The 44605-nt window shown below is 51.7% G+C and carries 46 protein-coding genes and 3 pseudogenes (1 of these 49 running past the window's edge); 22 read left to right on the forward strand and 27 right to left on the reverse strand.

What is annotated here, in order from left to right:
* On the forward strand, positions 1-200 hold the final stretch of the coding sequence (gene glpX, locus HV477_RS20200; RefSeq protein WP_001250624.1) for a class II fructose-bisphosphatase. Its footprint begins 811 nt before the window's first position; 200 of the gene's 1011 nt are visible here — the last part of the coding sequence; its start codon lies off the left edge, out of view; its stop codon occupies positions 198-200.
* Between the two features lie 96 nt (positions 201-296).
* Entirely contained in the window at positions 297-1043 is a 747-nt protein-coding gene (gene fpr, locus HV477_RS20205) for a ferredoxin--NADP(+) reductase (protein ID WP_000796303.1), read from the forward strand.
* A gap of 106 nt (positions 1044-1149) precedes the next feature.
* Here fpr and HV477_RS20210 read toward each other — a convergent pair whose 3' ends face one another.
* On the reverse strand, positions 1150-1578 hold the full coding sequence (locus HV477_RS20210; protein ID WP_000155239.1) for a DUF805 domain-containing protein: 429 nt from the start codon (positions 1576-1578) through the stop codon (positions 1150-1152).
* Positions 1579-1678: 100 nt separating this feature from the next.
* Between HV477_RS20210 and HV477_RS20215 the strand changes: the two genes are divergently transcribed.
* Complete coding sequence (locus HV477_RS20215) at positions 1679-2275, forward strand: YiiQ family protein (protein WP_000802242.1); 597 nt, start codon at positions 1679-1681, stop codon at positions 2273-2275.
* Positions 2276-2387: 112 nt separating this feature from the next.
* A complete protein-coding gene (gene tpiA, locus HV477_RS20220) occupies positions 2388-3155 on the forward strand; it encodes a triose-phosphate isomerase (protein WP_001216339.1) in 768 nt (255 codons plus the stop codon).
* 91 nt (positions 3156-3246) lie between these two features.
* Here the strand turns inward: tpiA and HV477_RS20225 are convergent, their stop codons facing one another.
* The 7 genes from HV477_RS20225 to lsrA form a co-directional block, all read right to left on the reverse strand.
* The gene (locus HV477_RS20225) at positions 3247-4011 is read right to left on the reverse strand and encodes an epimerase (protein WP_001088049.1); all 765 of its coding nucleotides are present in this window, start codon (positions 4009-4011) and stop codon (positions 3247-3249) included.
* A gap of 9 nt (positions 4012-4020) precedes the next feature.
* Entirely contained in the window at positions 4021-4311 is a 291-nt protein-coding gene (gene lsrG, locus HV477_RS20230; protein WP_001738619.1) for a (4S)-4-hydroxy-5-phosphonooxypentane-2,3-dione isomerase, read from the reverse strand.
* Positions 4312-4393: 82 nt separating this feature from the next.
* On the reverse strand, positions 4394-5269 hold the full coding sequence (gene lsrF / locus HV477_RS20235) for a 3-hydroxy-5-phosphonooxypentane-2,4-dione thiolase (RefSeq protein WP_000774147.1): 876 nt from the start codon (positions 5267-5269) through the stop codon (positions 4394-4396).
* 28 nt (positions 5270-5297) lie between these two features.
* A complete protein-coding gene (gene lsrB / locus HV477_RS20240) occupies positions 5298-6320 on the reverse strand; it encodes an autoinducer 2 ABC transporter substrate-binding protein LsrB (protein ID WP_000090737.1) in 1023 nt (340 codons plus the stop codon).
* A 28-nt stretch (positions 6321-6348) separates the two neighbouring features.
* Complete coding sequence (gene lsrD, locus HV477_RS20245) at positions 6349-7350, reverse strand: autoinducer 2 ABC transporter permease LsrD (protein ID WP_000981831.1); 1002 nt, start codon at positions 7348-7350, stop codon at positions 6349-6351.
* Positions 7347-8390 carry an autoinducer 2 ABC transporter permease LsrC gene (lsrC, locus tag HV477_RS20250; RefSeq protein ID WP_000911133.1) on the reverse strand — a complete coding sequence of 348 codons (1044 nt, stop codon included), beginning with the start codon at positions 8388-8390 and terminating at the stop codon, positions 7347-7349. Before lsrC ends, lsrD begins: the two co-directional genes overlap by 4 nt.
* On the reverse strand, positions 8384-9919 hold the full coding sequence (lsrA, locus tag HV477_RS20255) for an autoinducer 2 ABC transporter ATP-binding protein LsrA (protein ID WP_001167251.1): 1536 nt from the start codon (positions 9917-9919) through the stop codon (positions 8384-8386). Before lsrA ends, lsrC begins: the two co-directional genes overlap by 7 nt.
* Before the next feature lie 255 nt (positions 9920-10174).
* Between lsrA and lsrR the strand changes: the two genes are divergently transcribed.
* The 3 genes from lsrR (at position 10175) to HV477_RS20270 (ending at position 13177) form a co-directional block, all read left to right on the forward strand.
* Positions 10175-11134 carry a transcriptional regulator LsrR gene (lsrR, locus tag HV477_RS20260; RefSeq protein ID WP_079899256.1) on the forward strand — a complete coding sequence of 320 codons (960 nt, stop codon included), beginning with the start codon at positions 10175-10177 and terminating at the stop codon, positions 11132-11134.
* An 86-nt stretch (positions 11135-11220) separates the two neighbouring features.
* Positions 11221-12813 (forward strand): autoinducer-2 kinase, encoded by a 1593-nt coding sequence (lsrK, locus tag HV477_RS20265; RefSeq protein WP_000113084.1) that lies wholly within the window; start codon positions 11221-11223, stop codon positions 12811-12813.
* 13 nt (positions 12814-12826) lie between these two features.
* Positions 12827-13177: a cupin domain-containing protein gene (locus HV477_RS20270; protein WP_114063874.1), complete on the forward strand. Its 351-nt coding sequence runs from the start codon at positions 12827-12829 to the stop codon at positions 13175-13177.
* Positions 13178-13266: 89 nt separating this feature from the next.
* Here the strand turns inward: HV477_RS20270 and HV477_RS20275 are convergent.
* The 11 genes and pseudogenes from HV477_RS20275 to cpxP form a co-directional block, all read right to left on the reverse strand.
* Positions 13267-13407, reverse strand: a pseudogene (locus HV477_RS20275) (CDP-diacylglycerol diphosphatase); the annotation flags it as partial.
* 51 nt (positions 13408-13458) lie between these two features.
* A pseudogene (locus tag HV477_RS20280) lies at positions 13459-13584 on the reverse strand (hypothetical protein); the annotation flags it as partial.
* A 97-nt stretch (positions 13585-13681) separates the two neighbouring features.
* Positions 13682-14404 carry a GntR family transcriptional regulator gene (locus HV477_RS20285; protein WP_001535809.1) on the reverse strand — a complete coding sequence of 241 codons (723 nt, stop codon included), beginning with the start codon at positions 14402-14404 and terminating at the stop codon, positions 13682-13684.
* Positions 14405-14466: 62 nt separating this feature from the next.
* Positions 14467-15507, reverse strand: a complete 1041-nt coding sequence (locus tag HV477_RS20290; protein WP_053445368.1) for an ADP-ribosylglycohydrolase family protein — start codon at positions 15505-15507, stop codon at positions 14467-14469.
* Between the two features lie 9 nt (positions 15508-15516).
* Complete coding sequence (locus HV477_RS20295) at positions 15517-16476, reverse strand: aminoimidazole riboside kinase (RefSeq protein WP_079899258.1); 960 nt, start codon at positions 16474-16476, stop codon at positions 15517-15519.
* A gap of 10 nt (positions 16477-16486) precedes the next feature.
* Positions 16487-17821 (reverse strand): MFS transporter, encoded by a 1335-nt coding sequence (locus HV477_RS20300; protein WP_000777317.1) that lies wholly within the window; start codon positions 17819-17821, stop codon positions 16487-16489.
* Between the two features lie 265 nt (positions 17822-18086).
* Complete coding sequence (locus HV477_RS20305) at positions 18087-18842, reverse strand: CDP-diacylglycerol diphosphatase (protein ID WP_000750762.1); 756 nt, start codon at positions 18840-18842, stop codon at positions 18087-18089.
* A gap of 100 nt (positions 18843-18942) precedes the next feature.
* Positions 18943-19932 (reverse strand): sulfate ABC transporter substrate-binding protein, encoded by a 990-nt coding sequence (locus tag HV477_RS20310; protein ID WP_000758711.1) that lies wholly within the window; start codon positions 19930-19932, stop codon positions 18943-18945.
* Between the two features lie 204 nt (positions 19933-20136).
* Positions 20137-21099: a 6-phosphofructokinase gene (gene pfkA / locus HV477_RS20315; protein WP_000591793.1), complete on the reverse strand. Its 963-nt coding sequence runs from the start codon at positions 21097-21099 to the stop codon at positions 20137-20139.
* A gap of 184 nt (positions 21100-21283) precedes the next feature.
* Positions 21284-22186 (reverse strand): CDF family cation-efflux transporter FieF, encoded by a 903-nt coding sequence (gene fieF, locus HV477_RS20320; RefSeq protein ID WP_001077320.1) that lies wholly within the window; start codon positions 22184-22186, stop codon positions 21284-21286.
* Between the two features lie 147 nt (positions 22187-22333).
* On the reverse strand, positions 22334-22834 hold the full coding sequence (gene cpxP / locus HV477_RS20325; protein ID WP_001233463.1) for a cell-envelope stress modulator CpxP: 501 nt from the start codon (positions 22832-22834) through the stop codon (positions 22334-22336).
* Between the two features lie 150 nt (positions 22835-22984).
* Here cpxP and cpxR point away from each other — a divergent pair, with 150 nt between their 5' ends.
* Together cpxR and cpxA are read left to right on the forward strand one after the other, a co-directional pair.
* Positions 22985-23683 carry an envelope stress response regulator transcription factor CpxR gene (gene cpxR / locus HV477_RS20330; protein WP_001033731.1) on the forward strand — a complete coding sequence of 233 codons (699 nt, stop codon included), beginning with the start codon at positions 22985-22987 and terminating at the stop codon, positions 23681-23683.
* The gene (gene cpxA / locus HV477_RS20335; RefSeq protein WP_000580402.1) at positions 23680-25053 is read left to right on the forward strand and encodes an envelope stress sensor histidine kinase CpxA; all 1374 of its coding nucleotides are present in this window, start codon (positions 23680-23682) and stop codon (positions 25051-25053) included. Before cpxR ends, cpxA begins: the two co-directional genes overlap by 4 nt.
* A 50-nt stretch (positions 25054-25103) precedes the next feature.
* Here cpxA and HV477_RS20340 read toward each other — a convergent pair whose 3' ends face one another.
* The 3 genes from HV477_RS20340 to sodA form a co-directional block, all read right to left on the reverse strand.
* Positions 25104-25499: a nuclear transport factor 2 family protein gene (locus HV477_RS20340; protein WP_000133655.1), complete on the reverse strand. Its 396-nt coding sequence runs from the start codon at positions 25497-25499 to the stop codon at positions 25104-25106.
* 11 nt (positions 25500-25510) lie between these two features.
* Positions 25511-26200, reverse strand: a complete 690-nt coding sequence (gene yiiM / locus HV477_RS20345; protein WP_000559229.1) for a 6-hydroxyaminopurine reductase — start codon at positions 26198-26200, stop codon at positions 25511-25513.
* A 69-nt stretch (positions 26201-26269) separates the two neighbouring features.
* The gene (gene sodA / locus HV477_RS20350) at positions 26270-26890 is read right to left on the reverse strand and encodes a superoxide dismutase [Mn] (RefSeq protein WP_000122632.1); all 621 of its coding nucleotides are present in this window, start codon (positions 26888-26890) and stop codon (positions 26270-26272) included.
* Between the two features lie 328 nt (positions 26891-27218).
* Between sodA and HV477_RS20355 the strand changes: the two genes are divergently transcribed.
* Genes HV477_RS20355 through HV477_RS20365 form a run of 3 tightly spaced genes read left to right on the forward strand, consistent with a single transcriptional unit; the run spans position 27219 to position 30036 of the window.
* Positions 27219-28202: a TRAP transporter substrate-binding protein gene (locus HV477_RS20355; RefSeq protein ID WP_000812816.1), complete on the forward strand. Its 984-nt coding sequence runs from the start codon at positions 27219-27221 to the stop codon at positions 28200-28202.
* An 18-nt stretch (positions 28203-28220) separates the two neighbouring features.
* Positions 28221-28736 carry a TRAP transporter small permease gene (locus HV477_RS20360; protein ID WP_001091413.1) on the forward strand — a complete coding sequence of 172 codons (516 nt, stop codon included), beginning with the start codon at positions 28221-28223 and terminating at the stop codon, positions 28734-28736.
* Positions 28729-30036 (forward strand): TRAP transporter large permease, encoded by a 1308-nt coding sequence (locus tag HV477_RS20365; protein WP_000566800.1) that lies wholly within the window; start codon positions 28729-28731, stop codon positions 30034-30036. Before HV477_RS20360 ends, HV477_RS20365 begins: the two co-directional genes overlap by 8 nt.
* A 158-nt stretch (positions 30037-30194) precedes the next feature.
* On the opposite strand, the gene HV477_RS20370 is transcribed toward HV477_RS20365, so the two are convergent.
* Positions 30195-30878, reverse strand: coding sequence for an oligogalacturonate-specific porin KdgM family protein (locus HV477_RS20370; protein ID WP_000378721.1), 684 nt, complete (start codon positions 30876-30878; stop codon positions 30195-30197).
* Positions 30879-31496: 618 nt separating this feature from the next.
* On the opposite strand from HV477_RS20370, the gene rhaT reads away from it, so the two are divergent.
* Entirely contained in the window at positions 31497-32531 is a 1035-nt protein-coding gene (rhaT, locus tag HV477_RS20375; protein WP_000063541.1) for an L-rhamnose/proton symporter RhaT, read from the forward strand.
* Here the strand turns inward: rhaT and rhaR are convergent.
* Positions 32528-33376, reverse strand: a complete 849-nt coding sequence (rhaR, locus tag HV477_RS20380; protein ID WP_000013293.1) for an HTH-type transcriptional activator RhaR — start codon at positions 33374-33376, stop codon at positions 32528-32530. The two genes, rhaT and rhaR, sit on opposite strands and share 4 nt — an antisense overlap.
* Before the next feature lie 152 nt (positions 33377-33528).
* On the reverse strand, positions 33529-34365 hold the full coding sequence (gene rhaS, locus HV477_RS20385) for an HTH-type transcriptional activator RhaS (protein WP_000217109.1): 837 nt from the start codon (positions 34363-34365) through the stop codon (positions 33529-33531).
* A 287-nt stretch (positions 34366-34652) separates the two neighbouring features.
* Between rhaS and rhaB the strand changes: the two genes are divergently transcribed.
* The 5 genes from rhaB to rhaM all read left to right on the forward strand — a co-directional run bounded on the left by rhaB (position 34653) and on the right by rhaM (position 39934).
* Positions 34653-36122 (forward strand): rhamnulokinase, encoded by a 1470-nt coding sequence (rhaB, locus tag HV477_RS20390; protein WP_000143967.1) that lies wholly within the window; start codon positions 34653-34655, stop codon positions 36120-36122.
* Positions 36119-37378 (forward strand): L-rhamnose isomerase, encoded by a 1260-nt coding sequence (rhaA, locus tag HV477_RS20395; RefSeq protein ID WP_079899261.1) that lies wholly within the window; start codon positions 36119-36121, stop codon positions 37376-37378. Before rhaB ends, rhaA begins: the two co-directional genes overlap by 4 nt.
* Before the next feature lie 142 nt (positions 37379-37520).
* Positions 37521-38348, forward strand: a complete 828-nt coding sequence (gene rhaD / locus HV477_RS20400; protein ID WP_001179685.1) for a rhamnulose-1-phosphate aldolase — start codon at positions 37521-37523, stop codon at positions 38346-38348.
* A 126-nt stretch (positions 38349-38474) separates the two neighbouring features.
* Positions 38475-39623, forward strand: a complete 1149-nt coding sequence (gene fucO / locus HV477_RS20405) for a lactaldehyde reductase (RefSeq protein WP_175065367.1) — start codon at positions 38475-38477, stop codon at positions 39621-39623.
* Complete coding sequence (gene rhaM, locus HV477_RS20410; RefSeq protein ID WP_000619478.1) at positions 39620-39934, forward strand: L-rhamnose mutarotase; 315 nt, start codon at positions 39620-39622, stop codon at positions 39932-39934. The genes fucO and rhaM overlap by 4 nt, the downstream gene beginning before the upstream one ends.
* 88 nt (positions 39935-40022) lie before the next feature.
* Here the strand turns inward: rhaM and HV477_RS20415 are convergent, their stop codons facing one another.
* Positions 40023-40571 (reverse strand): helix-turn-helix domain-containing protein, encoded by a 549-nt coding sequence (locus HV477_RS20415; protein ID WP_001517951.1) that lies wholly within the window; start codon positions 40569-40571, stop codon positions 40023-40025.
* 100 nt (positions 40572-40671) lie between these two features.
* Between HV477_RS20415 and HV477_RS20420 the strand changes: the two genes are divergently transcribed.
* Together HV477_RS20420 and HV477_RS20425 are read left to right on the forward strand one after the other, a co-directional pair.
* A complete protein-coding gene (locus HV477_RS20420) occupies positions 40672-41331 on the forward strand; it encodes an AzlC family ABC transporter permease (RefSeq protein WP_079899263.1) in 660 nt (219 codons plus the stop codon).
* Positions 41331-41654: an AzlD domain-containing protein gene (locus HV477_RS20425; RefSeq protein ID WP_000527677.1), complete on the forward strand. Its 324-nt coding sequence runs from the start codon at positions 41331-41333 to the stop codon at positions 41652-41654. The genes HV477_RS20420 and HV477_RS20425 overlap by 1 nt, the downstream gene beginning before the upstream one ends.
* Positions 41655-42008: 354 nt before the next feature.
* Here the strand turns inward: HV477_RS20425 and HV477_RS20430 are convergent, their stop codons facing one another.
* Entirely contained in the window at positions 42009-43109 is a 1101-nt protein-coding gene (locus tag HV477_RS20430) for a YiiG family protein (protein WP_079899264.1), read from the reverse strand.
* Positions 43110-43291: 182 nt separating this feature from the next.
* On the opposite strand from HV477_RS20430, the gene HV477_RS20435 reads away from it, so the two are divergent.
* Positions 43292-44323 (forward strand): YiiG family protein, encoded by a 1032-nt coding sequence (locus HV477_RS20435; protein WP_079899265.1) that lies wholly within the window; start codon positions 43292-43294, stop codon positions 44321-44323.
* 156 nt (positions 44324-44479) lie between these two features.
* A pseudogene (locus tag HV477_RS20440) lies at positions 44480-44605 on the forward strand (IS3 family transposase); the annotation flags it as partial.

Consider the following 44605-nt stretch of genomic DNA (forward strand, 5'->3'; position numbering starts at 1 on the left):
ACATGGCGCGTAGCGATAACGTTATTTTCTCCGCGACCGGCATCACGAAAGGCGATCTGCTGGAAGGAATTAGCCGGAAAGGCCATATTGCCACGACGGAAACGCTGCTGATCCGCGGCAAATCACGCACCATCCGCCGCATTCAGTCGATCCACTATCTTGATCGTAAAGATCCGGATGTGCAGGCGCATATCCTCTAGCGCATTTGTTAGTTAGAGCCTTCCAGCCTCGCGGGGCTGGAAATCTTTCTCCTGACGAACGAAGATAAGGTTAGCGATTCAGAACAGGAGAAAACCATGGCCGATTGGGTAACAGGTAAAGTCACTAAGGTGCAAAACTGGACTGACGCACTGTTCAGCCTGACCGTTCACGCCCCCATTAATCCTTTTACTGCAGGCCAATTTACCAAACTCGGACTGGAGATCGATGGCGAGCGCGTTCAGCGCGCGTATTCCTATGTCAATGCGCCTGACAATCCGAATTTAGAGTTTTATCTGGTGACGGTGCCGCAAGGAAAGCTCAGCCCGCGGCTGGCGGCGCTAAAACCTGGCGATGAGGTGCAAGTGGTCAGCGACGCGTCGGGTTTCTTTGTACTGGATGAAGTGCCTGACTGCGAGACGCTATGGATGCTGGCGACCGGAACCGCTATTGGCCCGTATTTGTCTATTCTGCAATATGGCCAGGATGTCGCGCGCTTTAAAAATCTGGTCTTAGTCCACGCCGCACGCTTCGCCGCCGATTTAAGCTATCTGCCGCTAATGCTGGAACTGCAACAGCGTTATGAAGGCAAGCTGCGCATCCAAACGGTGGTCAGCCGGGAGAGCGTGCCAGGCTCGCTTACCGGACGCGTGCCAGCGCTCATTGAAAACGGCGAGCTGGAAAAAGCCGTTGGATTGCCGATGGATAAAGAGACCAGCCACGTCATGCTGTGCGGGAACCCGCAGATGGTGCGCGATACGCAGCAACTGCTGAAAGAGACCCGACAGATGACTAAACATCTGCGCCGCCGACCGGGGCATATGACGGCTGAACATTACTGGTGATGTTTTACCGAATGGCGGCTGGGGCTTATCCGGCCTGCAAATCATCACCAATCTGTAGGCCCGGTAAGCGTCAGCGCCACCGGGCAAATTACGGTTTACCGCCCGTTTACGGTTCTGCTTTAAACTTCACGCCCTGTGTCGCTTTCCCAAACTTATTTTCCCCCTGAACACCGACAAACGCGCCCAGATCGATAAGCATCATCACCAGGATCAGCGTCGGAATAAATCGCCCGACGACCCACTGCCACATCCCCGGCAGCATCACCCAGTTTCCGGCCAGCAGCATCCACGCCAGAATCATCAGCAACGCCCACGCGCCGGATCGCCCCCGGTCATGCAGACGTTTGACCATGACGGCGGCGGTCGGCCACAGCAGGCACACCAGGCAAAATGCCGCCGTTTGGATATCAAGCAGGTTTTTCCCCGCCAGCGAAAATAGCGCCAGCATCCCGGCAAACCAGAGGCCGATCCAAATCCAGAAATCACGGCGTCCGATACGCCCTTTAAATGAGAATAACCATTGCTGTATGGTCATGTAAGTTCCTTATATTTTGCCTTCCGCTACAGTTTACCCTTTTGACAAGCCCGACAGTTATCGTTTTAATCGTGAGCAGTCCTAACGAAAGGTAAGATTGATGAAGCCAGGATGTACTCTGTTTTTACTGTTGTTTTCTGCTCTCACCGCCAGCATAACGGCGCACGCGCAGCTCTCTTCATCGACCACGACAGCGCCCTATCTGCTGGCGGGCTCGCCAACCTTTGATCTTTCTATTAGCCAGTTTCGTGAGAACTTTAACCGCCAGAATCCCGATCTGCCGCTCAATGAATTTCGCGCCATTGAGAATAGCCGCGATAAGGCGAATCTGACCCGCGCCGCCAGTAAGATTAACGAAAATCTGTATGCCTCCACGGCGCTGGAGCGCGGTACGCTCAAAGTGAAAAGTATGCAGATTACCTGGCTGCCCATTCAGGGGCCGGAACAGAAAGCGGCGAAAGCGAAAGCGCTGGAATATATGGCCGCCATTATTCGCACTGTCGCCCCGTTACTGACAAAAGAGCAAAGCCAGAAAAAACTGCAAAAGATGCTTATCGCCGGTAAAGGTAAACACTATTACGCCGAGACCGAAGGCGCGGTACGTTATGTTGTCGCAGATAACGGCGAAAAGGGGCTGACCTTCGCGGTTGAACCGATTAAGCTGACGTTATCTGAAAATCTGGAAGGGGCGAATTGATGACAAAAAGCAAAGCCTTTCCGGGGATGAATCTCTATACTGTTTCACAGACCATGCTGCTCTGACGAGCGGCCATCTTCCTTAATTCGCTGACTAAGCGTGGAGAAATGAAATGCGACATCCTTTAGTGATGGGTAACTGGAAACTGAACGGCAGCCGCCACATGGTAAACGAACTGGTGGCTAACCTGCGTAAAGAACTGACGGGCGTAGCAGGCTGCGACGTGGCAATCGCTCCGCCGGAAATGTATATCGATCTGGCGAAACGCGCTGCTGCCGGCAGCCACATCATGCTGGGCGCGCAGAACGTTGATCTGAATCTGTCTGGCGCATTCACCGGTGAAACTTCGGCTGAAATGCTGAAGGATATCGGCGCGCAGTACATTATTATCGGCCACTCCGAGCGTCGTACTTATCACAAAGAATCTGACGAGCTGATCGCCAAAAAATTCGCCGTACTGAAAGAACAAGGTCTGACGCCGGTACTGTGCATCGGTGAAACCGAAGCGGAAAACGAAGCGGGCAAAACAGAAGAAGTATGCGCACGCCAGATCGACGCGGTACTGAAAACGCAGGGCGCGGCAGCCTTTGAAGGCGCGGTTATCGCTTACGAACCCGTATGGGCGATCGGTACCGGTAAATCTGCAACTCCTGCGCAGGCGCAGGCAGTGCACAAATTCATCCGTGACCACATTGCTAAAGCTGACGCGAAAATCGCTGAACAGGTTATTATCCAGTACGGCGGTTCTGTTAATGCCTCCAACGCCGCCGAACTGTTCGCGCAGCCGGACATCGACGGCGCACTGGTAGGCGGCGCTTCTCTGAAAGCTGACGCCTTCGCGGTGATCGTGAAAGCAGCAGAAGCTGCTAAACAGGCTTAATTGCCAATCAATGTCTGATGGCGCTGCGCTTATCAGGCCTACCAGCCGAGTGCTTATGTAGGCCTGATAAGGTAAAGCCGCCATCCGGCATTTATGCTGTGGAGGGTAAGAAAGTAGTATCCCCGGCAACCTTAAACATCGCCCTCCAGCTCCGCGTATTCTCAACCAGCCGATCATCACGAAATAACGCACTACCAGAAACAACACGATCGATGCCCTGTGCAATCAGCGAAGGCAACTGATCCTGCGTTAACGACCCATCAATAACGATAATTTTACCTTCGCGTTTATCACCAAGTAGACAGAGAAGCTGCGCCACGCGCTCGTGCAAATCACTGGAGCGCATTTTACTGCCGTATCCAGGGTTTACTGCCAGTAGTTGAATAACCTCAACGTCGCTCAGAATGGGGATAATGACATCCAGAGGCGTTGCCGGGCATAAACTAATCCCCCGGATCACCGGCATTTCACCGCCAATAACGGGCACGGTCTGCTGACCAAGCCAGCTTAGCGTATGATGCAGATGAATATCGCCTTCAGCCTGAAGCGTGATGCAGTGTGCGCCCGCCTTCACGCAGGCTTGCGCCGCCGTCCATTGATCCGCTACCATCAAATGAACATCTTTGATAAAGGTTTGCGGCAGTTGCCCAACTGCCCATGGCCCAACGGTAAACTGCGGGCAAAATTGACCATCCATCAAATCCAAATGCAACAGCGGCTGGTTTAGCGCTTCCAACTGTTGCAGATAGCGATGCAACGCAATCCACTGCCCTGCCAGAATACCCACACTAAGCGGATATGACGCTAACAATGCCACACATGCTTCGCGCGTTAATCCGGCAAACTGGCTGTTCATGAGCGCTCCTTAAGGCATCAAACCCATAAAAACTTTTTTTGTCCGCGGACCGGTCATCAACGGTTCAAGCTGCTCCACGCAAGTTTTGTAGTGTGGCGTTGTCTTGTGAAAAGCGACGGCCTGTTCATCAACGTAGGCTTCATAAATATAAAATCGCGTAAGCACCTGCGGATCCTGCAGAACATCAAAACGCAAGTTACCCGGCTCTTTAATTGAGCCCAGATGATTCTGCCGAAAAACATCGATAAATTGTTCAACCTTGTCATCATGAACGTTAATTTCAACCAGCGTAACGTGCATCATTAACCCCCTGATTATTCCAAATAAAATAACAGTCATCCCCATCTCCTCGCATCGGTAAAAGATGGGGAAGCGATCTCATTTAACTTTTCTCACTCAAAAACAGCTCATAAGCACGCTCTGCTGTTTCGTTATGATGAACGACAGCATGTACCGCTTTAATCATGGCTACCGGATCTTCTGACTGGAATATATTACGCCCCATATCTACGCCAGAAGCCCCCTGGTCAATCGCCTGATAGCACATTTCCAATGCTTCACGTTCAGGCAGTTTTTTACCGCCGGCGATGACAATCGGCACCGGACAACCTGCCGCAATACGCTCAAAACCTTTATCGACATAATACGTTTTGATAATTTGCGCCCCCATTTCCGCAGCGATACGCGTTGCCAGTGAAAAATAACGCTGGTCGCGAGCCATATCTTTACCCACCCCGGTCACTGCCATTATTGGCATCCCGACGCGTAACCCGGCATCAATCAGTTGAATAATATTTTTAATCGACTGATGTTCATGCTCACTACCAATATAAACCTGTGCGGCAGCAGCACAGCTATTCAACCGCACAGCGTCATCCATCGCCACCGCAACCGCCTCATTGCTTAATTCAGTGAGAATAGAATTCGCCCCGGACGCGCGTAAAACGACTGGTTTATTGATTGCCGGAGGTACCACACTGCGTAATATGCCGCGAGTACACATTAAGACATCAGCATATTCAAAGAGCGGCGCAATATTGATATCAATACGCTCAAGTCCGGTTGTCGGCCCCTGGAAATATCCATGGTCAAAGGCCAGCATGACCGTTTTTCTGGTTTTGGGGTTAAAAATCCTCGCCAGTCTGGACTGCATTCCCCAATCCAGCGCGCCACAGCCTTTTAATGCGAACAAAGTGTTAGTTTGTGGTTTATCGGTGTGAAAATCTTTGCCATCTTTAATATCATCTAAATCAGCCATTCTTTACTCCGTCGATACATAACAGTTATCAGAAATCATATTTGTCGATATTGTCTTTGTTGAAAATGACACGCTCCGGCAATAACACAATGCCGTTACCTTTTGCCTCATAGTGATATCCCTGCTCACTATTAGGTGAAACGGTGACTTTGCCGATGCCGGGAATATCCAGTGAATCACCGACATTCATTGGCATATTTTTCAGCAACGCATTGGCGACATATACGGAAATTTTTCCCTGTTGGACGACATCCCACAGGCCAAACTCTTTAACAGTGCCGCGCTGAACATAAGGGCGCATTACATTCGGCGTACTAAAACCAACAATCGCGAGATTATTGCGTTTAAGGTTCTCCGCCGCCTGTGCCGCAGCAGGTAAAGCGTTAGCGTCAGGCGCGATGATGGCATCCAGATCGGGATACGCTTTGATGATACCTTCCGCCGTCTGGAGCGATTTCGTGGCATCGTTATAGCCAAACTGGGTAGTGACTATCTCCCACCCCGGATGTTCCTGGCTAATTTTGGCTTTAGCTTCTTTTACCCACTGGTTCTGGTCGGTCACCGTTGGGCTGGAATAGAAGAAAGCGACTTTCGCTTTCTCTTTGTCCACCTGATGAGCGGCCATCTCTACCAGCATGCTGCCGAGCTGTTTTGGCGTCCCTTGATTGATATAGTAAGAACGGCACTCCGGCTTGGTATCGGAATCCCAGGTTAATATTTTCACGCCTCTTTGCATTGCCCGCTTCAACGCCGGGCACAGGCCGTCAGGCGAAACGGCAGAAACGATAATGGCGTCATACCCCTGATTGACAAAGTTATTCACCAGTTGAACCTGGCCTGAGACGCTGGGCTCTGTAGGGCCATCGTAAGTTACGTCAATGCCCAGCGCTTTTCCCGCTTCCTGCGCGCCATTGCCGCCGCTGGTAAAAAAGCCCACGCCAACCAGCTTGGGAATAAAAGCAATCCGCTCTGCCGCCTGCACGGTCATTGCCGCAGATGCCAGACCAAACGCAGTGAGTAAGGCGATCATTTTAATGCTGTGTCTTGCCATTTTTTTCTCCATAAATTTCAAAAGGAAATCATGCCTGATGCGCATTGCGACGGCGTGAGTACCATTCAAGGATTTGGTGACGATGCAAACTGACGGAACGACCAACGACAACAACAATGAGAAGCGCACCGGACAATGCGCTGGAAATTTGATTCGGCACTCCGGCCATCTGTAGCCCCTGCTGTAAAAATCCCACCAGCAGCGCCGCCAACGCGGACCCCATAATCGACCCGGAGCCGCCATAAATATTGGCGCCTCCCAGCACAACCGCCGTAATGGCCGGCATCAGGAAAGAGGCGCCCAGATCCGAACGTGCGGAGCCAAAGTAAGAAACCAGTAATACGGCGGCGATCGCGGAGGCGCATCCGGTCATGGCATACACGGTATACAACGTGCGATTCACCGGGATCGCGCTGTACTGCGCGACACGGGCGCTCTGGCCAATCAGGAAAACGTTGCGTCCCATATGCGTGCGATGCATGAGCAGCCAGAAAAACAGACAGCACACAAGAAAAAAAATAAGCGGCATGGGAATACCAAGAAATGAAATATTGGCAAAGTCAGTGAACGCTGTGGGAAATCCACCAATACCTTCATAACCCGTGGCGCCAGCCATACCAGATAACAATAATGCGCTACCACCAAATAAATACATGGTTCCCAGGGTAATCACCAACGGGTTTACGCCGGTATAAATAATAAGTCCGGCATTTATCAGCCCACATATTGCGCCAAGTAGTAGGGTAATAATAATCGCTAAAGGTAGCGGCATACCGAGCTGAAACAGCACACCCAGGGTAATCGCGCATAGCCCGATTGTAGAACCAAATGAAATATCCATACCACCGCTGACAATAACCATTGTTAGCGGCAAAGCGACAATACCGATACAAATAAAATCGCTAGTGCTAAAAAGTAAGACATTAATATCTAATAAACGTGGATTAATCACACCGAAAGCCAGAATTTCAAAGATCAATAAGGCTGCCAGCGCAATTTCCCAGCTATAGCGTCGCCATGGATTCATCATGCCACCTCTTTGTTTTTATTCTGTTGTGCGTGCGTTTTTGCTTCCGCCTGTAGTGGAGTGGGTGGTGATATAAAACGGGCATATTTCTGGCGGCGCAGATTGCGTTGTAATGCGCAACGCAGCCGCCCATCGAATACCAGTACGCCCAACAATACCAGGCCGGCAATAAAATCGTTCCACCAGGCGGGGATACGCAGCAGCACTAACACACTATCGATTTGCGTAAGAAAATAAGCGCCGAGAATAGCGCCGATGACCGTGCCTGACCCACCTAACAGGCTAATTCCCCCCAATACGCAGGCCGCGATGGCTTTCATTTCCAGCCCCGTGCCGGTTTGATTGGGAATGAAGCCAATCTGCGAGGCAAACACGATTCCAGCCAATGCCGCCATACCGCCATTAAGTGAAAATGCCATGATGCGTACCATCTCGGTACGGACACCCAATTGCCGGGCGCCCTGCAGGTTATCTCCGGTGGCGTAAAAATTGCGGCCAAAGGCGGTTTTCGCCAGGAGCCAGGCCATAAGCAGCGCTAACACCAGGGTAAACCAGCCGATTGCGGAAATTCCCAGAAACACCGGAGCAGAGAGTTGCTTTAAGCCTGCGGGTAATCCTTCAATCCATTTCCCCCCTGTCCATAGCAGCATGATCCCACGATACAAGCCCAGCGTTCCCAGCGTGGCGACAATGGCGGGTATCTTCAACCAGGCAACCAGTACGCCATTAAAAAATCCGGCGACAATTCCTAATATTAGTGTGGCCAGGCAGGCGACCGGCAGGCTATAGCCGGCGTTTAACATCACTCCCAGCAATACCGCGCACATGCCTGTCGTCGAGCCCACCGATACATCAATATTGCGGGTGAGCATTACCATCGTCGCGCCAATCGCCAACAGCATCAAAATTTGCGCGCTACTGAAAACCATTGTCAGCGTTTGCACGCTCAAATACTGGCTATCCAGCGCGCCAGGAAACACGAATAAACAGACTATTGCCAGCAGCGCCGTCGCTTCCCGATTATTTTGGATGAATTTCAACATGTTGCCTCCGACGCACCATGTTCGCCAAACGCAACGTGCATGATGGTATCAACGTTAATTTCCTCGCCGCATAACGCAGGCCCCCCCAGTTCCCCCTGGTGCATGACATATACGCGATCGGCCATCTGCTCTATCTCTTCCAGATCGGAGGAAATAAACAGCACCGCGACATTTTGTTGCGCGATACTGCGCAACAGCTGATAAATATCGCTGCGGGCGGAGACATCGACACCGCGGGTCGGTTCATCGACAATCAGTAATTGCGGAGAGGCTTCCAGGCATTTGGCAATCAATACTTTTTGCTGGTTACCGCCGGATAAAGTACGCGCCGCCTGTTCGGCATTATTGAGTTTGATATTTAACGCGCGGTGGTAACGTTCAAGGGTGGCGTTATCCCGCTGGGGCTTTATCCAAAATCCTTTTTGGTTGTGGGTCAGCGAACAGACATTCCATGCCAGGGAAGCGTCAAGATACAGCCCGGATGACTGCCGATCTTCCGGCAAATAGACCAGGCCGAGCTGCAACCGCTGTTGGGTTGTCAGGGCGTTAATTTCTTCACCATTGAACAGCATCCGCCCCGCATTGACCGGTCTAATACCGTACAGCGTTTCAGCCAGTTCTGTGCGTCCCGCGCCGACCAACCCGGCCAGACCAAGGATTTCGCCTGCCCGCACCTCAAGGTTGATATTCATAAAACCTTCGCCCGTCAGTGACTCCAGCGCTAATACCGTCGCGCCGCGTTCGTTCTGCGGGCGGCTGCCAGGCAATTCCAGCCACAACTTTTGACTCGCGGAAAGACTGACGCCCTGCGTTGCCGGGGTGATAGCTTGAATAATCTCGTCGGTAGAAAGGTCATGCGTTTTTCCGAATAATGCGATTTTACCGTCACGCATCACGCTAACGCAGTGAGCTAACTGTCTAATTTCTGGCAGCTTATGAGAAATAAATACAATTCCGACACCCTTTTTCAGCAACTCTTGCAGACGCGTAAATAACCGGTCAGTTTCGGCTGGCGTTAACGACGCCGTGGGCTCATCAAGAATTAAGATTCGCGAGTCGCGCATCAAGCCGCGCATAATTTCAACGATCTGGCGGTCTGCAACATCAAGCGTACCCGCAGCGCTCGCCGGATCGAGTTGGCATCCCATCGCCTTTAATAGCTGCTGCATTTTTTCCGTGGAGGCCTGACGTCCCTGCAAGCCAAACAAGATATTTTCCCGCACAGATAAACTCGGAAATAACAGAGGCTCCTGGGGAACCAGGTAAATGCCATACTGGTGCGCCTTCAGAGGCGTTAAATGACTGCAACGCACACCAGCAATATCGATAGTCCCTCCATCTGGCGGGACTATACCGGCAATAATCTTCATTAATGTTGATTTACCCGCACCATTGCCGCCAAGCAATGCGTGCACCTCTCCCGCATGCAGAGTAAAGTCAATTCCCTTTAGTACTTCGACGCCGGAATAACTTTTATAAATGTTCTGCACACAAATCAGAGGGGATGCAGTATTGTGACTGATTTGCATGTTGCCTCCGCTCCCTCAATGTTGACTGACGGGACTGAACAAATGTTTTTTGAAAAAGAAATTGTTCAAAACGGTAGTAGTTATTTGGTCAAAAAACTCTCATCCAGATCACGTTTTCTGAATAAATGAATTTTTAGATGATAAATGTTCAGATTTGACGCGTTTTTGTGGCGTTAATCACGGTTATTTCGGAGTGATAACTGAACAATTGTGTTAATGATTTAGAAATGTTCAAAGTAAAGCCAGGTTATGACAATGAGCGATAATACGTTGGTATCTGATTATGGAATGTGCGAAGAAGAGCAGGTGGCGCGTATTGCCTGGTTCTACTATCACGATGGATTGACGCAGAGTGAAATCAGCGAGCGTCTGGGGCTAACCCGGCTAAAGGTTTCTCGTCTGCTGGAGAAAGGGCATCAGTCCGGTATTATTCGCGTACAAATCAACTCCCGCTTCGAAGGGTGTCTTGAGTATGAAAATGCCTTGCGCAACCACTTCGCATTGCAGAATATCCGCGTGCTGCCGGCATTACCCGATGCCGATATTGGTCTGCGCTTAGGAATCGGCGCCGCCCATATGTTGATGGAGTCACTGCGGCCACAGCAACTGCTGGCCGTCGGCTTTGGCGAAGCCACGATGACCACATTAAAACGCCTCAGCGGATTTATCTCGGCGCAACAAATCCGACTGGTCACGTTATCCGGCGGCGTGGGGCCGTATATGACCGGAATAGGCCAGCTTGATGCCGCTTGTAGCGTAAGTATTATGCCCGCGCCGCTGCGCGCATCATCGCAGGAAATTGCCTGCACGCTGCGCAATGAAAATAGCGTGCGGGATGTGATGCTCACAGCGCAAGCTGCCGATGCCGCCATCGTGGGGATTGGGGCAATTAACCAGAAAGATCAAGCCAGTATCTTAAAATCCGGCTATATCACTCAGGGTGAACAACTCATGATTGGCCGCAAAGGCGCAGTAGGCGATATTCTGGGCTATTTTTTTGATGCTCATGGCGAAATTATTCCAGGCATCAAAATCCATAACGAATTAATTGGCCTGAAGTTAAATTCACTTTCCACGATCCCAACCGTGATTGGCGTCGCCGGCGGCGAACAAAAAGCAGAAGCTATTATTGCCGCTATGCGCGGTAACTATATCAATGCGCTGGTTACCGATCAGAAAACCGCAGGGAAAATAATTCAACTTATTGAAAAATAAAAAATAAAATAACACTTACCTCAATTCAATAAACAATAACTGACAGGATTTTATGTAACGATGTAAAAATAGCCGAGGATAAAAAAATGGCTCGACTCTGTACCCATACTGAATCAGGACATTACCTGATGGCTCTTGACGCCGGTACCGGTAGCGTCAGAGCAGTAATTTTTGATCTACAAGGAAAGCAAATAGCTGTCGGTCAAGCGGAATGGCAGCATCTGGCCGTGCCGGATGTGCCTGGTTCGATGGAGTTTGATCTTGCCAAAAACTGGCAACTGGCTTGCCAGTGTATCCGTCAGGCACTACAGAAAGCCGCCATCCCTGCAACGGCTATCGCTGCCGTATCGGCCTGCTCGATGCGTGAAGGCATTGTTATTTATGACAGTAACGGCGAACCAATTTGGGCCTGCGCTAATGTTGACGCCCGCGCGGCGCACGAAGTCAGTGAATTAAAAGAGCTGCACGATAACACCTTTGAGGAGGAAGTTTATCGTTGCTCCGGGCAAACGCTGGCGCTCAGCGCTATTCCGCGTCTGCTCTGGCTTGCCCACCATCGTCCGGATATTTATCATCGCGCGTCAACCGTCACTATGATCAGCGACTGGATGGCCTTTATGCTCAGCGGCGAACTGGCGGTCGATCCCTCCAACGCAGGCACGACGGGGTTATTGGATCTGGTGACCCGCAACTGGAAACGTAGTCTGTTACAGATGGCGGGCCTGCGTTCTGACATTCTCTCGCCGGTAAAAGAAACCGGGACGCTGCTCGGTCACATTTCACAGAAAGCGGCTGAACAGTGCGACCTGCAAGCGGGTACGCCGGTCATCGTTGGCGGCGGCGATGTGCAGTTAGGCTGTCTGGGGCTGGGCGTCGTACGCCCGGCGCAAACGGCCGTGCTGGGCGGAACCTTCTGGCAACAGGTGGTCAATCTTCCCGCGCCGGTCACCGACCCAAACATGAACGTTCGCATCAATCCTCATGTGATCCCCGGTATGGTACAAACCGAGTCTATTAGCTTTTTTACTGGGTTAACGATGCGTTGGTTCCGCGACGCCTTTTGCGCCGAGGAAAAACTAATCGCTGAAAGGTTAGGTATTGATGCGTATTCCCTGCTGGAAGATATGGCCAGCCGGGTTCCTCCCGGCGCGTACGGTGTGATGCCCATCTTCTCTGACGTTATGCGTTTTAAACGCTGGTACCATGCCGCGCCGTCGTTTATCAATCTGTCTATCGATCCTGAAAAGTGTAATAAAGCGACCCTATTTCGCGCGCTGGAAGAGAATGCCGCCATTGTTTCCGCCTGCAATTTACAGCAAATTGCCGCGTTTTCCGGCGTACAGGCCGACTCGCTGGTTTTTGCCGGCGGAGGATCTAAAGGCAAATTATGGAGCCAAATCCTTGCCGACGTTACGGGACTCACCGTTCACGTACCTGTCGTCAAAGAAGCTACCGCGCTAGGGTGCGCTATTGCCGCAGGCGTTGGCGTGGGTATCTGGCCATCGCTGGCGGAAACGGGAGAAAAGCTAGTGCGCTGGGATCGGGAGCATAAACCTAATCCTGAAAATTTCGCTGTCTATCAGCAGGCCAGAGAAAAATGGCAGGCCGTTTATCAGGATCAACGCGCGCTGGTCGATGGTGGCTTAACGACATCCCTCTGGAAAGCGCCAGGCCTGTAACAGGAGAATAAGCATGCAAAAAACGAATGAGAAGAATCATGAATACCGCTTTGGCGATAATGGCCCTAAATACTTAATCCGTGGGCCGGGCTGCGATATGGGCGTCGTCATACTACAACCAGGGCAGTCATTCCCTAACCATCGCCATAATACCGCTTGTGAGGTTTTTTATACCCTAAGCGGTGAAGTGTGCCTGTATCTGGAAGGAACACCTCATATCCTGCAAACTGGAGATGTTTTACAGTGCGAACCTGGGGAGGCGCATTATCTCATTAATAACGGCGATAAACCCTGGAAAGGCGTGTTTATTAAATCGCCGCATCTGGAAAATGACAGCCACCCCGCAGATCCACCGACCTGGTAACGCCCGCGCCATCGCCAGATTTTGCCGGATAGCGCCACGAGAGCCTTGTCCGGCCTCCAAACGGCATTCGTTAATGCAATATCAAGCTGTCATTTGATGACCTGTTGGTTCAAGATATCACACTGATGATCCTGAATTTCCTCGGCAGAAGCGCGATTGAAGATCAGTAAATTACGCTCGGTCGCCAGCAAGACAAAAGAGCCATCGCTTTGGCGTACCACCGCCAGCGCGATACATCACAGCATCCCCGCCCGCGCAGGAACTTTCCCTGGTCCCATCGCCACCACAGCAGCAAAAAATAGCAGTGCGGTCATAAACTCCGGCAGTAGCGAAGTCGCCCACAGAAGGATAGTAACGCCAACGATGATGGACGGGAGGAACAGAGGATAGGGCAACCAGAGCGACATACCTGTCTCCTGACGATTTTTTCAGCAAGAATACGACGGACAGTCAGGCAGGTAAACGCCAGATATAGTGGGGTTATCGCAAGATTAAGCGGACAGATCAGTGATAATGAATTTCACCAAAGTATTCAGACAGCACGTAATAGCGGCAATACTCAAAAGGGCTGTCCTTCCCGGCCTGAAACGTCTGTCTGGCGACGGATAACAGCGGTTTATTGGCGGCGATTTGCAATTTTTCGCACAGGTCAGCGGAAGGTAAAATCGCCTCAACTTTTTCTATCGCCGAGTCGCTTGTGACGTTTAATAACGAATAAAGCGACGTATGCTCCAGCGCCTGCGGTGTAAGTTGCAGATCGGGAAAGAAGCTAAGATCGAGATAGATCTTTTCATGGTTAAACGGACGGTTATTCAGGCAACGAATACGCGAAATATAGAGATAGTGATGCTGTGCGGGCAGGCTCAAGCCGTCTGCCTGAGCGTCGCGCGCGCGGCGCGGCGCGATTTCCAGAATACGGTTCTCAATCGCCACGCTGGCGTCCTGGAGATCGCGGGTAATACCGCGAAACGTGTGCCCGTAGCTCACGCCTTCCGGTACCGAGCACACCACCGAACCACTCCCGCGCTGGGAGGAAATAATACCCGCATTGATTAATTCGCTCCAGGCCTGTTTAACCACAATCAGCGAGACGTTGTAGGCTCTGGCAATCTCTTTTTGCGTCGGCAGCTGGCTGCCTAAAGGCAGGGATCCATTTTGAATCTGCTGACAGATGATAAAAAATAGTTGCTTATAAAGCGGAGTAAAGCTCGTTTTATCAACCTGCAAGCTGCGCACCTCACGTCTTCGCCAGCAGGGGACGTTTTACCGTCCCCGGCAGGGTGAATTCGCTACCCTGCGATTTGCCTGGCCAGTTCTGCCAAATCGAAATGATTCATACGATCCAAAGTCGTTAAATAATCGGCGGGAAAAGCCTCCACGCCATGGAATGCGCCGGAAATCGCCCCGACCATGGTGGCGACAGTATCAGTATCATTGCCGATATTAACGCCGGAGATAATAGCATCTACGGCAGAATTCGGACAACACGCGAACAGGCCAAAGGCCGCCGGCACCGCTTCACTCACGTGCAGCCCGGAGCCAATAATATCAGCAAGTTCCACCACCGCCGTTTCCCAATGGCGATGACGTTTACCGATATCTACGGCCAGCTCAATGCGTCGGGCAACGGAAGGACCTGCCACCATCATCGCCCCTTGCTCCTGCGCCAGCAGATAGCCCTTTTGCGCACCGTAAATACCGGCGGCAATAATGCTGTCTGCGTTGGTCTGCGCTCTTAACGCCTCGCTGGTTGCCGCCGCCATCGCCGCTGCGCCGGACATCGCCAGCACGTTATTATGGGTAAAGCGGCAAATCTGCAGCGCGCAGGCAATCGCCGCGTCAATATCACCCGGATGCAGCACCGCCGCTGGCCAAATCTTCATGGCGGCGCCGTTCGTTGCCTCCGCGTTACCCTTATTAATAATCTGTACCGACTGTTTCTCGCCTTCCAGCTCACCCTGTAAAGAGGCGCGGTTATCATTGAATATTGCCTTCATTGCCGCACGCGTCGTCGGGCCGGTAAAGTTGGCGTAGTACGGGTAATCCAGCCACTGCTGGAAAGCTTCGCGCATCGCTTCGTCGCTGACTTCACGCTGATGGCGCAGCAGCGCATCCATGATGTACTTCGCCTGAATAAAATCATCCGTGCACATCCCCGCTTCGTTGCAGCGGCCAAACGTGTCTGCTGGCGGTTTTTGAAAGGTCGTCACCCAGCCGCCAAAATAGTCTTTTATTTGCTGCTGGGTGCGTACTTCCGTCGCGGCTCCCATCGCGTCCGCGGCGGCGGCGCCCACCAGGCATCCCAGTATTTTGTTTTGATCAACGTGCATGATGACTCCTTATTTCACGGTCATGGCTTGTGCCAGCGAATGGCTGGAAAGAAAAGTGTTGAGTTGGTCAGGAAACGGTAAAGCGGTCATTGCGCCCTTTGCCGTTACCGCCATGGCGCCGCAGGCGTTGGCATTGCTGATGGCCTCCGCCAGCAGGGCATGGTTCCAGCAATTTGCGCGGGAAAGGGTGAACAACAGTCCGCCGACAAAAGCATCACCGGCTCCCGTGGTATCGACAACATCGACGCGCGGTGCGGGGAAATGGAACTCCCCCTCGGCGGTAATCAACAGAGCGCCATCGGCCCCCAACGAAATAATGGTGGTGTCGCAGCCCAGATCGCGCAGGTAATAACGCGCATCCTGCCAGTGGCTGGCCCCGCTGAGCTGGCACAGCTCATCTGCCGAGACTTTGCAGATAGAAGCCAGCGCGGCGGACCGGGCGATCAGTTCAGGGATTTCATCGGTATTGCGCCACATCTTGCTGCGCAGATTGACGTCAAACAGTACGTAACCACCCGCTTCACGCATTCTTCTCGCTCCCTCAAGGCACGCCTCGCGAGCGGGCCTGTCGGTGAGGCCAATTGAGCTGAAGTAAAACCATTCGTGCTGCCTGAACGGCGGCAAATCCTGCGGCGAAACGTAGGTATCAGCCCCCGGATGCACCAGATAGGTAAAGCTGCGTTCCCCGTCAGCCGTCAGGTTGACGATCAGCACCGCGCTGGTCAGGTCCGCATCCAGCCTTAGAAACGTGACATCCACGCCGTTATCCTGAAAAACCTGGCGCAGGAAGCGGCCGGCGTCATCGTCACCAAGACAGCCAATAAAACCGCACTCTCCGCCCAGCCTGGCAACGCATACCCCCACGTTCGCCGACGCTCCGCCGGGGCATTTCAGATAGCTGTTCTGTTTTTCCGGCACCAGGTCAACGGAGGCATCGCCGATAACCCAAACCTTATTCATGGCCTTCATTTGCGCCTCCTTATGCCTGTTTCTGCGCCAGGGCAAGCTGAATATCACGATAATATTCGTTGTTAATCAGATACTTTTTCATAAGCAGCCCAACCGCAAGGTGAAACAGAGCCGGAATGAGCGTCATCATCAGCGCAATACCGGTGAGCGAACGCGCGCTCTGTTCAACATCGGCCTGATAGCCAAAGTGGCTCAGCAGGAATCCGAGTATCCCGCCCGCGATCCCCATCCCAAACTTCTGGAAGAAGAGGATGCCGCCAAACGCCAACCCGGAAACGCGCAGACCGGTTTTCTTTTCTCCGTAATCCACCGCTTCGGCGATAGAGGACCAGAACACCGGCATTTGCATATCGCAGAAGAAATTAATAAGAAAATAGAACGCAAAGGCGAGGACAAGATTTTCACGCCCGACGGAGAAATACATCAGCGCGCTCAGGATAAAGGTAATAATCTGGGTGTAGCGGAACATCTTGATTTTGTCCCAGAACTTGGTTATCCAGGTGGTGGCGATCATCGCTAAAATAGAGGCCACGACGCCGGTAGTCAGGAAGGGTGAAATCAGGCTATCTCCGCCGTTCAGATAATACTTGGCGTAATAAGCGGCAACGGAACCGCGAATAACATAACCGCACATCAGCAGCAGAATAACAACGCCGAGAATAATCCACTGATCGTTGCGTAACAGATATTTAAACTGTTTCCCCACCGATAACGACGTAATTTCCGGCTCGCTGCGTTCACGCGTGGTAAGAAAACAGAAGATAAACAGCAAGGCGCCCATCGCCCCCATCAGCCCCATCGAAAACTGGTAACCCAGCGCCTTGTTGCCCTGCCCCAGCCAGACGGCAAGCATCGGTACGACGATAGTCACCAGAAAAGCGGCAATCTTGGTCATCACAAAGCGATAACCGTTGGCGCTTAACCGTTCGACGGGGTCGCTGGTAATCACGCCAATCATCGAAATATAGGGAATGGTGATCGCGGTATAGACCAGGGTCATAAGAATATAGGTGCCATAGGCCCACGCCAGCTTGGCCATATAAGCCATATCAGGCGTAATAAACATCAAATACACGGCGAAACCAAAAGGAATAGCAAACCACAGCAGCCACGGGCGGTAACGCCCCCAGCGCGTATTCAGTTTATCGGTCAGAACCCCCATGGCCGGATCGATAATGGCATCAATCATCCGCACAACCACAAACAGTACGCCAACATCAGCGGCGCTCAGGCCGTAGATATCGGTATAGAAATAGGCGAGGAGCAGCTGCATGGCGATAATCACAACGTTTATCGCCATATCTCCCGCGCCGAAGCCGATTTTTTCCACGATAGAAAGTTTCATGTTGATATTCCTTTACGCTTAACAGCGCAAATCTGGTGAACAATTAATGATGTCACTACATGAAATAAAAACGTTTTTATATATAAGCCATCCACCAGACAATCTATGGAGGCTATGAAGAGAGTGTAACGAACCATCAAAAGATATAAAGGTATACCTTTATATCTTTTGATCGGTTTCACATATTTTTATAGACACGATCTTACCCCAGTTTTAAACCGGGATAAGAATCAATAAGATAATGAGCAAGGGGGTGTAACGAAAATCAGCGGGAAGACAAAATGGCGCAACTATGGTCCTGAATCTCTTCCGCCGATGCGCGATTAAGCGTCAGCAGGTTACGCTCGGTCGCCAGCAGAACAAAAGAGTCGTCGCTTTGGCGTACCACCGCCAGCGCATAGCGTCCCATATGATCGCGCGCTTCCGGCACCTCTTCCGCCAGCATCATAAACGGACTACGCTGCGCCAGTTCGCTCTCGGTTACCCGGCGCGCCAGGTATTCATGCCCCATCAGGCCACCCGGCAGCGGAAGCCAGCGAGTGCTGATGCGCGTGAGATCGTTATCCAGTTGTTCCCGAACGTCAGGACGGATGCAAGAAATATGGATATGCAAATGGTCCTGTGAACGACCAAGCCGCGAATTAATCGCCAGCGAGACCGCGCTATCCGGAATATCATGCCCGTATTTTTTACTCATATAGCCGCGAGCCTGCCAGGCCAGCCAGAAAAAGTTGGGCGTAGCGGGTTCCAGCAATAGCGGGCTTTCTGTACCGTTGATACGGTAGGTGGGCATCAATAAATATTGCAACGGACCGTGACGATCTTTAAAGACGACATAGCCAGCGCGAGGTTTGACTTCCGCGCACGGCGCTGGGTTTTGATGCTGTAACTGATCGGGCAGGCATTGTTCAAGCACGATTTCCCGTAATGCATCAGGGTTGCCGGAAAATTTCCAGTAACCGACGCCCGCCGCGGCGACAATCACTATCACCGCCAGTAAAAAGTAGCCTGTTTTTTTCATGATATGCGTTCCCTGTGACCCATAGACGGGGAAGAGTAACGCAAAATTGTGGCAAAGAAAAAACCCGGTAACATAATACGTTACCGGGTTTATAAACGGTTTAGCGTTTGCTGATTTGGTCGAACGTACCGCCATTAGCGAAGTGATCTTTTTGCGCCTTCGCCCAGCCGCCAAACACCTCGTCAATGGTGAACAGCTTCAGCTTCGGAAACGCATCGTCGTATTTTTTCGCCACGTCAGCATCGCGCGGACGGTAGAAGTTTTTCGCTGCTATCTCCTGCCCTTCCGGCGAGTAGAGATACTTCAGGTAGGCTTCCGCTACCGCTTTGGTGTCTTTCTTTTCCACCACTTTGTCGACCACGGAAACGGTCGGCTCTGCGAGAATAGATTCACTCGGGGTCACTATCTCGAATTTATCTTTACCCAGTTCGTTCGTCGCCAGTAGCGCTTCGTTTTCCCAGGCGATCAGCACATCACCGATACCGCGTTCAACGAAAGTATTGGTTGAGCCGCGCGCGCCGGAGTCCAGCACTTCAACGTTTTTAAACAGGGCTTTGACAAAGTCCTGCGCTTTGGCCTGATCGTTATTGTTGTGGTGCAGGGCGTAGCCCCATGCCGCCAGATAGTTCCAGCGTGCGCCGCCAGAGCTTTTCGGGTTTGGCGTAATCACCGACACACCGGGTTTAATCAGATCGTTCCAGTCATGAATTTGTTTTGGATTGCCTTTACGGACCAGGAAAACGATGGTGGAGGTGTAAGGTGCTGAGTTATCCGGCAGACGCTTAATCCAGTTTTTATCGATACGACCACGTTCCGCAATAGCGTCCACATCGTAAGCCAGCGCCAGCGTCACGACATCGGCTTCAATGCCGTTAATAACGGAAGTCGCCTGTTTACCCGAACCGCCGTGCGATTGACGGATCACGACGTTGTCGCCGGTTTCCTGCTTCCAGTGCGCGCTAAACGCTTTGTTGTACTGCTCGTACAGCTCACGCGTTGGATCGTATGATACGTTAAGTAACTGAATATCCTTTGCCAGAATGCTGGTTGACGCCAGCAATAATGTGAACCCCACGCCCCACTTTTTCATCGCCCGACTCGCTTATGTTGTGTTGTGATGAGCAAAGCGTGCCAGAAAGAGATCCAAACATTAAAGAATAAAAAAAAGATTGGCTATAACTTCGAGGAATAAATCTGAGGGATTGCCGGATGGCGGCTAGCGCCTAATCCGGCCTACACGTTTCTGCAACCTGTAGGCCTGATAAGCGTAGCGCCATCAGGCGCGCAAAAACAATCAGTACAGTTTTTTCGCGCACTCCATCCAGTCGCTTTTGAACGGACGCTTCATGTTTTCAATTGCATCGATGATGTCATGATGAACAAGCTGCTCATTCTGGATACCGACACAACGACCGCCATGGCCTTCCAGCAGCAGGTCAATAGCATACGCGCCCATACGGGAAGCCAGAATGCGATCGTAAGGTACCGGGGAACCACCGCGCTGAATGTGGCCGAGCACCGTCGCACGCGTCTCACGGCCCGTTTCTTTTTCAATAAAGTGCGCCAGTTCGTCAACATCGCACATATGCTCAGTAATAGCGACGATAGCGTGTTTTTTCCCTTTCGCGATCCCGGCTTTGATTTCGGCCACCAGATCTTCGCGATTAAATTCAACTTCCGGCACCACGATAAACTCACAGCCGCCAGCAATAGCCGCCGCCAACGTCAGGTCGCCGCAATAACGGCCCATCACCTCAACGATAGAGATACGCTGGTGAGAAGAGGAGGTGTCACGCAGACGGTCAATCGCTTCCACTACAGTGCCGAGAGCAGTGAAATAGCCGATAGTGTAGTCGGTGCCTTTGATGTCGTTATCGATAGTGCCTGGCAGACCGATGCACGGGAAGCCCATTTCAGTCAGACGTTTTGCACCCATATAAGAACCGTCGCCGCCAATAACTACCAGCGCATCGATACCGCGTTTTTTCAGGTTTTCGATCGCGACAGCGCGAATATTTTCGTCACGGAATTCCGGGAAACGGGCAGAACCGAGGAAAGTACCGCCACGGTTGATCATGTCAGATACGCTGTAACGGTCAAGCTGAACCATACGATCTTCATACAGGCCCAGATAGCCGTCATAAATGCCCATGACTTCCAGCCCTTCCGTCAACGCTGCGCGCACAACACCGCGGATTGCCGCGTTCATGCCCGGCGCATCACCGCCGCTTGTCAACACACCGATTTTCTTAATCATGACTACCTCTGAACTTTGGAATGCAAAATGAAATCTATTGCCGGAAGCCGATTTCGCACTTCGAAACGATCCAACGAATATACAGATAGTATAACAATCCCTTCCTGCTGAATTGATTCAGGTCAGGCCAAATGGCGGTAATTTATACACAAAATGCTGGCCTGGCTCACTTTTTAACAATCAATTATACAAGCTCGAACTTCCTGCCTTCCCTGGGAACGACTGAACAGGGATCCTGATGAATAATGACATCTGAACCCGGAAAACGCTGTAAAATCGCCTGCTCTACCTGGTCAGCCACAAAATGCGCCTGAACGAGCGGCAGATTATCTTCCATTTCCAAATGAATCTGAATAAAGCGAGTCGGCCCTGACTGCCGCGTGCGGAGATCGTGCGCGCCGCTGACTCCCGGCCATGACGTCACGATATCAATAATTTCCTGTCGTTCCGCATCGGGCAGCGCGCGATCCAATAATGACTGCACCGCCTCATACCCCATACGTAACGCGCTATACAAAATATAGATGCCGATACCTAACGCAAACAGGGCATCCGCACGATGCCAACCGTACCAGGATAACCCAAGCGCGATAAGAATCGCTCCGTTCATCATAACATCAGACTGATAATGAAGCATATCCGCCCGTACCGCCTGACTTTGGGTCTTGCGTACCACCCAGCGCTGAAACGTGACCAGTATAATAGTGCATATCAGAGCGATGACGGTAACGCCAATCCCCACGCCGGGGTCGTTCATTGGCGTCGGCTTAATCAGATTCTGGATACTGGTCAAAAACAAAAACAACGCCGAACCGGAAATAAACATACTTTGCGCCAGCGCCGCCAGCGACTCCGCTTTACCGTGACCAAACGTATGTTCATCATCTGCGGGTTGCAGCGAATAACGCACGACCAACAAATTCGTCAATGACGCGGCAATATCCACCAGCGAGTCCACCAACGCCGCCAGAATACTCACCGATCCCGTATACCACCACGCAAAAATTTTGATCAAAAGTAACGCTGATGCCATCGCCGTTGCCGCGATAGCCGCCCGGCTAACCAGCCGTCCATAGGTTTGATTCATAAATACTCCCGCTATCTTCTGCCGGTAGTATAACGGATGGTTTAAAACAGTAAGCTAATAACAGAATGACAAACTGGAGATAAAAAAAACCCCCACATCATGTGGGGGAAGACAGGGATGGTGTCTATGGCAAGGAAAACAGGGTTGTTACTGGGAACGTGAGTTGCTACTACTCAATAATTTCAGCGATGAACTTTTTTGCCATTGCGCCACGTCGCGCAGTTGCTCCATTCGTTGCTGATGCTTTTCATTCAAAACCGCTTGCTGCTCCGGCGTTAACAGGCGATACATCTGGTTACGCACGCGGGCCATTTCGACCTGGCGGGCAACCTGCTCTTGCGCCATTTTTTCTGCCTGAGCGCGCACAGCGCTTTCATCAAATTTTTCTGCGGTGACAAGCCGATGCATTGTCTCCATTTCGCTAACATTAACAGGAGGCTGTTCGTGCCTTGCCTGTTGCATAAGATCTCGCATCTGCTGACGCTGATGTTCGGTTAAACTTATGCCGTCAAACATATGATTTTGCGCGCTACGCTGCGTGGCCCCGTCACCGGGGTGCCAGTTATCGCTTGTAACAACTTCAGCTGCGTGGCTTAAAAAACTGAATGCCAGCGTTGAGGCCATAACAGCAGCGGTAACTTTGCGCATCGCTTGCTCCCAAAATCTTTTCTGTCGCGATTCAACGAGAGACAGTTTACGATTCGGGCTGCAAACATGCGTCAGGGGGTGTAAAACAACGTAAAGTCATGGATTAGCGACGCCTGATGACGTAATTTCTGCCTCGGAGGTACGTAAACAATGAATAAAATCCTGTTAGTTGATGATGACCGAGAGCTGACTTCCCTGTTAAAAGAGCTCCTCGAAATGGAAGGTTTTAATGTCCTGGTGGCCCACGACGGCGAGCAGGCGCTTGAGCTTTTGGATGACAGCATCGATTTACTTTTGCTTGACGTCATGATGCCGAAGAAAAACGGTATCGATACGTTGAAAGCGCTTCGCCAGACACACCAGACGCCTGTCATTATGCTGACCGCGCGCGGCAGCGAGCTGGATCGCGTTCTCGGCCTTGAGCTGGGCGCGGACGACTATTTACCCAAACCATTTAACGACCGCGAGCTGGTAGCGCGCATCAGGGCTATTTTGCGCCGTTCCCACTGGAGCGAACAGCAGCAGAGCAGCGACAACGGCTCGCCGACGCTGGAAGTTGATGCGCTAAGCCTTAATCCGGGTCGCCAGGAAGCCAGTTTCGATGGCCAAACGCTGGAGCTGACCGGTACGGAATTCACCCTGCTCTATTTGCTGGCGCAACACCTCGGCCAGGTGGTTTCCCGTGAACATTTAAGTCAGGAAGTGCTGGGTAAGCGCCTGACGCCGTTCGATCGCGCCATTGATATGCATATTTCTAACCTGCGCCGCAAACTGCCGGAACGCAAAGACGGTCACCCGTGGTTTAAAACATTGCGTGGTCGCGGCTATCTGATGGTTTCCGCTTCATGATAGGAAGTTTAACCGCGCGCATCTTCGCCATCTTCTGGTTGACGCTGGCGCTGGTGCTAATGCTGGTACTGATGTTGCCCAAGCTCGATTCACGCCAGATGACCGAGCTGCTGGACAGCGAACAGCGCCAGGGATTGATGATAGAGCAACATGTAGAAGCTGAACTTGCGAACGATCCGCCCAACGACCTGATGTGGTGGCGTCGCCTGTTCCGCGCAATCGATAAGTGGGCGCCGCCTGGACAGCGGTTATTACTGGTGACCTCTGAAGGACGCGTGATCGGCGCTGAACGTAGCGAAATGCAGATCATTCGTAACTTCATTGGTCAGGCGGATAACGCCGATCATCCGCAGAAGAAAAAATATGGCCGCGTAGAGATGGTGGGGCCGTTCTCCGTTCGCGACGGAGAGGATAATTACCAGCTTTACCTGATTCGACCGGCCAGCAGTTCGCAATCCGATTTTATTAATCTGCTGTTTGACCGCCCGCTCCTGTTGCTCATTGTCACGATGCTGGTCAGTTCGCCGCTCTTGCTATGGCTGGCATGGAGTCTGGCGAAACCGGCGCGTAAGTTGAAAAACGCGGCTGATGAAGTGGCGCAAGGCAACCTGCGTCAGCATCCGGAGCTGGAGGCGGGTCCGCAGGAGTTCCTCGCCGCTGGCGCCAGTTTTAACCAGATGGTGACGGCGCTGGAACGGATGATGACCTCGCAGCAGCGTTTGCTGTCAGACATCTCCCATGAGCTGCGAACGCCCCTTACGCGCCTGCAACTGGGTACCGCGCTGCTGCGTCGTCGTGGCGGCGAAAGCAAAGAGCTGGAGCGTATTGAAACCGAAGCGCAGCGTCTGGACAGCATGATCAATGACCTGCTGGTGATGTCGCGTAACCAACAGAAAAATGCGCTGGTCAGCGAAACGATGAAAGCCAATCAGCTATGGGGCGAAGTGCTGGATAACGCCGCCTTTGAAGCCGAACAGATGGGCAAGTCGTTAACGGTAAATTATCCGCCGGGGCCGTGGCCGCTCTATGGCAACCCAAACGCGCTGGAAAGCGCGCTGGAAAATATAGTTCGTAATGCGCTGCGCTATTCACATACGAAGATTGAAGTCGGCTTCTCGGTGGATAAAGACGGTATTACGATCACGGTCGATGACGACGGGCCGGGCGTCAGCCCTGAAGACCGCGAGCAGATCTTCCGTCCGTTCTATCGCACTGATGAGGCGCGCGACCGCGAGTCTGGCGGCACCGGGCTGGGGCTGGCGATTGTCGAAAGCGCCATGCAGCAGCACCGCGGCTGGGTGAAGGCTGACGATAGCCCGCTCGGCGGGTTGCGGCTCACGCTGTGGCTACCGCTGTACAAGCGAACCTAAAAACCATCGGCCTGCGAATGCAGGCCGATTTTTTATCTCGCCGTCGAGATTTACCGGGAAATGTCTGGCGCCAGAATCCACTCGGCGCTGTCGTTCCACACGTCCATCCGGGTAATTTTGCCATCGCGCACTTCGAAGCGGTCGATAAAGCGGTTATCGGCAAACGGGCGACCGTCGGGCCATTCGCCATACAACGTACCGTTGGAATAAATCACAACGTAATCATCATGCTGCACCGCATCAAACTCGCCCAGCGCCTTCTTCACCCACTTGTAGCGAGCGCCGTTAAACTGCGCGATATCTGCCGCGCCCGCCATCGCCCGGCCTCCGGTGAAGGTAATTTTCACCTCCGGGTGCATATACGTTGCGGCGCGTTCAGCATCGGGAATCATGGAGGCCACCAAAAATTCTTTTACGATCGCCACTGCGTTTTCACATTCAGTCATAACCCTTCCTTTCATTTTGGCGGAGTTTTATCCCCCCACAGTCGTCTGGCGCTATCTTCAATTTTGCCGCTCAAACGACGCTTCTGCATGGTGCGGCTCCAGCTCGCCGACAGCCCGGCGGCGCTCAACAGCCGGTGATATTGTTCGTCATCAAACGGCATAGACCAGGCGATAACACCCGCTTCATGAACCGAGACATCGCTCAGACGCGACGCCAGTTCCAGCGGCGCATCGCTGGAGACCTTACCTGGCGCAATGACCCGATACAGCCAGCCGGTTTTTCCGCTGTTCTGCATAAGGAGGGCCATGTCGCTGATGGCAAAGTGGAAATTAAGTTTAAAGCATGGAGAGCGCGGCTGAGTGACCTGGATCAACGCCTCGCCCCAGCGGTAGATGTCGCCAATAAACACGTTGTGTTCGGTCATTCCGTTCGTCGACAGATTCTCGCCAAACGCCGGGGCGCAAAACAGCGTCGCCTGCTCGGGGAACTGGCGAATCCAATCAGCATAGTGTTCGCGGGGATAATGGCATAGCGCGCGATCGGGGCCGCCGTGGATTTTCTTTTCGGCCTGCTGATCGCCTGCCAGACCCAGCTCGGTCAGCATGAGTTCGCCGTCGATTTGCACCTTGGCGATAGCGCTCGGGCGGCTGCCGTCATAGTCACGAATTTTGCCAATAAACACGTCAACCGGATAATGCATCTGCTGCTCCTTACGCGGATACAAAAAAAGCGAGTCATCAGACTCGCTTCTACAGACGTGCAATGCAAATTATTTTTTAGCGGCGAAACGCGCTGCTGCTTCGTCCCAGTTCACCACGTTCCAGAACTCTTTGATGTAGTCCGGGCGGCGGTTCTGGAATTTCAGGTAGTAAGCGTGTTCCCACACGTCCAGCCCCAGGATCGGGAAGCCGGAAGCGCCGGAAATGGCTTCACCCATCAGCGGAGAATCCTGGTTTGCGGTAGAAACCACAGCCAGTTTGTCACCTTTCAGCACCAGCCACGCCCAGCCGGAACCGAAACGGGTTGCTGCTGCTTTTTCGAATTCAGCTTTGAAGTTGTCAACGGAACCGAAGTCACGCTCGATAGCCGCTTTCAGATCGCCCTGCAGAGTGGTGCCTTTTTTCAGCCCTTTCCAGAACAGGCTGTGGTTAGCGTGGCCGCCCGCGTTGTTACGCAGCACGGTTTTTTTGTCCGCTGGCACCTGGTCCAGTTTAGTAATCAGTTCTTCAACCGGCAGGTCAGCAAACTCAGGCAGGTTTTCCAGCGCCGCGTTAGCGTTGTTGACATAGGTTTGATGGTGTTTGGTGTGGTGAATCTCCATCGTCTGCTTATCGAAGTGCGGTTCCAGTGCATCATAAGCGTACGGCAGGGATGGCAGTGTATAACTCATAATCATCTCCATTATTGTCGAGCGGCACAGTGTTAACGCCGCGTAAGCAGTTGGTTCATTATAGTTAATTAAATGATATTGAAAATGATTATCAATGCCGTACTTTTTCCATGGTTATAAACGTTACGGCATCCGCTGAAAAAAACCGTTTTTTACGCCTCCAACCGAAACCGCCTGTTGATGAATTCCTGGAAATCATGAAATGTGAAACAGGGTTTCAAAATCTTTCTTTTGGTGCCAAATTTTGTCAGCGGTGGCAAAATCAAGAAGGTTATAATTTCACACTGCAATTACATTCCCGGTAAATTATTACAATTGCGAGGGAATCATGAAGCAACCTGGTTTTATACGTCTGGCTACGTTGGCCTTACTCTCCACACTCTCTTTCTTCTCCCACGGCGAAACCATTTTGCGCCTGGCCTACGCTGAAAATAGCCAGCCGGTAAAAGATGCGTTGCACTTCCTGGGGCAGCAAGTTGAAGAGAAAACGGGCGGCGATATCAAAGTACAGTACTTCCCGGACGGACAGCTTGGCGGCGAGCGCGAACTGGTGGAGTTGACGCAGGTCGGCGTCGTCGACATCACTAAAGTGTCGTCCGGGCTGATGGAGAGTTTTTCGCCTGAGTACGGCGTGTTCTCACTTCCCTACCTGTTTGCCACCGTCGATGAATACTACCGCGTAATGGATAACCCACAGGTGATGGAGCCTGTTTATCAGTCCACCGCCGCACAGGGGTTTGTCGGCGTAGGCTGGTATGATTCCGGCGCGCGTAATTTTTATATGAGCAAAGCGCCGGTTAAACGCATTGAGGATTTACGCGGGAAAAAGATCCGCGTCATGCAGAGTGAGACGGCGATCCAAACCCTCAAACTGCTGGGCGCTTCGCCTATCGCCATGAGCCAGGCGGAGGTCTATACCTCGTTACAACAAGGCATTCTCGACGGCGCGGAAAACAATGAGTTCGCTCTCACCATCGCCCGCCACGGCGAAGTCGCCCGTTATTACACCTACGATATGCACACCCGCATTCCCGATATCCTGCTAATGAGTACCCTCACGCTGGAAAAGCTGACGCCGGAACAGCAGCGCATCGTCGAAGCCGCCATCAAGGCGTCGATCGAATTTGAGAAAGCCGCATGGGACAAGGAAATAGAGAAAACCAGGCTGGCGGCGGTAAAAGATTTCAACGTTGAATTCTACGAGATCGACAAAAAACCCTTCCAGAAGGCAGTACAGCCTATTTACGACGGCCTGAAAAACAAACCGCGGCTTTACGGGCTGTATCAACGTATCCAGACAGCAAAAAATTAATCTAATCAGGAAATTAAGATGAACACATTCAGAAAAGGACTTGATTTATTGCTGGGCGCTATCTGTTGCCTGGTGCTGGCGATAATGGTTGGCATCGCCTGCTGGCAGGTGGTGAGCCGCTACATTCTGGGCGTTCCCAGCACCCTTACCGAAGAGATGCTGCGATTTCTCCTGGTGTGGGTATCAATGCTGGGCATGGCTTTTGTCGCCGGTCAGAAACAGCATATCAGCCTGACTCTCTTACTGGATAAGGTGTCGCCGACGATTCGTGGCTGGTGGGATATTATTCTGCAGGTCATTTTTATCGCGTTTTCCATTTGGGTATTGATTATCGGCGGCTTAAAGATTTCTGCGATTTCTATGCTGCAAATCTCCCCTGCGCTGGGCATTCCGATGGGGAAAATTTATTACGCGCTCCCCTGCGCAGGCGTACTGATCATCCTCTATGGGCTGCTGAATATCGTTGACGCCCTGAAAGCTATCCATTCCGCCACGGATACCACTGAGCACACTCTGGAGAAATCACATGATTGACCCTATTTTTGCGTCCTGTACGCTAATTGCCGTCTTTGTTGTTTTACTGGCCATGGGCGCGCCTATTGGGATCTGCATCGTTATCGCCTCTTTCAGCACCATGATGCTGGTACTGCCTTTCGATATTTCGATGTTCGCCACCGCGCAAAAAATGTTCTCCAGCCTGGACAGTTTTGCCTTGCTGGCCGTGCCGTTCTTCGTTTTGTCCGGGGTGATCATGAATAGCGGGGGAATTGCCGCCCGACTGGTCAATTTTGCCAAACTGTTTACTGGCAAACTGCCCGGCTCGCTCTCTTACACCAACATCGTCGGCAATATGATGTTCGGTGCAATTTCCGGATCGGCAATTGCCGCCTCAACCTCTATCGGCGGCGTGATGGTGCCGATGAGCGCGCGCGAAGGTTACGATCGCGGTTTTGCGGCCGCGGTGAATATCGCCTCCGCGCCGACGGGAATGTTAATTCCGCCCACCACGGCTTTTATCCTTTACGCGCTGGCAAGCGGGGGAACATCGATTGCCGCTCTGTTCGCCGGCGGTCTGGTCGCGGGAGTGCTGTGGGGCGTTGGCTGTATGCTGGTCACGCTGGTGGTCGCTAAGCGTCGAAATTATCGGGTTTTCTTCACCGTCCAAAAAGGCATGGCGCTAAAAGTTGCCGTTGAGGCCATTCCCAGCCTGCTGCTGATCGTGATTATCGTCGGCGGCATTGTGCAGGGGATTTTCACCGCCATTGAAGCCTCCGCGATTGCCGTGGTGTATACGTTATTGCTGACGATGGTGTTTTACCGCACGCTGAAAATTAAGGATTTGCCTTCGATTTTGCTCCAGACAGTGGTAATGACCGGGGTCATCATGTTCCTGCTGGCAACCTCTTCGGCGATGTCCTTCTCAATGTCGATCACCAATATTCCTGCGGCGCTGAGCGATATGATCCTCGGTATTTCCGCCAATAAACTGGTTATCCTGTTAGTCATTACCGTCTTTTTGTTGATTATCGGCGCATTTATGGATATCGGTCCGGCCATTCTGATTTTTACCCCGATTCTGCTGCCGATCATGGCTAAACTGGGCGTCGATCCGGTGCATTTCGGCATTATCATGATCTATAACCTGGCGATTGGCACCATTACGCCGCCAGTTGGCAGTGGTTTATATGTCGGGGCGAGCGTCGGTAAGGTCAAAGTTGAGGAAGTGATTAAACCGTTGCTGCCTTTTTACGGCGCGATTATCGGCGTTCTGTTATTAATTACCTACATTCCGGAAATCACACTGTTCTTACCCCGTCTACTGGGCATCATGTAAGCGCATAGTTTCCTGCACATCTCGTTGGCCGGATGGCGATTCGCGTCTTATCCGGCCAACGCACGATAATAATTATCCGCAGGTCATCACCAGGTAAAAAAAACCGGCTACCTATAAAGTAGCCGGAAAAGGGAATAAATAATAAACAGGGATAATGATTAGAATGTGTAGCCTATACCCACGCGGAAACGGGTTTGTCTTTCATCGCTGTTGCTATTGACGGAAACATTACCTACCTCAACGAATGGCGACCATTGATCAATAATATAGGCAGTTCTGAAGTTATATTCATAGTTATCTTTGCCGCCATCGTAAAGATCATATTTATCAGCTTTCTTATAAATTCCTTCGATTGTCCAGTCAAAGTTGTTCCATTTATAACCCGCCCAGACATCCATACGATTGATGGTATCATCATCACGGATATCAGAAGAACGGCGTACATATTCAAAACGATAGCGCGCACCAACCCACCAGCTTTCATTTAATGTCCACGTCGCGCGGAAGTAAGGCTTATAGGTAGAGTAACCGTTGCCTGTTTCCAGCACGAAACCCGGTTGCCAGGCGACATCACCGGTTTTAAATTGGTAGCTTATCGTATATTCGTTGCCCTGTGTTTCCAGGTCATTAAACGCTTTATTGGTGTCATCCCCGCCTGATTTTGAGATAGCTTCTATCGCAAAACCAACACCATTCGCAAACCGATGAGAAATATAAGCACGGTCATAGTTAGCTTTACTATCATCAAGATATTCATGACGAACATCGACATATACTGCATGCGCATTTGTTACAACAAGAGGTAATAGTAAGAAAAGAGATTTTCTCATAACAGAATCCATTTAATTTAAAATTAAAACGTTGTTTTATGTCAGACCGTTACAACCATAATACGCAATGTGAATGGCGACAATATAGGCAAAGATCTTTAATTTAAAATTGGGATAATGTTCAAAAAGCAAAATAAAATAAATGAAATTTATATTCGTCATATAAAATAAAAATCAAAGCGTCATCAACAACACCAATATAGGACTTTCCTTATATTTATATTTCATTGATTCCTAACGTTAATTTCAATATATTTAAATTGTAAATACAAATAAAACAACTAAATAATTACTGTATAACTACCCTTTTATCAAACGGTAAGTCAGACTATTCCCATTATGTGATCTCACGCAGCGTTTTCTTTGCATTGTTGCCAGCTAAGTCGTTTCGTGTCGTTATGATGAAGGTATTTTAGAAAACAAATATTACCCACTGATTTAAATAACATCCAGACGGTCACGATGCGCTCCGACTTTTTTAAAACGTGAAGTTAATCACTTCATTAACGTGCTGATTGCCAGAATACACCCAACGGCGGCAATCGTTATAAGGTTACCAGGCTGCGTAATTTTTAAACTCATGCAAACGGAAGGGGTATCCCGTCCATAAAAAATAATGAGGAACATGTCATGAGTAACGCGATTACGATGGGTATTTTCTGGCATTTGATAGGGGCGGCCAGTGCAGCCTGCTTCTATGCCCCGTTCAAGCAAGTGAAACAGTGGTCATGGGAAACCATGTGGTCAGTGGGCGGCATCGTCTCATGGCTTATTCTGCCGTGGACAATTAGCGCTCTGTTACTGCCTGATTTCTGGGCCTATTATGGGCAGTTTAACCTCTCCACCCTTTTACCGGTTTTTCTGTTCGGCGCCATGTGGGGCATCGGCAATATTAATTACGGTCTGACCATGCGTTATCTCGGGATGTCGATGGGTATCGGCATCGCTATCGGCATTACGCTTATCGTCGGCACGCTGATGACGCCTATCATCAACGGTAACTTCGATGTGTTAATCCATACCGAAGGGGGACGCATGACGCTACTTGGCGTTTTTGTCGCGCTGATCGGCGTCGGGATTGTGACGCGCGCCGGACAGTTAAAAGAACGCAAAATGGGCATTAAAGCGGAGGAGTTCAATCTGAAGAAAGGGCTTCTGCTGGCAGTGATGTGCGGTATTTTCTCGGCGGGGATGTCTTTTGCCATGAACGCCGCGAAACCGATGCATGAAGCTGCTGCCGCGCTTGGCGTTGACCCGCTCTATGTCGCGCTGCCGAGTTACGTGGTGATTATGGGCGGCGGCGCGCTGGTGAACCTCGGTTTCTGTTTTATCCGCCTGGCAAAAGTGCAAAATCTGTCGATAAAAGCCGACTTCTCGCTGGCAAGACCGTTGATTATCAGCAATATTCTGCTGTCCGCGCTTGGCGGTCTGATGTGGTATTTGCAGTTCTTTTTCTATGCCTGGGGTCACGCGCGCATTCCAGCGCAATATGACTACATGAGCTGGATGCTGCACATGAGCTTCTATGTGCTGTGCGGGGGGCTTGTCGGTCTGGTGCTAAAAGAGTGGAAAAATGCTGGCCGCCGTCCCGTTGCCGTATTAAGCCTCGGCTGCGTGGTAATTATTATCGCGGCGAATATTGTCGGTTTAGGCATGGCCAGTTAATCGCTTTGATTACTGAGATGACGCCATTGGCTCGGCGTCATCCCGGTTTCCCGCGTGAACACCACTGAAAAATAATTACTATCTTCAAAACCGCACTGCATCGAAATCTCGCTAATCATCAGCGGGCTATGCTGAAGCAGATACTGCGCGTGGCAAATACGGACCTGGCGTAAATATTGATTAATGGTCATCCCGGTTTGGGCGCGAAACTGCTGCCGCAGCACCCGTTCGCTGCATTGTTCCTGCTGACAAAACGCATCCAGCGCAAAGGAGCTCTCAAGGCTATTAGCCAAAGCGGTAATTAATTTATCCAACAGGGTTTCTCGGGAGGTTGCCGGAAGATCGTCGGTCGCGTAGCGATGCCGTTTTAACGTCATCACCAGTTGACCAAACAGCAATTCCGCCATCTCATTCGCCAGCGGATCGCGTCCATTACTCTCATGTTCAAGCTGGTTAATGACCTGCCGCGCCTGATTCATTCCCATACTGCCCAGCCGCCAGTGAGGATGCCACTGCGCTCCCTGAAAGCCGGGAATCATCGCCTGCCAGTTTACATTGAGTTTCAAACGCTCCGGGCAGTAAATAATATTTTGCAGCACCAGATCGTTAACGGAAGTATAGGAGTGTTTGTCTTCAGCACGAATGTAAAACAGATCGCCGCGGGTAATTCTGTATGGGCGCTCATTAAGAACGTGTAGGCCATTGCCCCGCCAGACCATCACCAGTTCACAAAACTCATGCGTATGTTCCGCAAAAACATCCTGTGGATAGCGATCGGCAACCGTAACGGCCTGCTGCTCATCAGTAAAAAAATCTTTTTTCAAAAGGATTAACTGATTTGCCACCGCAGCACCTCATGTTGAATGCTTGCCGGCTGGCGCTACGCTTATTCTGTCTACCGCTCGCCGCCGTAGGCCAGGTAAGGCGCAGCCGCCATCCGGTATTAAAGGGTATAATTATCAGCATATTGGCGACGAAAACGTTGATAGCGTTCGCGTTACTGGATTATCGCATCGCGTCCCTGACGGATATCCCGCGGCGACCAGTTAAATTCTCGGCGAAACAGAGTCGAAAAGTGGTTACTGTCGCCAAAACCGCAGCGGTACGCGATTTCTGTCACGCTATGATCGCTATGGCGCAATAAATGCCGGGCTTTGATCAAACGCAGGCGATTAAGGTAACGTTGCGGCGTCAGCCCGGTATGCTGTTTAAGCTGACGATGCAGCGTACGTAGCGACAGCGAAAACTGTTCAGCTACCGCCTCCCAGCAGACCTCCTCCGCAAAATGGTCTTCCAGCCATGCCATCAGTTGGTTGAGTTTGGCGTCGTTATTGGTCGCGCCTTCCATCAGGCTACTGCGGCGTAACAACACCAGTAGTTGCATAAACAAAATTTCGCGATTCGCCACGGCAGGCGCATCCATGCCGTCTCCGGCGTGCTCCATCAGACCGACCAACTGGCGCACCTGCTGCAACACACTCTGATTCACCCGCCAGTGAGAAGGATAGTAACCATCCTGCTCCTGCGGCAGCAATTGATCCAACCCCGCCAGGAACTGGAAGGCGTCCGGTGAACGCCACAGTACATTCGTCAGGCATAGGTTGTCGGTATGTTCATATAAATGCCGGTCGTGATCGCGAACAAAACACACGGTACCGCCGCTGATGGTATACGGCTGCCCGTTGAATACATGAATGCCCGTACCGTGTTCCACAATCACGATTTCATGAAAATCATGATGATGTTCAGGGAAAGCGGCTTGCGGCAGACGCGGTTCAATCGCCACGGGCGCTTTACCTGATGGAAAAAAATCCACGCTATGCAGTACGGTCATGGTTGCTTCCTCCTGAATTCAACATGTCCGAATAGTAATTAAGGGTTATCGGCCTCACCTTAAATTTTTGACGCTAAAGCGCGCAAACATGGTCTTTTTTTCAAGAAAAGGCGGGAAAAAGCGGGAAATGCGGACGACATCACACCGGCCTATTAGTAGAAACTGTGAACGCTATCACGTTCATCTTTGCCTTGTTGCCAGCGGCTCATTTTCCTGTCAGTAACGAGAAGGTAGGTCTTTGAGGGCTTTTTTAGACTGTGCGCAATGACTCTAAGAAGGACCTGATTATGACTTTTCGCCATTGTGTCGCGGTTGATCTCGGCGCATCCAGCGGGCGCGTGATGCTGGCGCGTTACGACAGCAAACACCGTACCCTGACGCTACGTGAAATTCACCGTTTTGTGAACTGCCTACAAAAAACAGACGGGTTTGACACCTGGGACATCGACAGTCTGGAAAAGGATATCCGTCTTGGTCTGAAGAAAGTCTGCAATGAAGGCATTCTTATCGACAGCATCGGCATCGACACCTGGGGCGTCGATTATGTCCTGCTGGATAAACAAGGTCAGCGTGTCGGCCTGCCGGTCTCCTACCGCGATAACCGTACCACGGGCATCATGCCGCAAGCGCTGGTCCAGATCGGCAAAAGCGAAATCTATCGCCGCAGCGGGATTCAGTTTCTGCCGTTTAACACCATCTATCAGCTACGCGCGCTGACGAAACAACAGCCTGAGTTAACAGCGCAGGTCGCTCATGCGCTGCTGATGCCCGATTATTTCAGTTACCGCCTGACCGGTGAAATGAACTGGGAATACACCAACGCCACGACCACCCAGTTGGTCAATATCAATACCGATGACTGGGACGATACCCTGCTGGCGTGGACTGGCGCGAAAAAGAGCTGGTTCGGTCGCCCCTCGCACCCTGGCAATGTTATCGGCGACTGGATTTGCCCGCAGGGCAACCGTATTCCGGTGGTAGCCGTCGCCAGCCACGATACCGCCAGCGCCGTTATTGCCTCTCCGCTGGCAAATAAACATAGCGCTTACCTGTCTTCAGGCACCTGGTCATTGATGGGTTTTGAAAGCAAAATGCCCTACACCACTGATGAGGCGCTGGCCGCCAATATCACCAACGAAGGCGGCGCGGAAGGGCGTTATCGGGTACTGAAAAACATTATGGGTTTGTGGCTGCTCCAGCGCGTGCTGAAAGAACGGCGCATTACCGATCTGCCTGCGCTTATCGCCCAAACAGAAGCGCTGCCGGCCTGCCGTTTCCTGATTAACCCGAATGACGATCGCTTTATCAATCCTGACGATATGCGCGCTGAAATCCAGGCAGCCTGTCGCGAGACCGACCAGCCCGTTCCCGTCAGCGATGCCGAACTGGCGCGCTGCATTTTCGACAGTCTGGCGCTGTTGTATGCCGACATTCTGCACGAACTGGCAAATCTGCGCGGCGAAAAATTTACCCAACTGCATATTGTCGGCGGCGGATGCCAAAACTCGCTACTCAACCAGTTGTGCGCCGATGCATGTGGCATTCGCGTGATGGCCGGGCCGGTTGAAGCCTCCACCCTTGGCAATATTGGTATTCAGCTTATGACCCTCGACGAATTAAACAACGTCGATGACTTCCGTCAGGTCGTCAGCGCTAACTACGACCTGACAACCTATATCCCTAATCCTGATAGTGAAATTGCCCGCCACGTTGCGCAGTTTCAACCCAAACGACAGACAAAGGAGCTTTGCGCATGACCACTCAACTGGAACAAACCTGGGAACTGGCAAAACAACGTTTCGCCGCAGTAGGTATTGATGTCGAGGAGGCGCTGCGCCAGCTCGATCGCCTGCCGGTTTCCATGCACTGCTGGCAGGGCGACGATGTTGCCGGATTCGAGAACCCGGAAGGTTCGTTGACGGGCGGAATTCAGTCGACCGGCAACTATCCGGGCAAAGCGCGTAACGCCACCGAACTGCGCGCCGATCTGGAACAGGCGCTGCGTCTGATCCCAGGCCCCAAACGGCTGAACCTGCACGCCATTTATCTTGAGTCGGATACGCCGGTTGCTCGCGACCAGATCAAACCGGAGCATTTTAAAAACTGGGTGGAGTGGGCGAAAGCGAACCGGCTGGGGCTGGATTTCAACCCCACCTGTTTTTCTCATCCACTGAGCGCTGACGGTTTTACCCTCTCTCATCCAGACGCGAAAATTCGCCAGTTCTGGATCGATCACTGCAAAGCCAGCCGCCGCGTCTCGGCATACTTTGGTGAGCAGCTCGGTACGCCGTCGGTGATGAACATCTGGATTCCGGACGGCATGAAAGACATTACCGTCGACCGTTTAGCCCCGCGCCAGCGCCTGTTGGAAGCGCTGGATGAGGTCATTAGCGAGAAATTCGACCCGGCGCACCACATCGACGCCGTTGAGAGCAAACTGTTTGGCATCGGCGCGGAAAGCTACACCGTCGGCTCCAATGAGTTCTACATGGGCTACGCCACCAGCCGTCAGACCGCGCTGTGCCTGGATGCGGGCCACTTCCATCCCACTGAAGTGATTTCCGACAAAATTTCCGCCGCCATGCTCTACGTGCCACGGCTGCTGCTGCACGTCAGCCGCCCGGTACGCTGGGATAGCGACCACGTGGTGCTCCTGGACGATGAAACCCAGGCAATTGCCAGCGAGATCGTCCGTCATAACCTGTTCGACCGTGTGCATATCGGTCTGGATTTCTTCGACGCCTCTATCAACCGTGTCGCCGCGTGGGTTATCGGTACCCGCAACATGAAAAAAGCGCTGCTGCGCGCTCTGCTGGAACCCACAGATCAACTGCGTCAGCTTGAGGCCAGCGGCGATTACACCGCGCGTCTGGCGCTGCTGGAAGAGCAGAAATCTCTGCCGTGGCAGGCCGTCTGGGAAATGTATTGCCAGCGTCACGACACGCCGACTGGCAGCCAGTGGCTGGACAGCGTTCGCGCCTACGAAAAAGAGATCCTGAGCAAACGTAGCTGACAGCGACACCTGATCTGTAGGCCGGATAAGACGCCCGCGTCGCCATCCGGCAATAAATGAAACACGATTGCCGGATGGCGCTGCGCTTATCCGGCCTACGTAAGACCCGAATAACCTTCGGGCAATAAATGGGAACACGAACATGCAAAATATTACCGATTCCTGGTTTGTCCAGGGCATGATTAAAGCCACGTCTGATGCGTGGCTGAAAGGGTGGGACGAACGTAATGGCGGTAACCTGACGCTGCGTCTGGATGAAGCCGATATCGCACCGTTTGCAGCTAATTTCCACGAAAAACCGCGCTACATCGCGCTAAGTCAACCCATGCCGCTGCTGGCGAACACGCCGTTTATTGTTACCGGTTCCGGCAAATTCTTTCGCAACGTGCAGCTCGATCCGGCAGCCAATTTAGGCGTGGTCAAAATCGACAGCGACGGCGCAGGCTACCACATTCTGTGGGGCTTAACCCACGACGCGGTACCCACCTCTGAACTCCCGGCGCATTTCCTTTCCCACTGCGAACGCATCAAAGCCACCCACGGCAAAGACCGCGTCATTATGCATTGCCATGCGACTAACCTGATCGCCCTCACCTACGTACTGGAAAACAACACTGCGCTGATCACCCGCAAACTGTGGGAAGGCAGCACCGAATGTCTGGTGGTATTCCCGGACGGTGTCGGCATTCTGCCGTGGATGGTGCCAGGCACCGATGAAATCGGCCAGGCCACCGCGCAAGAAATGCAGAAACATTCGCTGGTGCTGTGGCCGTTCCACGGCGTGTTCGGAAGCGGACCTACGCTGGATGAAACCTTCGGTTTGATAGATACCGCAGAGAAATCCGCTGAGGTATTAGTCAAAATCTATTCGATGGGCGGTATGAAGCAGACCATCACGCGCGAAGAACTGGTCGCACTCGGCAAACGTTTTGGCGTGACACCGCTGGCCAGCGCCGTAGCGCTGTACTGATACCTCCCAACTCAACGCCGGATGCGGCTTTGCCTTATCCGGCCTACAGGTCGGTGCGCATTTTACCGTAGGCCCGATAAGCGTAGCGCCATCGGGCAACAGGGAATTTTTTTAAGGAGAATAGTGATGAGCTTTATGTTGGCACTGCCAAAAATTAGCCTGCATGGCGCTGGAGCGATTGCCGATATGGTGAACCTCGTGGCGAATAAGCAATGGGGTAAAGCGCTGATCGTTACCGATGGTCAACTGGTAAAGCTGGGCCTGCTGGATAGCCTGTTTAGCGCACTGGATGAACATCAAATGTCTTACCACCTGTTTGATGAGGTGTTCCCAAACCCGACAGAAGAGCTGGTGCAGAAAGGTTTTGCGGCGTATCAGAGCGCAGAATGTGACTACATTATCGCCTTCGGCGGCGGCAGCCCGATCGATACCGCAAAAGCGGTGAAAATTCTGACCGCCAACCCAGGTCCTTCTACCGCCTACTCCGGCGTCGGCAAAGTGAAAAACGCCGGCGTACCGCTGGTAGCGATTAATACTACGGCAGGTACCGCGGCAGAGATGACCAGCAACGCGGTGATTATCGACTCTGCCCGTAAGGTCAAAGAGGTGATCATCGACCCGAATATCATCCCGGATATTGCCGTGGATGACGCCAGCGTCATGCTGGAAATCCCCGCTTCTGTGACCGCCGCAACCGGCATGGATGCCCTGACCCATGCGGTGGAAGCCTATGTCTCCGTTGGCGCGCATCCGCTTACCGACGCTAACGCGCTGGAAGCGATTCGCTTAATCAATTTGTGGCTACCGAAAGCGGTTGACGATGGCCATAACCTCGAAGCTCGTGAGCAAATGGCATTCGGCCAGTACCTGGCGGGTATGGCGTTCAACAGCGCCGGTTTGGGGCTGGTTCACGCGCTGGCGCACCAGCCGGGCGCAACTCACAACCTGCCGCACGGCGTCTGCAACGCTATCCTGCTGCCAATTGTCGAGAACTTTAACCGTCCGAACGCCGTCGCGCGTTTTGCCCGCATCGCACAGGCGATGGGCGTGGAGACGCGCGGTATGTCTGACGAAGCCGCAAGTCAGGAAGCGATTAACGCTATCCGTACGCTGAGCAAACGCGTCGGCATTCCAGAAGGTTTCAGCAAGCTGGGCATCACAAAAGAAGATATCGAAGGCGGGCTGGATAAAGCCCTCGCCGACCCGTGCGCGCCGTGTAACCCGCGCACCGCCAGCCGCGATGAAGTTCGCGAGCTGTACCTGGAGGCGTTATGATCCGCAAAGCCTTTGTGATGCAGGTAAATGCCGACGCGCACGAGGAGTATCAGCGTCGTCATAACCCAATCTGGCCGGAGCTGGAAGCCGTATTAAAATCTCACGGCGCGCATCACTACGCGATTTATCTCGATCAGGAGCGCAATCTGCTGTTCGCCACCGTTGAGATTGAATCCGAGGAGCGCTGGAACGCCGTTGCCAGCACCGACGTTTGCCAGCGTTGGTGGAAACATATGCGTGACGTTATGCCCGCGAATCCGGATAACAGCCCGGTCAGCGCAGAGCTAAAAGAGGTGTTCTATCTGCAGTAAGTCGTGTGCCCGGTGGCGCAAGCTTACCGGGCCTACGGTTTTATTTTTTGTAGGCCGGATAAGGCGGTTACGCCGCCATCCGGCAATTTCAATTCTGCTCCGCTACCAGGATAGCCTGAGTATCCGGTTCCAGCGCTTTAAAGATATGCGCCTGGTCGCCGGGATAACAAATGTAATCGCCCTCCGCCAGCTCTTCCGGCGCCTCGGTTAAGCCGACGAGGGCTTTTCCCTGCGTCACAATAATATGTTCCACCGACCCCGGCGGATGCGGGTGAGAGATCCGGTCAGCCCCCGGCTGCGTCAACAGCAGATAGATATCACGCCGCGCGCCGGGCGGACACGCCGCCAGTAATATCGCCTGATAATGCGCCTGCTCCGCCACCACTTTGGTGCCTTCTCCGCGGCGAATCACCTGCGTTTTTTGTACCTGCGGCTCCAGCAGCCTGGCAAAGGGAATGTCGAGCGCGACGCATAGCGACCATAACGTCTCCAGGCTGGGGTTGCCGTTCCCTGCTTCCAGTTGTGAAAGCGTAGATTTAGCGATGCCTGCGCGCCGCGCAATCTCCGCCAGCGACAGTCCGGTTCGCTGGCGTTCGCGTACCAGACTTCTGGCAATGACGCTAATAGGTTGTGTCATAAAGCATCCAACGTTCACTATAACGAACGAAATGTTCGTCTTGTAAAGCAAATCTGTTCCGTTCATTATAATGAAAATTCGTTCGATATGACTAAAGAAGATGAAACACTATTTTTCCTGTCTCAAGGGAGACACGATAAAAGCGATATTTTTAGTGTGCCTGGCCGTGGGCGTCGTCGGCATGTCCTATGGCTCACTGGCGATGGCCTACGGTTTCCCACTGTGGGTGCCGTTTGTCCTCTCTATTTTTGTACTGGCGGGCGCGTCCGAATTTATGTTTATCGGCATTGTTGCCAGCGGCGGCAATCCGTTAGCGGCGGCGGCGGCAGGACTGCTGGTGAATGCGCGCCACGTGCCGTTTGGCGTAACGGTGCGCGATTTGGTTGGCACCCGCGCCGCCAGCTTTTTCGGCTGCCATATTATGAATGATGAGAGCGTGGTGTTCGGCCTGTCGCAAAAAACACCCGAACAGCGTAAAGCCGCCTACTGGCTATGCGGTCTGGGCGTCGCCCTATTCTGGCCGATTGGCACACTGATTGGCGCAGGTGTCGGCAAACTGCTCCCGGCCCCAGAAACCATTGGTCTGGATGCCGTATTCCCGGCAATCTTACTGGCGCTGGTGATCCCGGCGTTTAAAAACCGCACCACATTGATTCGTGGTTGCAGCGGCGCCGCGCTGTCGCTTGCCGCCGTTCCCTTTGTGGCTGCCGGATTGCCGGTGTTGCTTTCGCTGCTTAGCCTACTGGCGAGGAAAAAATAATGGGCAATATGACGCTATTTATTATCGGTATTGCTCTTTTATCTGCGGGAACCTATTTGATGCGCCTCGGCGGCGCGAAACTTGGCAGCCGTCTGGCGCTGTCTGAGCGTTCACAGGCGCTGCTCTCGGATGCGGCAACGGTGCTGCTATTCTCCGTCGCGCTGGCGACCACCTTTTACGAAGGCGAACATTTTGCCGGAATGGCGCGCGTTCTTGGGGTTGGCTTCGCCGTATTTTTAGCCTGGCGTAAAATGCCGCTTATTGTGGTGATTATCGCCGCTGCAGTGGTGACCGCGTTATTACGAATGGCGGGTATTAATTAACGTCTTACAGAACAGTTGGACGTGACACCCTATAAGTGATGAAGGCTGGGCCGCCCTATGCTGAAGTGGCCCAGAACTTTCGCATCAGCGGGATAAATGCTTTCCATATAAATGCCGATCCTCAATGACACTACCAGTACCTTCCAGCGTGACGTCAACATCTTGTGATAGCTTCAGATTACTGGTTTTTCTAATAACTCTCTTTAGTTAATGTTTACGTCAGCTATTTTTACGGATATTGCCTGATGAAGAATACATGAACGAAAAAAGCGCCTGATCGGCGCTTTTTATTGGCGTTATAGCGTAATTTTATAGGCACTTGCGCCAGCCTGCGCGCAGTTAATGTGCCGTCACTCAACGCAGGCGGTTATAATCATCCACCATCTCGTTATAACTTCTCAACGACGCCGGATAAGAATCCGCAACCATCCATCCTGTTGCAGGGTCCTGCACCCGTTTCTTTTCAAAATCAGAATACTCAACATTGTCTCTGATGCGACGAATATATTTTTTAGCTTGTAGCTGATAATCAGCCGCAGAGCTGATGAAAGAAGAATTACGGCCATCAGTATTCACTTCTTTCAATTGCGCAATCATTGTTTCCAGTTCCGCGACTTTTTTCATCATCGCTTCGGCATCAAAGGTATCGGCAGAAATAACCTTGTTGATCTGCTTTGCCGAGATCATGACAGCCAGAGAATAATAGTTAAATGTTTTACCTTCCGCTTCTTCTATTCTCTTCAACTGTGTCAATTGCCGCCTGTCATTTATCTCCTGAATAGCCTCATGATATTTTTCCGAGACGGGTTTAAAATCCTCGATATTCTTCAGTAATGTCTGATGCAGCGCCTTACCTTTAGCAAAGGCATCATCTTTATAGTTTTCCTGGGTATAATATTTTTCCATTTCGTTAATGGTATTACCCAGCGCGGCGGCGCTATCAATATAGCTAACGGCAACGCCATCAATAGGCTCAAGTAATGGCGTTAAGGCGGCCACCTGTTTCATCTCTTTCTGGCAATTCGTTATGTAAGACTCCGTAATACCATAAATGCCATAAACCAGGCTCTCTTTCCCTGTCGGACCTTTTTTAAAGTCTTTCACCCAATCCGCGTAACGCGCCAGACTGTGCTGAACGGGCAATTGAAGTTTATTAAAACAATCGATATAGACATCCATTTTTTCACTATAAACTTCTTCAGCGTCAACCTCCGGCTGAGCTGGCGTTTCTGGTTTCGCCACCGGGGGCTGAGTTGCCGTTTCTGGCTTCGCTGCTGGGGGCTGCGCTGGACTTTCGTCAGATTGCGTTTCCGGCGTCTGAGAAGGCGCTGGCGTCGCAGGCTGACTGCTGGCGGCCGGCGTCGCCTCGGTTTTAACATTATTGTCATCACATCCTGTTGCGCCCAGGGTCATTAGCGCAATGATTATCGCTGAGGATAATAAATTCCTTTTCATTTAATTGCCTTTTGTATATTTACGTTAGGGTTCTCTTATTTTAACGAACACATTGATATTGATAATGTTAATTATAATGAAATATGGATTAAGTATTTTTTGTGTTGAATAAATCACATACCTGTTTTTTTTCATTAAAATGAATCTGTAAATTTCAATGATATTATTTATAGGTTATTCTAATGAAAAAGGATTTGTTATCATCAATTATTATCGCTATGCTGATGACTGCCGGGCTAAGCGCTTGTGATGAAAAAAAAGCGGACGAACAACCTGTAGCTCAGAGTGCGGATCCATCAGCGAGCAATACACAATCCACATCAGCGGAAAGCGCAGATGCGAACGATGTTCTTAACCAAAAGCTGAATGTTTACATTGATTGTTATAATAATCTCCAGGCAGATATTTACCGTGCTGTAAATCGTTATGCTAACACATTCGACGATTTCCGCACCGGTCCCACCGGTAAGGAAGACGATCCCTCTCCGCTGGTTCCTGTGTATCCTGCACTTATCCAGGACTGCCGGAAAGACATCAAGGCGGCGGCTGAATTAAAGCCGGCGTTTGCCTCTCTGGATAGTGCTGCTCTGGCATTTATTAATGCGGCTGGGCCACTAGCTGAAACAATCAATAGTATGAATAAATACTATGATCAAGATAACTTCAAGGATGATGCCTTTGCTGGCGCTAAAGCGTTCCATAAAACGTTTATAAAACAGTTCGATGAGTTTGATCCCATTGCGAAGAAATATATCGCCGAGATTACCATTATGAGTGGGCAGCATGCGGCTAATGAAATTAAGGCGACCGAGAAGAAAGAAGGTAAATCCATTAAGTACTATACGCTTTTGACGATGCAGGAAGCCGAGACACTTAATGACGCTGTAGCTGATGATTCTTTTGATGTGGCGGCAGTAAGCAAACAGCTCGCTGATTTTGAAGAGCATACTCAGAAGCTAAACGAGAAGATCAACGTTGATATAGATAAACATCGTAGCTTCCCTGGTTTTATTTCTGAGCTGGAAAAATTCCAGGGCAAGGTGAAAAAACGCATTCGGCGCGTGCGCGATAACGTGGCGTATACCTCGCATGAGCAGGACTACCTCAATAGCGGCAGCGGCGATATGGTAGATGGTTCTTATGAGGCTGTGGTTAAAGCTTATAACGAGCTCATCGATACCTATAATGGCTATCATCTTGAGCGTGAGTTCTAAGCTTTTCACGCTGCAAATCGCGTGCATATAACCGCTGAACTGAGCAAATAAGTCGTTAGCGACTGTCGAAAGAGCGCCCCAGGGGCGCTTTTTTCGTTCGAAGTGACCCGTCCTGAATAGCGTTGACACGTTCCAGACTTAAATCCGGAGAACGTGATGATGACTGAGTTTAAACGCACCCAACGCGATTATCCTCTATCCTTTAAAATAGCCGTCGTTGAGCAGGTCGAAAAAGGCGAGATGACCTATAAACAGGCCCAGCAGCGATATGGCATTCAGGGG

This window comes from Salmonella sp. SG203 (genome assembly GCF_013350575.1).
GTDB classification, from domain to species: Bacteria; Pseudomonadota; Gammaproteobacteria; order Enterobacterales; family Enterobacteriaceae; genus Salmonella; species Salmonella enterica.

Bases quoted from the DNA above. Each gene is read 5' to 3' on its own strand.
- fpr (WP_000796303.1), top strand. From the start codon at position 297: ATGGCCGATTGGGTAACAGGTAAAGTCACTAAGGTGCAAAACTGGACT.
- HV477_RS20210 (WP_000155239.1), bottom strand. From the start codon at position 1,578: ATGACCATACAGCAATGGTTATTCTCATTTAAAGGGCGTATCGGACGC.
- HV477_RS20215 (WP_000802242.1), top strand. From the start codon at position 1,679: ATGAAGCCAGGATGTACTCTGTTTTTACTGTTGTTTTCTGCTCTCACC.
- tpiA (WP_001216339.1), top strand. From the start codon at position 2,388: ATGCGACATCCTTTAGTGATGGGTAACTGGAAACTGAACGGCAGCCGC.
- HV477_RS20225 (WP_001088049.1), bottom strand. From the start codon at position 4,011: ATGAACAGCCAGTTTGCCGGATTAACGCGCGAAGCATGTGTGGCATTG.
- lsrG (WP_001738619.1), bottom strand. From the start codon at position 4,311: ATGCACGTTACGCTGGTTGAAATTAACGTTCATGATGACAAGGTTGAA.
- lsrF (WP_000774147.1), bottom strand. From the start codon at position 5,269: ATGGCTGATTTAGATGATATTAAAGATGGCAAAGATTTTCACACCGAT.
- lsrB (WP_000090737.1), bottom strand. From the start codon at position 6,320: ATGGCAAGACACAGCATTAAAATGATCGCCTTACTCACTGCGTTTGGT.
- lsrD (WP_000981831.1), bottom strand. From the start codon at position 7,350: ATGATGAATCCATGGCGACGCTATAGCTGGGAAATTGCGCTGGCAGCC.
- lsrC (WP_000911133.1), bottom strand. From the start codon at position 8,390: ATGTTGAAATTCATCCAAAATAATCGGGAAGCGACGGCGCTGCTGGCA.
- lsrA (WP_001167251.1), bottom strand. From the start codon at position 9,919: ATGCAAATCAGTCACAATACTGCATCCCCTCTGATTTGTGTGCAGAAC.
- lsrR (WP_079899256.1), top strand. From the start codon at position 10,175: ATGAGCGATAATACGTTGGTATCTGATTATGGAATGTGCGAAGAAGAG.
- lsrK (WP_000113084.1), top strand. From the start codon at position 11,221: ATGGCTCGACTCTGTACCCATACTGAATCAGGACATTACCTGATGGCT.
- HV477_RS20270 (WP_114063874.1), top strand. From the start codon at position 12,827: ATGCAAAAAACGAATGAGAAGAATCATGAATACCGCTTTGGCGATAAT.
- HV477_RS20290 (WP_053445368.1), bottom strand. From the start codon at position 15,507: ATGCACGTTGATCAAAACAAAATACTGGGATGCCTGGTGGGCGCCGCC.
- HV477_RS20295 (WP_079899258.1), bottom strand. From the start codon at position 16,476: ATGAAGGCCATGAATAAGGTTTGGGTTATCGGCGATGCCTCCGTTGAC.
- HV477_RS20300 (WP_000777317.1), bottom strand. From the start codon at position 17,821: ATGAAACTTTCTATCGTGGAAAAAATCGGCTTCGGCGCGGGAGATATG.
- HV477_RS20305 (WP_000750762.1), bottom strand. From the start codon at position 18,842: ATGAAAAAAACAGGCTACTTTTTACTGGCGGTGATAGTGATTGTCGCC.
- HV477_RS20310 (WP_000758711.1), bottom strand. From the start codon at position 19,932: ATGAAAAAGTGGGGCGTGGGGTTCACATTATTGCTGGCGTCAACCAGC.
- pfkA (WP_000591793.1), bottom strand. From the start codon at position 21,099: ATGATTAAGAAAATCGGTGTGTTGACAAGCGGCGGTGATGCGCCGGGC.
- fieF (WP_001077320.1), bottom strand. From the start codon at position 22,186: ATGAATCAAACCTATGGACGGCTGGTTAGCCGGGCGGCTATCGCGGCA.
- cpxP (WP_001233463.1), bottom strand. From the start codon at position 22,834: ATGCGCAAAGTTACCGCTGCTGTTATGGCCTCAACGCTGGCATTCAGT.
- cpxR (WP_001033731.1), top strand. From the start codon at position 22,985: ATGAATAAAATCCTGTTAGTTGATGATGACCGAGAGCTGACTTCCCTG.
- cpxA (WP_000580402.1), top strand. From the start codon at position 23,680: ATGATAGGAAGTTTAACCGCGCGCATCTTCGCCATCTTCTGGTTGACG.
- HV477_RS20340 (WP_000133655.1), bottom strand. From the start codon at position 25,499: ATGACTGAATGTGAAAACGCAGTGGCGATCGTAAAAGAATTTTTGGTG.
- yiiM (WP_000559229.1), bottom strand. From the start codon at position 26,200: ATGCATTATCCGGTTGACGTGTTTATTGGCAAAATTCGTGACTATGAC.
- sodA (WP_000122632.1), bottom strand. From the start codon at position 26,890: ATGAGTTATACACTGCCATCCCTGCCGTACGCTTATGATGCACTGGAA.
- HV477_RS20355 (WP_000812816.1), top strand. From the start codon at position 27,219: ATGAAGCAACCTGGTTTTATACGTCTGGCTACGTTGGCCTTACTCTCC.
- HV477_RS20360 (WP_001091413.1), top strand. From the start codon at position 28,221: ATGAACACATTCAGAAAAGGACTTGATTTATTGCTGGGCGCTATCTGT.
- HV477_RS20365 (WP_000566800.1), top strand. From the start codon at position 28,729: ATGATTGACCCTATTTTTGCGTCCTGTACGCTAATTGCCGTCTTTGTT.
- HV477_RS20370 (WP_000378721.1), bottom strand. From the start codon at position 30,878: ATGGATTCTGTTATGAGAAAATCTCTTTTCTTACTATTACCTCTTGTT.
- rhaT (WP_000063541.1), top strand. From the start codon at position 31,497: ATGAGTAACGCGATTACGATGGGTATTTTCTGGCATTTGATAGGGGCG.
- rhaS (WP_000217109.1), bottom strand. From the start codon at position 34,365: ATGACCGTACTGCATAGCGTGGATTTTTTTCCATCAGGTAAAGCGCCC.
- rhaB (WP_000143967.1), top strand. From the start codon at position 34,653: ATGACTTTTCGCCATTGTGTCGCGGTTGATCTCGGCGCATCCAGCGGG.
- rhaA (WP_079899261.1), top strand. From the start codon at position 36,119: ATGACCACTCAACTGGAACAAACCTGGGAACTGGCAAAACAACGTTTC.
- rhaD (WP_001179685.1), top strand. From the start codon at position 37,521: ATGCAAAATATTACCGATTCCTGGTTTGTCCAGGGCATGATTAAAGCC.
- fucO (WP_175065367.1), top strand. From the start codon at position 38,475: ATGAGCTTTATGTTGGCACTGCCAAAAATTAGCCTGCATGGCGCTGGA.
- rhaM (WP_000619478.1), top strand. From the start codon at position 39,620: ATGATCCGCAAAGCCTTTGTGATGCAGGTAAATGCCGACGCGCACGAG.
- HV477_RS20415 (WP_001517951.1), bottom strand. From the start codon at position 40,571: ATGACACAACCTATTAGCGTCATTGCCAGAAGTCTGGTACGCGAACGC.
- HV477_RS20420 (WP_079899263.1), top strand. From the start codon at position 40,672: ATGAAACACTATTTTTCCTGTCTCAAGGGAGACACGATAAAAGCGATA.
- HV477_RS20425 (WP_000527677.1), top strand. From the start codon at position 41,331: ATGGGCAATATGACGCTATTTATTATCGGTATTGCTCTTTTATCTGCG.
- HV477_RS20430 (WP_079899264.1), bottom strand. From the start codon at position 43,109: ATGAAAAGGAATTTATTATCCTCAGCGATAATCATTGCGCTAATGACC.
- HV477_RS20435 (WP_079899265.1), top strand. From the start codon at position 43,292: ATGAAAAAGGATTTGTTATCATCAATTATTATCGCTATGCTGATGACT.